The organism is Streptomyces sp. NPDC102360 (assembly GCF_044766085.1).
Classification (GTDB): Bacteria; Actinomycetota; Actinomycetes; order Streptomycetales; family Streptomycetaceae; genus Streptomyces.
In genome coordinates, this window is record NZ_JBIWLG010000003.1 from 168,018 (window position 1) to 225,688 (window position 57,671).

At 71.4% G+C, this 57,671-nt stretch carries 46 protein-coding genes (2 of these 46 cut by a window edge); 21 read left to right on the forward strand and 25 right to left on the reverse strand.

Annotated elements, in window-relative coordinates; translation table 11 throughout:
- Nucleotides 1–849, reverse strand: partial view of a sigma-70 family RNA polymerase sigma factor gene (locus ACIRHA_RS15040; protein WP_403844868.1) — the 5' portion only. Its footprint begins 84 nt before the window's first position; 849 of the gene's 933 nt are visible here — the first part of the coding sequence; it begins with the start codon at nt 847–849; its stop codon lies off the left edge, out of view.
- Between the two features lie 70 nt (nt 850–919).
- Between ACIRHA_RS15040 and ACIRHA_RS15045 the strand changes: the two genes are divergently transcribed.
- Complete coding sequence (locus tag ACIRHA_RS15045) at nt 920–1,387, forward strand: pyridoxamine 5'-phosphate oxidase family protein (protein WP_403844871.1); 468 nt, start codon at nt 920–922, stop codon at nt 1,385–1,387.
- A gap of 70 nt (nt 1,388–1,457) precedes the next feature.
- On the opposite strand, the gene ACIRHA_RS15050 is transcribed toward ACIRHA_RS15045, so the two are convergent.
- Entirely contained in the window at nt 1,458–3,089 is a 1,632-nt protein-coding gene (locus ACIRHA_RS15050; RefSeq protein WP_403844873.1) for an MDR family MFS transporter, read from the reverse strand.
- Nucleotides 3,090–3,258: 169 nt separating this feature from the next.
- Complete coding sequence (locus ACIRHA_RS15055; protein WP_403844875.1) at nt 3,259–3,897, reverse strand: TetR/AcrR family transcriptional regulator; 639 nt, start codon at nt 3,895–3,897, stop codon at nt 3,259–3,261.
- Nucleotides 3,898–4,068: 171 nt separating this feature from the next.
- Between ACIRHA_RS15055 and ACIRHA_RS15060 the strand changes: the two genes are divergently transcribed.
- Both ACIRHA_RS15060 and ACIRHA_RS15065 read left to right on the forward strand, forming a co-directional pair.
- Nucleotides 4,069–4,638 (forward strand): DUF4232 domain-containing protein, encoded by a 570-nt coding sequence (locus tag ACIRHA_RS15060; protein WP_403844878.1) that lies wholly within the window; start codon nt 4,069–4,071, stop codon nt 4,636–4,638.
- Between the two features lie 129 nt (nt 4,639–4,767).
- Nucleotides 4,768–4,989, forward strand: a complete 222-nt coding sequence (locus ACIRHA_RS15065) for a hypothetical protein (RefSeq protein ID WP_403844881.1) — start codon at nt 4,768–4,770, stop codon at nt 4,987–4,989.
- Nucleotides 4,990–4,999: 10 nt separating this feature from the next.
- Here ACIRHA_RS15065 and ACIRHA_RS15070 read toward each other — a convergent pair whose 3' ends face one another.
- Both ACIRHA_RS15070 and ACIRHA_RS15075 read right to left on the reverse strand, forming a co-directional pair.
- A complete protein-coding gene (locus tag ACIRHA_RS15070) occupies nt 5,000–5,263 on the reverse strand; it encodes a DUF5133 domain-containing protein (RefSeq protein WP_403844883.1) in 264 nt (87 codons plus the stop codon).
- Nucleotides 5,264–5,400: 137 nt separating this feature from the next.
- Nucleotides 5,401–6,129: a PP2C family protein-serine/threonine phosphatase gene (locus ACIRHA_RS15075; RefSeq protein WP_403844885.1), complete on the reverse strand. Its 729-nt coding sequence runs from the start codon at nt 6,127–6,129 to the stop codon at nt 5,401–5,403.
- A 285-nt stretch (nt 6,130–6,414) separates the two neighbouring features.
- On the opposite strand from ACIRHA_RS15075, the gene ACIRHA_RS15080 reads away from it, so the two are divergent.
- Complete coding sequence (locus ACIRHA_RS15080; RefSeq protein WP_403844888.1) at nt 6,415–8,766, forward strand: LuxR C-terminal-related transcriptional regulator; 2,352 nt, start codon at nt 6,415–6,417, stop codon at nt 8,764–8,766.
- Between the two features lie 77 nt (nt 8,767–8,843).
- Nucleotides 8,844–10,652, forward strand: coding sequence for a GAF domain-containing protein (locus ACIRHA_RS15085; RefSeq protein ID WP_403844890.1), 1,809 nt, complete (start codon nt 8,844–8,846; stop codon nt 10,650–10,652).
- A 29-nt stretch (nt 10,653–10,681) separates the two neighbouring features.
- Here the strand turns inward: ACIRHA_RS15085 and ACIRHA_RS15090 are convergent, their stop codons facing one another.
- The 3 genes from ACIRHA_RS15090 to ACIRHA_RS15100 form a co-directional block, all read right to left on the reverse strand.
- Nucleotides 10,682–11,392: a response regulator gene (locus tag ACIRHA_RS15090; RefSeq protein ID WP_403844893.1), complete on the reverse strand. Its 711-nt coding sequence runs from the start codon at nt 11,390–11,392 to the stop codon at nt 10,682–10,684.
- Nucleotides 11,393–11,520: 128 nt separating this feature from the next.
- Nucleotides 11,521–11,979 carry a Crp/Fnr family transcriptional regulator gene (locus ACIRHA_RS15095; RefSeq protein ID WP_403844895.1) on the reverse strand — a complete coding sequence of 153 codons (459 nt, stop codon included), beginning with the start codon at nt 11,977–11,979 and terminating at the stop codon, nt 11,521–11,523.
- Nucleotides 11,980–12,262: 283 nt separating this feature from the next.
- Nucleotides 12,263–12,850 (reverse strand): hypothetical protein, encoded by a 588-nt coding sequence (locus tag ACIRHA_RS15100; protein WP_403844898.1) that lies wholly within the window; start codon nt 12,848–12,850, stop codon nt 12,263–12,265.
- Between the two features lie 245 nt (nt 12,851–13,095).
- On the opposite strand from ACIRHA_RS15100, the gene ACIRHA_RS15105 reads away from it, so the two are divergent.
- From ACIRHA_RS15105 to ACIRHA_RS15135, 7 genes are all read left to right on the forward strand, one after another.
- On the forward strand, nt 13,096–13,953 hold the full coding sequence (locus ACIRHA_RS15105; protein ID WP_403844901.1) for a universal stress protein: 858 nt from the start codon (nt 13,096–13,098) through the stop codon (nt 13,951–13,953).
- Between the two features lie 75 nt (nt 13,954–14,028).
- Nucleotides 14,029–15,030, forward strand: a complete 1,002-nt coding sequence (locus ACIRHA_RS15110; RefSeq protein ID WP_403844903.1) for a LacI family DNA-binding transcriptional regulator — start codon at nt 14,029–14,031, stop codon at nt 15,028–15,030.
- Nucleotides 15,031–15,213: 183 nt separating this feature from the next.
- On the forward strand, nt 15,214–16,629 hold the full coding sequence (locus ACIRHA_RS15115) for an extracellular solute-binding protein (RefSeq protein WP_403844905.1): 1,416 nt from the start codon (nt 15,214–15,216) through the stop codon (nt 16,627–16,629).
- A gap of 59 nt (nt 16,630–16,688) precedes the next feature.
- Complete coding sequence (locus ACIRHA_RS15120; RefSeq protein ID WP_403844907.1) at nt 16,689–17,642, forward strand: carbohydrate ABC transporter permease; 954 nt, start codon at nt 16,689–16,691, stop codon at nt 17,640–17,642.
- 27 nt (nt 17,643–17,669) lie between these two features.
- Complete coding sequence (locus ACIRHA_RS15125; protein ID WP_403846465.1) at nt 17,670–18,545, forward strand: carbohydrate ABC transporter permease; 876 nt, start codon at nt 17,670–17,672, stop codon at nt 18,543–18,545.
- Between the two features lie 48 nt (nt 18,546–18,593).
- Complete coding sequence (locus ACIRHA_RS15130; protein WP_403844910.1) at nt 18,594–20,180, forward strand: glycoside hydrolase family 13 protein; 1,587 nt, start codon at nt 18,594–18,596, stop codon at nt 20,178–20,180.
- Nucleotides 20,181–20,422: 242 nt separating this feature from the next.
- Nucleotides 20,423–21,841 carry a PP2C family protein-serine/threonine phosphatase gene (locus ACIRHA_RS15135; protein WP_403844913.1) on the forward strand — a complete coding sequence of 473 codons (1,419 nt, stop codon included), beginning with the start codon at nt 20,423–20,425 and terminating at the stop codon, nt 21,839–21,841.
- A gap of 56 nt (nt 21,842–21,897) precedes the next feature.
- Here the strand turns inward: ACIRHA_RS15135 and ACIRHA_RS15140 are convergent, their stop codons facing one another.
- Nucleotides 21,898–23,397 (reverse strand): hypothetical protein, encoded by a 1,500-nt coding sequence (locus tag ACIRHA_RS15140; RefSeq protein ID WP_403844915.1) that lies wholly within the window; start codon nt 23,395–23,397, stop codon nt 21,898–21,900.
- A 234-nt stretch (nt 23,398–23,631) separates the two neighbouring features.
- Here ACIRHA_RS15140 and ACIRHA_RS15145 point away from each other — a divergent pair, with 234 nt between their 5' ends.
- Together ACIRHA_RS15145 and ACIRHA_RS15150 are read left to right on the forward strand one after the other, a co-directional pair.
- The gene (locus ACIRHA_RS15145; protein WP_403844917.1) at nt 23,632–24,786 is read left to right on the forward strand and encodes an aminoglycoside phosphotransferase family protein; all 1,155 of its coding nucleotides are present in this window, start codon (nt 23,632–23,634) and stop codon (nt 24,784–24,786) included.
- Nucleotides 24,787–25,047: 261 nt separating this feature from the next.
- The gene (locus ACIRHA_RS15150; protein WP_403846468.1) at nt 25,048–26,994 is read left to right on the forward strand and encodes an N-acetylmuramoyl-L-alanine amidase; all 1,947 of its coding nucleotides are present in this window, start codon (nt 25,048–25,050) and stop codon (nt 26,992–26,994) included.
- A 27-nt stretch (nt 26,995–27,021) separates the two neighbouring features.
- On the opposite strand, the gene ACIRHA_RS15155 is transcribed toward ACIRHA_RS15150, so the two are convergent.
- Together ACIRHA_RS15155 and ACIRHA_RS15160 are read right to left on the reverse strand one after the other, a co-directional pair.
- On the reverse strand, nt 27,022–27,519 hold the full coding sequence (locus tag ACIRHA_RS15155; RefSeq protein ID WP_403844920.1) for a hypothetical protein: 498 nt from the start codon (nt 27,517–27,519) through the stop codon (nt 27,022–27,024).
- 112 nt (nt 27,520–27,631) lie between these two features.
- Nucleotides 27,632–30,523, reverse strand: coding sequence for an ATP-binding protein (locus ACIRHA_RS15160; protein WP_403844923.1), 2,892 nt, complete (start codon nt 30,521–30,523; stop codon nt 27,632–27,634).
- Between the two features lie 141 nt (nt 30,524–30,664).
- Here ACIRHA_RS15160 and ACIRHA_RS15165 point away from each other — a divergent pair, with 141 nt between their 5' ends.
- A complete protein-coding gene (locus ACIRHA_RS15165) occupies nt 30,665–31,387 on the forward strand; it encodes a leucine-rich repeat domain-containing protein (RefSeq protein ID WP_403844926.1) in 723 nt (240 codons plus the stop codon).
- A gap of 21 nt (nt 31,388–31,408) precedes the next feature.
- On the opposite strand, the gene ACIRHA_RS15170 is transcribed toward ACIRHA_RS15165, so the two are convergent.
- From ACIRHA_RS15170 to ACIRHA_RS15195, 6 genes are all read right to left on the reverse strand, one after another.
- Entirely contained in the window at nt 31,409–32,317 is a 909-nt protein-coding gene (locus ACIRHA_RS15170) for a universal stress protein (RefSeq protein ID WP_403844928.1), read from the reverse strand.
- Between the two features lie 144 nt (nt 32,318–32,461).
- Nucleotides 32,462–32,704 (reverse strand): DUF397 domain-containing protein, encoded by a 243-nt coding sequence (locus ACIRHA_RS15175; protein WP_403844930.1) that lies wholly within the window; start codon nt 32,702–32,704, stop codon nt 32,462–32,464.
- Between the two features lie 95 nt (nt 32,705–32,799).
- Complete coding sequence (locus ACIRHA_RS15180) at nt 32,800–33,966, reverse strand: thiolase domain-containing protein (protein WP_403846470.1); 1,167 nt, start codon at nt 33,964–33,966, stop codon at nt 32,800–32,802.
- An 11-nt stretch (nt 33,967–33,977) separates the two neighbouring features.
- Entirely contained in the window at nt 33,978–35,036 is a 1,059-nt protein-coding gene (locus ACIRHA_RS15185; RefSeq protein WP_403844932.1) for a thiolase domain-containing protein, read from the reverse strand.
- Entirely contained in the window at nt 35,036–35,998 is a 963-nt protein-coding gene (locus ACIRHA_RS15190; protein ID WP_403844934.1) for a Zn-ribbon domain-containing OB-fold protein, read from the reverse strand. The genes ACIRHA_RS15185 and ACIRHA_RS15190 overlap by 1 nt, the downstream gene beginning before the upstream one ends.
- 52 nt (nt 35,999–36,050) lie before the next feature.
- A complete protein-coding gene (locus ACIRHA_RS15195) occupies nt 36,051–36,851 on the reverse strand; it encodes a crotonase/enoyl-CoA hydratase family protein (RefSeq protein WP_403844936.1) in 801 nt (266 codons plus the stop codon).
- A 180-nt stretch (nt 36,852–37,031) separates the two neighbouring features.
- Here ACIRHA_RS15195 and ACIRHA_RS15200 point away from each other — a divergent pair, with 180 nt between their 5' ends.
- Nucleotides 37,032–38,651, forward strand: a complete 1,620-nt coding sequence (locus ACIRHA_RS15200) for an acyl-CoA synthetase (protein ID WP_403844938.1) — start codon at nt 37,032–37,034, stop codon at nt 38,649–38,651.
- Between the two features lie 30 nt (nt 38,652–38,681).
- Here the strand turns inward: ACIRHA_RS15200 and ACIRHA_RS15205 are convergent, their stop codons facing one another.
- Entirely contained in the window at nt 38,682–39,071 is a 390-nt protein-coding gene (locus tag ACIRHA_RS15205) for a VOC family protein (protein ID WP_403844941.1), read from the reverse strand.
- An 84-nt stretch (nt 39,072–39,155) separates the two neighbouring features.
- On the opposite strand from ACIRHA_RS15205, the gene ACIRHA_RS15210 reads away from it, so the two are divergent.
- Both ACIRHA_RS15210 and paaK read left to right on the forward strand, forming a co-directional pair.
- Nucleotides 39,156–39,944 (forward strand): GNAT family N-acetyltransferase, encoded by a 789-nt coding sequence (locus tag ACIRHA_RS15210; protein ID WP_403844944.1) that lies wholly within the window; start codon nt 39,156–39,158, stop codon nt 39,942–39,944.
- Nucleotides 39,945–40,052: 108 nt separating this feature from the next.
- Nucleotides 40,053–41,354, forward strand: a complete 1,302-nt coding sequence (paaK, locus tag ACIRHA_RS15215) for a phenylacetate--CoA ligase PaaK (RefSeq protein WP_403844946.1) — start codon at nt 40,053–40,055, stop codon at nt 41,352–41,354.
- A gap of 20 nt (nt 41,355–41,374) precedes the next feature.
- On the opposite strand, the gene ACIRHA_RS15220 is transcribed toward paaK, so the two are convergent.
- Entirely contained in the window at nt 41,375–42,928 is a 1,554-nt protein-coding gene (locus tag ACIRHA_RS15220; protein WP_403844949.1) for an acyl-CoA synthetase, read from the reverse strand.
- Nucleotides 42,929–43,076: 148 nt separating this feature from the next.
- On the opposite strand from ACIRHA_RS15220, the gene ACIRHA_RS15225 reads away from it, so the two are divergent.
- A complete protein-coding gene (locus tag ACIRHA_RS15225; protein WP_403844951.1) occupies nt 43,077–45,488 on the forward strand; it encodes a penicillin acylase family protein in 2,412 nt (803 codons plus the stop codon).
- Between the two features lie 20 nt (nt 45,489–45,508).
- On the opposite strand, the gene ACIRHA_RS15230 is transcribed toward ACIRHA_RS15225, so the two are convergent.
- A complete protein-coding gene (locus tag ACIRHA_RS15230) occupies nt 45,509–47,059 on the reverse strand; it encodes an acyl-CoA synthetase (RefSeq protein WP_403844954.1) in 1,551 nt (516 codons plus the stop codon).
- 9 nt (nt 47,060–47,068) lie between these two features.
- The gene (locus ACIRHA_RS15235; protein WP_403844957.1) at nt 47,069–48,169 is read right to left on the reverse strand and encodes a nitronate monooxygenase; all 1,101 of its coding nucleotides are present in this window, start codon (nt 48,167–48,169) and stop codon (nt 47,069–47,071) included.
- A 169-nt stretch (nt 48,170–48,338) separates the two neighbouring features.
- On the opposite strand from ACIRHA_RS15235, the gene ACIRHA_RS15240 reads away from it, so the two are divergent.
- Nucleotides 48,339–50,144 carry a serine hydrolase gene (locus ACIRHA_RS15240; RefSeq protein ID WP_403844960.1) on the forward strand — a complete coding sequence of 602 codons (1,806 nt, stop codon included), beginning with the start codon at nt 48,339–48,341 and terminating at the stop codon, nt 50,142–50,144.
- Between the two features lie 51 nt (nt 50,145–50,195).
- Here ACIRHA_RS15240 and ACIRHA_RS15245 read toward each other — a convergent pair whose 3' ends face one another.
- The 4 genes from ACIRHA_RS15245 to ACIRHA_RS15260 all read right to left on the reverse strand — a co-directional run bounded on the left by ACIRHA_RS15245 (nt 50,196) and on the right by ACIRHA_RS15260 (nt 56,856).
- Nucleotides 50,196–51,755 carry a phytoene desaturase family protein gene (locus tag ACIRHA_RS15245; RefSeq protein ID WP_403844963.1) on the reverse strand — a complete coding sequence of 520 codons (1,560 nt, stop codon included), beginning with the start codon at nt 51,753–51,755 and terminating at the stop codon, nt 50,196–50,198.
- 51 nt (nt 51,756–51,806) lie between these two features.
- The gene (locus ACIRHA_RS15250) at nt 51,807–54,020 is read right to left on the reverse strand and encodes a tetratricopeptide repeat protein (RefSeq protein WP_403846472.1); all 2,214 of its coding nucleotides are present in this window, start codon (nt 54,018–54,020) and stop codon (nt 51,807–51,809) included.
- 116 nt (nt 54,021–54,136) lie between these two features.
- Nucleotides 54,137–55,018, reverse strand: coding sequence for an oxygenase MpaB family protein (locus ACIRHA_RS15255; protein ID WP_403844964.1), 882 nt, complete (start codon nt 55,016–55,018; stop codon nt 54,137–54,139).
- Nucleotides 55,019–55,095: 77 nt separating this feature from the next.
- Nucleotides 55,096–56,856, reverse strand: a complete 1,761-nt coding sequence (locus ACIRHA_RS15260) for an aminotransferase class I/II-fold pyridoxal phosphate-dependent enzyme (RefSeq protein ID WP_403844966.1) — start codon at nt 56,854–56,856, stop codon at nt 55,096–55,098.
- A gap of 179 nt (nt 56,857–57,035) precedes the next feature.
- On the opposite strand from ACIRHA_RS15260, the gene ACIRHA_RS15265 reads away from it, so the two are divergent.
- A protein-coding gene (locus ACIRHA_RS15265; protein ID WP_403844968.1) for an endonuclease/exonuclease/phosphatase family protein crosses the window boundary here: on the forward strand, nt 57,036–57,671 show its 5' portion. Its footprint extends 393 nt past the window's final position; 636 of the gene's 1,029 nt are visible here — the first part of the coding sequence; its start codon is at nt 57,036–57,038; its stop codon lies off the right edge, out of view.

The window sequence follows — 57,671 nt, forward strand, 5'->3', positions numbered from 1 at the left end:
CTTCTCGTCCGCGACGAGTTCGATGCCGGTGATGCGGGGCGGCTCCGCCGTGAGGTCGACCTCGACGGCGAAGGCCACCTTGAGGGTGCCCGCGTGCGACCACACGACGCCGGCCGTGCCGTCGAGCAGAGCGAGGCGGGCGGCCTTGGCGCGGCCCGCGTAGAGGGCGGCCACCGCACGCGCGCCGATCACCTCCGGCTCCGAGCCCATGGCGATGGCCGCGGCGTCCGAGCGGACCACGACCTCCGGGTCGAGCACGGTGAGCAGCGCCTCGAAGTCGCCGCCCTGCGTCGCGGCGAGGAAGGCCTCGACGACCTCGCGGCGCCGCTCGCGGTCCGCCGCCTCCGTGGCGCGCGGGCCGGCGCCCTGCACCCGGCGCCGCGCGCGGCTGGCGAGCTGGCGGGTGGCGGCGGGGGTGCGCTCGACGATGGGCGCGATCTCGTCGAACGGCACGGCGAACAGGTCGTGCAGCACGAAGGCCAGGCGCTCCGCCGGGGCGAGACGGTCGAGGACGACCATCAGCGCGAGGCCCACGGCGTCGGAGGTGACCGCCTCGTCCGCCGGGTCCACCGGGCCTTCGCCACCCTCGTGCTCCTGGACCTCCAGCGGGTCCTCGCGGCGGGTGGCACGGGCGCGCAGCGCGTTGAGGCAGATGCGGGAGACGACCGTGGTCAGCCATGCGGAGAGGTTCTCGATGGTGTCCGCCTCGTCCGTGCGGCTGAGCCGCAGCCACGCCTCCTGCACCACGTCGTCGGCCTCCGCGGACGAGCCGAGCATCCGGTGGGCGACGGCGCGCAGCCGCGGGCGGTGCTCCTCGAAGCGGGATGCCAGGACGGCGGTGTCGACCATCTGTCACATTCCTTCGTGATGTCGTGTCATGGCAGTGCGCCACCCCATAGTGACCGTAAAGGAGAACCGCATGTCGCAGGCCGCGCCCGCCCGTTCGGCGAAGCAGCGTAAGCAGGACACCCTCGACCGCCTGGAACGGGAGGTCGACGCGTGGGTCGCGACGGCCGGGCCCGAGGGCGGCGCGCCGTACATGATGCCGCTGTCGTTCCTGTGGTGGGACGAGTGCGTGTACGTGTCGACGCGGGCCACCAACCCGGTAGCGCGCAACCTCGTGGCGAGCGGGCAGGTGCACCTCGGCATCGGGCCGACGCGGGACGTGGTGCACATCGCCGGGCGATGCGAGGCGCTGTCCGCCGACGAGATCTCCGACGAGTTCGCGGACGCGTTCGCGGCGGGCGCCGGGTTCGATCCGCGTGCCGCCGACGGCCCGTACACGTACTTCCGTGTCCGGCCCGTACGCATCCAGGCCTGGCGCGAGGCGAACGAGCTCGTGGGCCGTGACCTGATGCGGGACGGGGTATGGCTGGACGCCGACTGACGCGACTGTGCCCCCGCCGCGCTGTGGAAGCGCGGCGGGGGCACAGGTCGTACGGGACGGGGGGCGGAGGTCAGCCGACCGGCTCCGGCTCCTTGTCCACCGTGGGACCCGTGTTCTCCGCGTGCCAGTCGGCGTTGTCGGCGAGCGGCTTCTCCTTCAGGACGAAGGCGAGGACCAGGCCGACCGCGAAGACGGGCAGCAGGTACAGGAAGATCGGAACGAGCGCTTCCTGGTAGGAGTTGACGACCGTGTCGCGCAGATCGGCCGGCAGGGCCCGGACCAGCGCCGGGGTCAGCGAGTCGCTGTCACCGACCTTCGCCGCGGCCTCCGCCGGAAGGTTCACGGCGAGCTGGTCGGTGAGGCGGCTGGCGAACACGGCGCCGACGACGGCCGTGCCGAGCGTCGCGCCGATCTCACGGAAGAAGTTGTTCGCGGAGGTGGCGGTGCCGACCTCGGCGGCCGGGAAGTCGTTCTGCACGGCCAGCACGAGGGTCTGCATCATCAGGCCGACGCCCGCGCCCGCCAGACCGACGTACACGCACACCAGCCAGACCGGGTCGGAGACGTCGAGGGTCGACATCAGGTACGCGGTGAGCATGATGATGGCGGTACCGGCGATCGGGTAGATCTTGTACTTGCCGGTCTTGGACATGATCGCGCCGGACGGCAGGGCGGTGCCCATGATGCCGACGACCATGGGGATGAGCAGCAGTCCGGACTCGGTGGCCGACTTGCCGTAGACCATCTGCAGGTAGGTGGGCATGTAGCCGACGATCGCGAACATACCGAGACCGATGACGATCATGCCGAGCAGCGTGGCGACGTTGAAGATCGGGCTGCGGAACAGGTGCAGGGGGATGACCGGCTCATCGGCGCGCTTCTCGGCGACGAAGAACAGCACCCAGGCGACGACCGCTCCGATGCCGAGGCCGATGACCAGCGGGTCGGACCACTCGTACTGCGTGCCGCCCCAGCTCGCGAAGAGCACGGTGCAGGTGACGGCCGCGGCCATCAGCGCGGTGCCGAGATAGTCGAGTGTGACCTTGACGGCCTTGCGCGGCAGCTTGATCGCGACGACGGCGACGAAGAACGCGAGGACACCGAGCGGCAGGTTGACCCAGAACGCCCAGCGCCAGGAGTGCTCGTCGGTGAACCAGCCGCCGAGCAGCGGTCCGACGACGGAGGAGAGACCGAACACGGCACCCATCGGGGCCATGTACTTGGCGCGCTCACGCGGCGGCACCAGGTCGGCGATGATCGCCTGCGAGGTGATCATGAGACCACCGCCGCCGAGGCCCTGGAGGGCGCGACCGGCGATCAACGTGCCCATGTTCTGGGCGAGTCCGCAGACCACCGAGCCCACCAGGAACAGGGCTATGCCCGCGAGAAAGATGTTCTTGCGGCCCATGAGGTCGCCGAGCTTGCCGTAGACCGGCATGCCGATGGTGGCGGCGAGGATGTACGCGGTGGTGATCCAGGCCATGTGCTCGATGCCGTTGAGCTCGCCGACGATGGTCGGCAGGGCGGTCGAGACGATGGTCTGGTCGAGCGCGCCGAGCAGCATGGTCAGCATCAGCGCGGCGAAGATCAGGCCGAAGTTGTGCGGCTTGGCGATGCCCTCTTCGATCTCGACGTTCCCTTCGATCCCCTTGGCCGGGTCGGGTCCGGAGTCGATGCCCTCGGAAGCGGGGGCGTGCGTCATTACGGTGTTCTCCGATGTGGTGTGCGGGTGGAGTGGTGCATGGCTGACCCTGCGGCGGGAGAGCGGCTGCCGCGCAGGCGGTACTTCGGTGTGCCGATCCGGGGAGGAGCGGGGAGAGGGGAGATCTGTGGGTGACCGCGAGGGGGAGGTGGTCACACGGGTGGCGCGCCTACTTCACGGCGGCCGGTCCCAGCAGCGTGCGCAGCGAATCGAAGGCTTCGCGTACGTGCTCGGCGGGTCCGTCGTGATGGTCGCTGGACTGCTGCCACCGCTTGATGCCGCTGCGTACGGTCGCCATGGCGACGCCCGCGAGCAGTTCAGCCTCCGCGCCGTCGGGCGGGGTGCCGGTGCGCCGGGCGATGAGTCCGGCGAGGTCCCGTTCGACCGCCTCGCACTGGGCGAGGAACGTGGCCAGGACCGAGGGCACGCCCTCCGCGATACGCAGCGAGTCCTCCAGCTCCTGCGGCTCGGGGGCCGCTTCCTGGAGGTGGTCGGCGAGAATGTCGCCGAGGTCACGCAGTACGGCGTCGGTCCCACTCCCCCGTCCCTCGGCGAACCGGTCCGCGAGAGCGGGCGGCACGGTGCCGGGCAGGGCGAAGAGGGCGGCTTCCTTGCTGGGGAAGTAGTTGAAGAAGGTCCGCGGTGACACGCCGACCTCCTTGCTGATCATCTCGACCGTGACCTGCGCGAAGCCGTGCTCGCGGGCCAGCCGGACGGTGGCCGCGTGCAGCTCGGTGCGCGTCTGGCGGCGCCTGCGCGCGCGCAACCCCTCGGCGGGGGCGGTCGGCTGCGGCTCTGAGACGGTCACGGGCGTGATTCTTGCACACTGTGCAAACCTTGCGCGCACTGCACCCGCCACCGGACGACGTGCCCCGGGTCACACATTCGCGTTAGGGTCGTATGCCTGCATTCACCGCATTTCATTCCTTTGGCGGAGGAAAAGGACCACGACGGACCCACCACGGACTGGGGAATTCCGATGCGCGCTCGTCACGTCACACGTCATGCCACGGCGGCCGTCGCAGCCGCCCTCACCCTGACGGCGCTCACCGTGCCCACCGCGGGAGCGGCCGGCTCCGCCGCGCCCGCCGCACTCGCGCGCTGCGGCGAGAACGATGTGACCGTGCGGGCCGAGCCCTCGGACGACAACGCCGACATCCTGAAGCTGAGCGTGCGCAACGACTCCTCGAAGGCCTGCCTCGTCGACCGCGTCCCGACGGTCACGTACGGGGAGCTGGACGGGGCGGCGCTGCCGCTGCCCACGGTGCCGCACGCCGGGCGCACGCTGGCCGCGCACGACACGGCGTACGCGGCGGTCCTGTCGGTCTCCGACGCGGAGGACGCCAAGGACGAGGCGCCGGCCGTCATGTACGTGACGGTCGCGGCGGTGCCGGATCAGCAGGGCCGCAGCTTCCAGGCGCTGACCCTCGGTTCGCCGACCGGAGTGCGGGTGTGGGAGCCGGTGACGACACTGTGGCAGCCGTCGGCTTCGCGGGCCCAGCAGGTACTGGAGGAACAGACCACGGGCCGCGGCACGCTCGCGGTCTGACGCCCGCCGGCTCCACCGGTCGGGACCATCGCCCCGGCATCCGGGACCTTGGCCCGCTCCGCGGTCCGGCACTCCGCGCCTAGCCTCGGGGTGACACCCGTACCTCCGTACCGAGACCGAGGCACGACCATGGCCCACCTCCCCTACCCGAGCGGCCCCCGCCCCGCGCGGCACAAGTCGCGCTCGACGCGTACCCGGCTCGCGCTCGACGGCAGTGTCGCCGCGACCGCGATCGCCCTTGGTGTGATCACGGCGTCCGGCGGCGTCGACAGCACGACCCAGCGGCACACGCCCCACGTCGACCGGAGCACGGTGGACGTGGGCGCCGTCGACCGGCCCGAGGCGCGCTGAGGCCCTTCACTCAACGCTGACGCCGCACCTGCGGCGCCCTGCGCCGCCGCCCGGAGAGCAAGGAGTCGTCGTGCACACGCGCCCCCGGCAGCCGGTGGCGGGCCGCGACGAGAACCGCGTCCACATCGCCCGTGCCGGTGGCCACACAGAGGCTGTACCCGATGTCGTCGAGCCGGCGCTGCGCGGCGGGTCCCCCGTCGTCGGCGTCGAGGGCGCTGAGCATCTCGTACTCGCGCATGAGATCGGTCAACAGGGCGGGATGGGCGAGAAGCACGACCACCACTCCCTTCCGTTGTCGTCCGCTGTCACAGGATCCGCTCTCTGACTCCCCTGCGACGGGAGACGAAAACACGCACCGGCGACGGGATTTCAGAACGCCGCCGTGCGGTGACCCGTGCGTCGAGCCGTGCGTCAGAGCGAGGCGGGCCGTGCGGGGCCCGACGGTTCCAGCGCCAGCAACGTGGCATCGTCCTGGAGGCGGCCGCCCGCGTGGTGCAAGAGGTCGGCCGAGAGGGCGGCGGTGAACGGGGCGAGCGGCACCGCACTCAGCTCCGTGGCGCGCTCCGCGAGGGGGTAGAACTCGCCCTCCGCGTCGCGGGCCTCGGTCGCGCCGTCGGTGTGCAGCAGCATGCGGTCCCAGGCGGCCGCGGATATCTGCTCGGCGCCGCACCAGCCGTGCGCGAGGTCGAGCAGACCGAGCGGCGGCGCCGGGGCGGGAACAGCGGCGGGGACCGCAGCCCCGTCACGGATCAGCAGGGGCGGCGGGTGTCCGCAGCAGACCACCTCGGCGGACCCGTCGGGGGCGACCGTCACCAGCGTGGCGGTGACGAACCGGTCGGGCTCCTCGGAGTGCGCGACCAGCGAATGCAGCCGCACCGCGAGCACCTCCAACGTCCGCTGCACGCGGGCGAGCCGGTGCCAGGTGCGCAGGACCGCGTCGGCGGTGCGGGACAGCTCGGGCCCCTTGCCCATCACGTCCCCGATGAGCAGCCGGGTCCCGTACGGGGTGTCCACGACGCCGTGCAGATCGCCGCCCGCGTCGCCGTCCGGCCCCGCGCCCGCCGCCAGCCGCCGGGCGCTGACGCCGAGCGTGCCGAACATCTCGGGCAGGGAGGTGGTCGACGACGGACGGGTGGTCATGAGGGCCTTTCGAGAGGGGGTCCGGACGTCTCGGTTCCGGTGGTGTCGACGGGGCGCGGCTCGATCGGCGCGACAGCCGTAGTGCTCCCGGAAGTGTAGTCAGCCGGGCGCGCCGTGTGACGGTTTCGCCGAAGTGCGTGCGGAAATCGCGGGACAGGAGCCAACTACCCATGTGGCCCTTCCCGTTCGGGTGGTCGTCCTGTGAAGGAGGTCCGTTCGCACCCGATTCGGCCTAGCCTGGCGACGGCCGTCGCCAGTATCCGCACCGCACGAGGTGAGCCCCGAATGAACCCGAGTCCCACCCGGCGCACGCCGGGAGACCTGCCCGCCGAGACCACCAGTTTCGTCGGGCGGCGGCGGGAGCTCGGCCAGGTGGCGGACGTGCTGACGCGGGCCAGGCTCGTCACGCTGACCGGGCCCGGCGGCGTCGGCAAGACCCGGACCGCGGTGCGCGCGGCACGCGAGTTGCGGGAGACGTATGCCGACGGGGTGCGGCTCGTGGAGCTCTCCGCGCTGCACGACCCGGCGCTGCTCGCGAACGCGGTCGCGGCGGCGCTCGACCTGCCGGAGCAAGCGGCGCGGCCCGCCATCGAGGTGATCGCCGACCATCTGGAGGGGCGCGAGCTGCTGTTGCTCCTCGACACCTGCGAGCACCTGGTCGACGCGTGCGCGGTGCTCTGCGACGAACTGCTGCGCTCCGCTCCCCGGTTGAGGATCGTCGCCACGAGCAGGCAGCCGCTCGACGTGCCCGGCGAGCACGTCCTGGCGATCGGCCCGCTGAGCATGCCGGAACCCGCGGACGGCGCCGAGCGGGAGTGCGACGCGCTGGCCCTGTTCGCGGACCGGGCGTCCGCGGCGGTGCCGGGCTTCGCGGTGACCGGGGACAACCGGGCGGACGTGCTGGCGCTGTGCCGCCGGCTCGACGGGATCCCGCTCGCCATCGAACTCGCGGTCTCCCGGCTGCGCGTGCTGTCGCTCGACGAGATGCTGGCCCGGCTCGACGACCGGTTCCGGCTGCTCACGGGAGGGCGCCGCACCTCGGTGCCGCGCCATCAGACGCTGCGTACGGCGATCGGCTGGAGCCACGACCTCTCGACCGCGGCGGAGCGGCTGCTGTGGGCCCGGCTGTCCGTGTTCGCGGGCGAGTTGAGCCTCCAGGCGGCCGAAGCGGTGTGTGCCGACGAGGAGATCCTGCCGGTCGAGGACGTGCTGACCTCGCTCATCGGCCTCGTCGAGAAGTCGGTCGTGGTGCGGGTCGAGACCCCCGAGGGCACCCGGTACCGCATGCTCGACACCATCCGCGAGTACGGCCTGGAACAACTCGCGGCGCTCGGCGGCGAGGAGCGGGCCCGGCGGCGCCACCTGGAGTACTTCCTCGACGCGGCGCGCGCCTTCGACCAGGAGTGGACGGGGGACGCGCAGATCCCCCTGCTGCGGGCGCTCGTACGGGACCAGGCGAATGTCCGGATCGCCCTGGAGCACTGCGTGGCCACGCCCCGGCTGCACTGCCACGGACTGGAGATGGCGACGGCGCTGTGGGGCTACTGGCACGCGACCGGGCTGCTCACCGAGGGCAGGTACTGGCTGCGCCGCACCCTGGACGGCTGCCGTGACGAGACGCCACATCGCGTCAAGGCACTGTGGCTGATCAGCTGGTACATGGACATCCAGGGGGAACGGGGCAAGAACGAGGCGCTGTTGAAGGAGGCCGAGCAGGTGGCCGAGCGGATCGGCGACCGGGTCGGCGCCACGTGGACGTTCTCGTTCCAGGCGCATCGCCGGTACTTCCTCGGTCAAATGAAGGGCTGCGCCGACGACTTCGACGAGGTCCGGGCCCGGATGACGGCGCTCGGCGACGACACCGGGCTGCTCATGCTGGGCTTCTACGCCGGGTTCATGCTGATCATCACCGGCGACCACGAGAAGGGCATCGCCTGGTGCGACGACTCGCTCGCGCGCGGTGCCGCGCATCCGGGTGAGCAGTGGGCGCGCAGTTGGGCCCTGTGGGTCAAGAGCGTGGGCCTGTGGCTGAAGGGCGATCACGAGGCGTCCGTCGAGTGCGCCCGTGAGGGCATCCGCAGCAAGGCTGCGCTGCACGACCTGATGGGGCTCGCCCACTTCATGGAGGGCCTGGGCTGGCACGCGGCGAAGCTGCGACGCTTCGAGCGGGTCGCCACGCTGCAGGGCGCGGCCGACGCACTGTGGCGCAGGGCCGCGAAGGAGGCCAGGTTCGGCCTCCCCGTACTGCACGAACTGCACACGCGGGCGGCGGACCTGGCCCGCGAGGTACTGGGCGCCGACGGCTACCACCACTCGTTCGAGGAGGGCGCGGCGCTGCCGCTCGACGCCGTGGTGGACCTGGCGCTCGACGACGAGTCGGCGCCGTCCCCCGACGTGCCACCGCAGCGCTCGGGCCCCACCGACGGGCTGACGCCGCGCGAGCGACAGGTGGCCGCGCTGGTCGGCGAGGGCCGCACCAACCGGGAGATCGCGGCGAAGCTCGTGGTGTCGAAGCGGACGATCGACTCCCATGTGGAACACATCCTCACCAAGCTCGGCTTCACCTCCCGTTCGCAGATCGCCGCCCTGCACGCCCCGTCATCGGCGGACTCCGCCGTTCCACCCTCCGAGGCGTGACGAAGCAGGCCTTAAGGGCGCGAACAGCCGCTACCGTGAGTACGAAAAGACACCTCACCGAGGCCCACGGAGGCCTGATGGCCGAGGACGGTGCACGGGGGCCGGGCCCACTCCCGAAGTTGCGGCTCGACGAACTGCTCGAAGAACTCCAGTTACGCATCGGCGCGGTCCGGCGTACCCGCGACCGCTTGCAGGGGCTGCTGGAGGCGGTCCTGTCCGTGGGGCAGGGGCTGGACATCTCCCAGGTGCTGCGGCGGATCGTGGAGGTGGCCGTGGTCCTGGTGGACGCCGAGTACGGGGCGCTCGGAGTGATCGGCGAGGACCGGCGCACGCTGTCGCAGTTCCTGCCGGTCGGGTTCAGCGAGGAGCTGCGCGCGGAGATCGGTGACCTGCCGTCGGGGAACGGCCTGCTGGGCGAGTTGATCCGGCATCCGGAGCCGCTGCTTCTGTCGGAGCTCGCCGAGCACCCCGCCTCCGCCGGCTTCCCGCCGCACCATCCGCCGATGCACACGTTCGTCGGTGTGCCGATCCGGGTCCGCGACGACGTGTTCGGGAATCTGTATCTGACGCAGAAGCGCGGCGGCGATTTCGACGACGAGGACGTGGCGGTGCTGCAGACACTCGGCGCCGCGGCGGGCGTGGCGATCGAGAACGCGCGTCTGTACGAAGAGGTCCGACTCCGCGAGCGCTGGCTGCAGTTGAGCGCCGACTTCACCGGGAGCCTGCTGTCGGGCTCCGACGAGACCGAGGTGCTGCGCCTGATGGTGGACCGCGCGCGGGAGATCACCGCGGCGGACCTCGGGGTGGTGGCACTCCTCGTCCCCGGCGACCAACTGCTGAACGAGACGCTGGCGCTCGGCGATCGCGCGGGCGCGCACAGCGATGTGACGCTGCCGCGCGAGGGCACCTTCGCCGGAACGGCGCTCGCCGCGGGCGGGCTGGTCACGTCGGACGACATCCGCAAGGACCCGCGGATCACCTACAAGCCGCACCGCTGGGACGGGCTCGGGCCCGCCGTGGCCGTGCCGATCGGCACGTCCGAAGGTGTGCGTGGGGTGCTGATGCTGGCCCGCAAGGCGGAGCATCCCCCGTTCTCCGCCGCGGAGTTGATACCGCTGAGCGGCTTCGCGGGACAGGCGGCCCTCGCCCTGGAACTCGCGGACCGGCGGCGGGACGCGGAGCAGATGAGCCTGCTCGAGGACCGCGACCGGATCGCCCGCGACCTCCACGACCTGGCGATCCAGCGGCTGTTCGCGACCGGTATGACGCTGCAGAGCGCGCAGCGGTTCGTGCAGCACCCGGAGGCCTCGGAGCGCCTGCTGCGGGCCGTGGACGATCTGGACACCACCATCAAGATCATCCGTTCGACGATCTTCGGCCTGCGCGAGCGCGGCGTCCCGCCGACCGGATCCGGGCTGCGGGTGCGGGTCGTACGGGCGGTGGAGGACGCGGCCCAGGTCCTGGGCTTCACCCCGTCGTTGCGCATGGAGGGTCTGATCGACGCGGATGTGCCGGGCCCCTGCGCCGACGACACGCTCGCGGTGCTGGGCGAGGCGCTCACGAACGTCGCCCGGCACGCGCGGGCGTCCTCGGTCGATGTCGCCCTCGTGGTGCGCGGCGGCGCGCTGACGCTGACCGTGGCGGACAACGGCGTGGGGATCACCACGGAGTCCGACGGCCATCGCAGCGGGCTCGCCAACCTGGCGGCCCGCGCGGGACGGCGCGACGGCGCTCTCACGGCCACGGCACGGGACAGCGGAGGGACCCTCCTGGAGTGGAGGGTCCCGCTCGACCCACCGCCGAGCGCCCCGCTCGACCCACCGCCGAGCGCCCCGCTCGACTCACCGCCAAGAGCCCCGCTCGACTCACCGCCAAAGGACACGTGAGCCGAGTCCTGTCAGGGTCGGCGCCCGTGTCACGGCCGGTTCCTGTCCTGTGGCAGCCTCGTCGCGATCACGGCGGCCTGGATCCTGCGCTCCACGCCCAACTTGGCGAGCAGCCGGGAGATGTTGTTCTTCACCGTCTTCTCCGACAGGAACAGCCGCCCCCCGATCTGCCGGTTGGTGAGCCCCTCCCCCACCAGCGCGAGGATGTCCCGCTCCCGATCGGTCAGCTCGACGCCCTCGGCCGCCGACGCTCCCGCGGCGCCCTGCGCGGCCGGCCCGCCCTGCTCCGGGCCGCGCAGGCTGCGCATCAGACGTGCCGTGGTCGCCGGGTCGAGCATGGACTCTCCCGCGGCGACGGTCCGCACGGCGGAGACCAGGTCGGAGCCCTTGATCTGCTTCAGTACGTAGCCGCCCGCGCCGGCCATGATGGCGTCGAGCAGCGCGTCGTCGTCGTCGAACGAGGTCAGCATCAGGCAGCTCACGTCCGGGATGAGCACCCGCAGTTCGCGGCAGATCGTGATGCCGTCGCCGTCCGGGAGCCGCACGTCCAGCACGGCCACGTCGGGACGGAGCGCCGGTCCGCGCGCGATCGCCTGCGCGGCGGTGGCGGCCTCGCCGACGACGCTCATGTCGGGTTCCGCACCGAGGAGGTCGCGCAGGCCGCGCCGCACCACTTCGTGGTCGTCGAGCAGCAGGATGCGAATGGGCCGGTCCGCTGAGAATGTACGTGGCTGTGGCATACGGCCCCCTCGGATGTGGTGTTGCCAGACGGGTGGGTGCGAACCCGTCTAGATCCTGAGGCCGGGCGGACTGATCCGCCAGGGCCGAACGGTACCGTCCGCACGGCCCTGGCGGCCCGTGGTCCCTGCTACGCGGCCCCCGAGCCGTAGGGAGCGTAGAGGTCGAGCAGCCGGGTGCGGGTGACGCTCAGCCGATGGGCGAGCACGCCGCCCACCCACTGGGCCACGAACGATCCGAGGCCGGGGTCGGAGGCACACAGGAGACGTACCGTGAAGGCGTCGAACTCGTGGGCCCTGACCCGGGTTTCGGCGCGTGCGCCGAGCTGCCACACGTACGGCGGGAACAGCCATGACCAGCCGATGAGTTCGCCGTGGCCGAGGTATTCGACCACGGGGGCGTGCCGGCCCGGCACCCGCATGTCGAGGGCGACGGTGCCGCTGCGCAGGAGCCAGAAGCGGTCGGCGCGGGAGCCCTCGTCGAAGAGCCGGGTGCCTTCCGGGAAGTTCACGTCGCGGGCGAAGCGCATCAGCCGGCCGCGGTACTCCTCAGGCAGGGTCTGACTCATCCGTGGTGCCGTGGTGGTCATGGTCGGCCTCCTTCGGTGGCTCGGGCGACGGCCGGGAGCGCTTCCCCGCGGGGGCGCCGTCGGGGCCCGGCTGTCGGCGGGACCGGGCTCCGGCGGCGTCATCGCGTCTTCCGGACGGCGTCCTTGCGATACCTCGACGATGCCGGGTCCGCGCCTGTCCGGGCAGGGGCCGAACGGCTCCGGCGCGGGGCCCTGTCGGCTCTGTCGGCGGGCCCTGTCGGGCCCCTGAGCAGGCGCTCCGCGTCGCTGTCGAACTCCCGTCCGACGCAGCAGCGGCCTGTACCTACGCGTGCCGCCGGCTCCACTCGGGACCCACCCTGCGCCAGTCGTACTCCCATGCCGCGAGCCTGCGGTGGTCGAGGACGCGTCGCAGGAGGAAACGGGCGAGGAGCGCGAGGGTCGCGGTGGTGAAGGCGACCAGGAACGCCGCGGTGAGCGCGCGGGCCCAGATGGCCTCCGAACCCCAGGGCTCGGTGGTGACCCGACCGCTGCGGTCGAGCCAGACAGTGGTGCGATCGCCCCGTTCGAGCCCGGCGGGGACGGGCGCCGTCGCCACGATGGTGCCCCGCCCGTCATCGGTCCAGCGGACCTTGACCGGATACGTGACCGAGTCCTGCACACCGCTCTGGGACGGCACGTAGTCCGGGGCGTCCTCGACCAGCTTGGCCCGCACCTGCTGCCGCTGCGCCACCTGTGCGCGGGCGTGCCCGGCGGCGTCGTCATGGGCCGCCCAGCCCGCCGCGGCACCCGCGGCGGGCGCCACCAAGAGGGCGAGCAGTCCGAGCAGCAGCGCAGCCCACCCCTCGACCGCGTCCGACCTGCGCCGCAGGGGGTTGCCCTTGGCTTGCCTGAACTTCTTGCAGGTCGTCATCGTCACCTCCCTGCCAGAGTAAAGCCACGTTCGCGCTCCCGGGCCGCCCGGCACAGGGGCCGAACGGCCCTTCGCCGAGGGCCGGTTCGCCTCTCCCTGTGCTGGTCGGACCGGTGAGAAGGTCGCGGACACCGGGGCCCGCAAGTACTCGATCCGTCAGTGCTCCACACGAGTGACCACCGCAAGGCGTGGAACCCGCACCGGAGGCACACCGTCCGCGTCACCGCCACGGAGAGGTTCCCGACATGACCAGTAGCCGCGTACTGAGCGTCGGGACCGACGCTTCACGCGAGAGCGTGCACGCCGCGGACTGGGCGGCCCGCGAGGCACTGCGCCGCCGCCTGCCGCTGCGGCTCGTACAGGCGGCGGGCACGGAGCGGCCGGCACCCCGGCTGCCGGACGTCGATCTGCCCGACCGCGGCGTCCTCGACGTGGTCGCGCTCCGGCTGTCGTACGCCCACCCCGCCCTCGAGATCATCGCCCGGCGCCGCGCCGCGCAGCCCGTGGCCGCTCTGCTGGAGGCGGCCGAGGAGTCGGAGAGCCTGGTGCTCGGCTCGCGCGGCTTCACCGGCTACTCCGGGTTCCTCGTCGGCTCGGTCGCCCTCGCGGTCACGGCGCGCGCGAGGAATCCGGTGGTCCTGGTGCGGGCGGGCGGGCTGCCGGAGGACGAGCGGGACGGGCCCGGCTTCCGGCCCGTGGTCGTGGGGCTCGACGTGACGTCGCCCGCCGACGAACTCCTCTCGTACGCCTTCGAGGCCGCGGCCCTGCGCGGCGCCCCGCTGCACGCGCTGCACGCCTGGACGCTGCCGCCGCTGCGCGGCAATCGGCCGGACGGGGCGCAGCCGGGCGACGCCGCTCGCCAGGAGGAGCGGCTGCGCGGGACCCTCGCGGAGGCGGTGCGGGCCTGGCACACGAAGTATCCGGAGGTGCGGGTCGAGGAGCGGCTCCTGTACGGGCAGCCGGGCCACCATCTCCTCAAGGCGGCCACGGGTGCGAGCCTCACGGTGGTCGGGCGTCGGACCGACGCCGCCCATCTGGGCTGCACCGCGCACTCGGTGGTGCACCATGTGACCAGCCCGGTCGCGATCGTTCCGCACAGCTGAGGCCGCGGATCCCGCAGGGCCGAATGTCTCCATCACGCAAACGGGGCGCAAGTTCTTGCGCTAATCTTGCGCTCCATGACGCGCAGACTTGCTCAGGTGGCGAAGAAGGTCGGGGTCAGCGAGGCCACGGTCAGCCGGGTGCTCAACAACAAGCCCGGGGTGTCGGAGGCGACGCGCCAGTCGGTGCTCACCGCGCTCGACGTCCTCGGCTACGAGCGGCCGACCCAGCTGCGCGGTGAACGGGCCCGCCTGGTCGGCCTGGTCCTGCCCGAGCTGCAGAACCCGATCTTCCCCGCGTTCGCGGAAGTGATCGGTGGCGCGCTCGCCCAGCAGGGCCTCACCCCGGTGCTGTGCACACAGACCAAGGGGGGCGTCTCGGAGGCCGACTACGTAGAGCTGCTGCTGCAACAGCAGGTCTCCGGTGTGGTGTTCGCGGGCGGCCTGTTCGCGCAGGGGGACGCCGAGCACGGCCACTACCAGCGGCTCGCGCAGCGCCAGGTGCCGGTGGTGCTCGTGAACGCCGCGATCGAGCGGCTCGGTTTCCCGTGTGTGGCGTGCGACGACGCGGTCGCCGTGGAGCAGGCGTGGCGGCACCTGTCCTCGCTCGGCCACGAGCGCATCGGCCTGGTGCTGGGCCCGGACGACCACATGCCTTCGCAGCGCAAACTCGCCGCCGCCCGCGCCGTGCAGGGAAAGCTCCCGGGCACGGCGGTCGAGCGGGCCATGTTCTCCCTGGAGGGCGGGCACGCGGCGGCGACCCGGCTCATCTCCCGCGGTATCACGGGCATCATCTGCGCCAGCGACCCCTTGGCGCTCGGCGCGGTACGGGCCGCCCGCCGCGCGGGGCTCTCCGTGCCGGGCGACGTCTCGGTGGTCGGCTACGACGACTCGGCGTTCATGAACTGCACCGAGCCGCCGCTGACCACGGTGCGCCAGCCGATCGAGGCGATGGGGCGGGCCGCGGTCGAGCTGCTCGTCGCGCAGATCCAGGGTGGCTCGGTGCCGCCCGGTGAGCTGCTGTTCGAGCCCGAGCTGGTGGTGCGGGGGTCGACGGCGCCGCCGACCCCGGCCGCGTAGAAACAACTCAACTCCCCCACGCCGCCGCCCTGTTCATATTTTGCGGAATACGCGCGACATCTTGCGCCCTACTGGTGGCGGTGCTTGAGTGTGGCTCGCCCCGGCACCCCGGTCTCGCCGACCGCGGTGCCGCGGGCCTCCACGTTCCTGCCTGCACAGGCTCAGGCCCGAAGGGGACCACCGATGAGTAGCATCTGGCCGCGCCCTGCCCTCCGTACGTCCGCCGCGGCGATCGCCACGGCCCTGGCCCTGGGCTCGCTCGCGGCCTGCGGCACCAGCAGCTCCGACGACGACGGCGGTGGGGCGGACGCCGGTTCGAAGGCCGACATCAGCGCCCCGCTCGACCCGAAGACCAAGGTCTCGCTGACCATCGACTGCATGCCGCCGAAGGCGAAGGCGGCCGAGCGGCGGCAGTGGATCGAGGACGTCAAGACGTTCAACGAGAAGTATCCGAACGTCACGATCAACGGGAAGTCGACCGCGGGGCAGTGCGAGGAGCCGGCCCGGTTCACCGCCGCGCTCAAGGCGAAGTCCCAACCGGACGTCTTCTACACGTACTTCACCGATCTTCAGCAGGTGCTCGACAACAACGGCGCCGAGGACATCACCCCGTACGTCACGAAGAAGACCGTCCCGGCGCTCGGCTCGATCGACCCCGGTGTGCTCGGCGCGCTGAAGAAGGACAACAAGCTCTACGGCCTGCCCACCAGCAACTACACGATGGGCCTGCTCGTCAACCGCAAGCTGTTCAAGCGGGCGGGCCTCGACCCGGACAAGCCGCCGACGACCTGGGCCGAGGTACGCACGGCCGCGAAGAAGATCGCCGGGCTCGGGAACGGCATCTCCGGGTACGGCGAGTACAGCGCCGAGAACACCGGCGGCTGGCACTTCACATCGACGATGTACGGGCTCGGCGGCGACGTCGTCTCCCCCGACGGCACGAAGGCCGCGTTCAACGACGCGACCGGCAAGCAGGTCGCGAAGCAGCTGCACGACATGCGCTGGAAGGACAACAGCATGGGCAGGACTCAGCTGTTGAAGTGGGGCGACCTTCAGAAGCAGATCGCGTCGGACAAGCTCGGCATGTTCCTCGCCGCGCCCGACGACGTGACGTACATGGTGCAGCAACTGGGCGCGGACTACGACAACTTCGGGATGGGGCCAATCCCCGGCGGCAAGGCCACGCTCTTCGGCGGCAACGACTACATGATCAAGAAGGGTTCCTCGCCTGACAAGATCAAGGCCGCGATCGCCTGGCTGAACCTCAAGACGCTGGCCCCCGGAAAGGGCCAGTTCGACTGGGCCAGGACCAAGGAGGACAAGCTCCCGGTCGGCCTGCCGCAGCCCAACTTCTTCACCGGCGCCGTGAAGGCGGACGACCTCCGGTCGCGGACGAGCAACGCCACCATGCCCGTACGCAACTTCGAGCCGTTCATGGCGAACCCGGTGCGCGGCAAGGCCGAGCCGCCGAAGGCGCAGGAGGTCTACAAGGTCCTCGACAACGTCATGTCGGGCGTCCTGACCAACAAGAACGCCGACGTCGACAAGCTCCTGTCCACCGCAGCGCAGCAGGTCAACCAGGTGCTGGCCAACCCGTAGGACGCCCACCGCACGCAGGACGTCCCACCGGTACCTGATCCTTGATCCGAGGAGTGACCATGTCGGCCCCGACGCTGCCCGCGAAGCCCCGGCAGTCCGCACCCCCCGCACGAAGGCACCAACTCACCCCACGCGACGGCTCGTTCGCACGCTCCGTGAAACGCAATCTGTCCGCCCACGGCTTCCTGATCGGCGCGGTGCTCTGCTTCTCCTTCTTCTCCTGGTATCCGATGGTCAGGGAGTTCCTGCTGGCCTTCCAGAAGACGAAGGACGGCCGCACCACCTGGGCCGGCTGGTCCAATCTCACGTACGTCCTCAACGACCCGGCCTTCTGGCAGGCCTGGCGCAACACCCTCCTGTTCACCGCCCTGGCCCTGATCCTGGGCTTCGCCGTCCCGTTCCTCGTGGCGGTCCTGCTCAATGAATTCCGGCACGGCCAGGGCTACTTGAGGATGCTGGTCTACCTCCCGGTGATGCTGCCGCCGGTCGCCTCCGTGCTCCTGTTCAAGTACTTCTACGACCCCGGATACGGCCTGTTCAACCGCATCCTCGGCGTCTTCGGAATACCGGAGCAGCAGTGGCTGCAGTCCACCGACACCGCGATGCTGTCCGTCGTCATCGCGGCGACGTGGATGAACATGGGCGGCGCGACGCTCATCTATCTGGCCTCGCTCCAGGGCATCCCCGGCGAGTTGTACGAGGCCGCGGAGCTGGACGGCGCGGGCCTGTGGCGCAAGATCTGGCACGTGACGATCCCGCAGACGCGGCTCATCCTCTCGCTGATGTTCCTGATGCAGATCATCGCGACGATGCAGGTCTTCACGGAGCCGTTCCTGCTGACGAACGGGGCCGGCCCCGAGGGCTCCACGACCACGGTCGTCTATCTGATCTACCAGTACGCCTTCAACTTCAACAACTACGGCGGCGCGGCGGCCCTGGGCCTCGTCCTGCTCGTCCTGCTCGCGGCGTTCTCCGCGGTGTACGTACGGCTGAGCCGCTCCCAGGACGACTGAGGAGACCCGCCCATGGCTACCGACACGATGCGCCCCCGCACTCTCATCTCCCCCGCCCAGCTCGGCCGGCGCCGCGGCAGGATCGCCTACTGGACGGTCTTCGGCGTCACCATGGCCCTGTTCACGCTGGTCTTCCTCGGCCCGCTGTACTGGATGGTGACCGGCGGCCTCAAGACCACGGCGGAGATCGTCCAGTCCCCGCCGACCCTGGTGCCCGACAGCGTGCACCCGAAGAACTACCAGTCCGCATGGCAGGTCATGGACCTCGCCAAACTCCTCTTCAACACGCTCTACTACGCGTTCGGCGCGCTCGCCTTCCAGCTCGTGCTCGACGTCGCCGCCGCCTACTCGCTCTCCAAGCTGCGCCCGCTGTTCGGCAACGTCATCCTCGGCATGATGCTCGCGACGCTGATGATCCCGGCGACCGTGCTCGTCGTCCCGCAGTATCTGACGGTTCTCGACGTGCCGATCTTCGAGCGGAATCTACTGAACAGCCCGTGGGCGATCTGGCTGCCGTCCGTCACGAACGCCTTCAGCATCTTCCTGCTCAAGCGGTTCTTCGACTCGATCCCGCGGGAGCTTCTCGACGCGGCGTCCATCGACGGCGCCTCGCCGCTGCGCACGCTGCGCTCGGTGGTGCTGCCGATCTCCCGGCCGATCCTCGGCGTCGTCTCCATCTTCGCGGTGGTCGGCGTGTGGAAGGACTTCCTGTGGCCGATGCTGACGCTGCCGGACCCGGCGAAGCAGACGCTGAACGTCGGCATCTACTCGCTGTCCAACGGCGTTCCGCAGAACCAGCTGATCGCCGCGCTCACCATCGCGTCCGTGCCGACGCTGATCCTCTTCCTGCTCTTCCAGCGGAACATCATGAGCGGCCTGACCGCCGGCGGCCTCAAGGGCTGACCCGCCCCGCTCCCGCTCACCCACACCTTTGCGCGAAAGGACCCCTTCGTGGTGGCCGACGACTGGTGGCGCAGTGCTGCCATTTACCAGGTGTACGTCCGCAGCTTCGCCGACGGCGACGGCGACGGCACCGGCGATCTCGCCGGCGTCCGGGCCCGCCTGCCGTATCTGGCCGGGCTCGGCGTGGACGCCATCTGGTTCACGCCCTGGTACCGCTCGCCGCTCGCGGACGGCGGCTACGACGTGGCGGACTACCGCGCGATCGATCCGGCGTTCGGCACCCTCGCCGAGGCCGAGAAGCTGATCGCGGAGGCGCGGGACCTCGGCATCCGCGCGATCGTTGACATCGTGCCGAACCATGTCTCCGACCAACACCCTTGGTTCCAGGCGGCGTTGGCGGCGGGCCCGGGCAGCCCGGAGCGCGAGCTGTTCCACTTCCAGCCGGGGCGCGGCACACACGGCGAGCTGCCTCCGAACAACTGGCCCTCCCAGTTCTCGGGCGCCACCTGGACCCGGGTGCCGGACGGCGAGTGGTACCTGCACCTGTTCACGCCGGAGCAGCCGGACCTCAACTGGGCGCACCCGGCGGTGCGCCAGGAGCACGAGGACGTGCTGCGGTTCTGGTTCGAGCGGGGCGCGGCCGGCATGCGCGTGGACTCCGCGGCGCTGCTCGCCAAGGACCCGGCGCTCGCCGACGCCGCCGGTGACGACGACACGAACGGCTACGTCGACCGCGACGAACTGCACGACGTCTACCGCTCCTGGCGCGCCGTCGCGAACGACTACGACGGGATCCTGATCGGCGAGCTGTGGGTCCCGGACCCCGAGCGCTTCGCCCGCTACCTGCGCCCCGACGAACTGCACACCGCCTTCAACTTCGACTTCCTCGCCCGCCCCTGGGACGCCGCCGAACTCCGCGCGTCCATCGACGCCACCCTCGCCTACCACGCCCCGGTGGGCGCGCCGGCGACATGGGTGCTGTGCAACCACGACGTGACCCGCACGGTCACCCGCTACGGCCGCGCCGACACCCGCTTCGACTTCGCGACCAAACGGTTCGGCACCCCCACCGACCTCGGGCTCGGCCTGCGCCGCGCCCGCGCGGCGGCACTCCTCTCGCTCGCCCTGCCCGGGTCCGTATACCTCTACCAGGGCGAGGAGTTGGGCCTGCCGGAGGTGGAGGTGGACCGCGCGCACATCCAGGACCCGATGCACGCCCGCTCGGCCGGCGTCGACCCCGGCCGCGACGGCTGCCGCGTGCCGCTGCCGTGGACCGCGCACGGATCGACGTACGGCTTCGGGGACTCGGCCGGGGCCTGGCTGCCGCAGCCGCCCGACTGGGGGACGTACGCCGCCGAACGCCAGCAGGACGACCCGCGCTCGATGCTCTCGCTGTACCGGAGCGCGCTGCGCATGCGGGCATGCCAACCGGGCTTTCGCGGCGACGAGTTGACCTGGCTGAGCGCACCCGAGGAGGTACTCGCGTTCACCCGCGGACACGACCTCGCCTGCTTCGTGAACCTCGGGACGGAGCCCGCCCGACTCCCGCCCCACCAAGAGGTGTTGCTGACCAGCGACCCCCTGGACGGCGACGGTCGGCTGCCGGGCGATACGGCGGCTTGGCTTCGTACGTAGGTTTCGCTACGCCGATCGGTGGGGCACGGATCACCGCACGTATGAACGCGACATACGCCTTCCCCGGCCATGCGTTCGAGCGGAGCGCACGAAGGAGCCCACCCTGAGGACAAGGGCATATGCCATAAGCACCACCGCATCGTGTATGGCCAAATCCCTTACGGGGCAACGCGGCCTGTGCCAGAGTCTTTAGCGGTCCTTCCGTCAGCCCTGGCCATCTGCGCCCGCATCGGAGTTTCCTCATGCCGCCCCATACGTTCGCGGACCGCCCCGCCGGCCAACCGCCGGAGCGTGGCGCCGTCGACGCACTGATTTCGCAGACGCGTCGCCTGCTCGGCGACGTCGACGCGGTGCGCCGCGAATCGGTGATGACGGACGAGGCAGACCCCGAGTCCCGCTGGCAGCGCGCGCTGTACGAACTGGCGGTGCACCAACTCAGCGACCTCGACCGACACTTGGCACAGCTGCGGGAGGGCCCCGCCCCACTGGCGGGCCTGCCGCCCCAGCGGGCCACCGCGACGCCGCCGCCCGGCTCCCTGCTGAGCCGGGTGGGCAGCGCCGAATGGAACCTGCTGACCGACGAGGCCACCTGGTCCGGCGAGCTGTACCAGATCCTCGGCAGGGACCCCGCCGCACCCGCGCTCACGCTCGACGAGCTGCCGGCCCTGGTGCACGCCGACGACCAGCCGAGGCTGACCGCGATGGTCACCGACTGCCTGATCGACGGCAAACCGATCGACGGGGAGTTCCGCGTCGTGCGCCCGGACGGATCCGTGCGCACGGTGCACATGATGGGCGAGCCCGTGCTCGACGCCGACGGCGCGACCGCCTCGATGTGGGCGGTCGTACGCGACGTCAGCGAACTGCGCCGGAGCCAGCGCGCGGTGAGCGAGACCCGTGACTCGCTCCAGCGCCAGCGGCACATCGCGCAGACCGAGCACCGGCTCGCGGTCGAGCTGCAGGAAGCCGTGCTACCGCCGTGGCGTGGCTCCCTGCGGCTCCCGCACAGCGTCCCCGGCGGCCTCGAGCTGGCCGCCCACTACTTCCCCTCCTCCGTCGGCAACCTCGTCGGCGGCGACTGGTACGACGCGCTCGAACTGCCGGGCGGCCGCACCCTGTTGACCGTCGGCGATCTCACGGGGCACGGCGTGGCCGTCACCTCCGGCATGGCGATGCTGCTCGGCGCGGTCCGCGGCATGGCGATGTGCGACACCCCGCCGGGCGAGCTGCTCGGCTCCCTCAACCACCTCCTCGACTCATCCGCGCAGCCCGCGCTCGGCAGCGCCCTGTGCTGCCGTTACGACCCCGCGGCCCGCACGCTGGCGTGGGCGCAGGCGGGACACCCCGCCCCGCTGCTGTTCCGCGACGGGACGGGGCGTGCGCTCACGCCACCCGATGGCGTCCTCCTCGGTGCCACGTCCGGCGCCGTCTACGGGCAGGCCGAAGAGCCGCTGCGCGCCGGAGACCTGCTGCTCCTGCACACGGACGGACTCGTGCCACGGCGTGGCTCGACCGCGTCCGCGGGTCGACTGCTCGCGCTTGCGGAGCCGCTGACCGCGGCCCGGGACGTGCAGGAGTGCGTGAGCGTGCTCCGGGAGGAGTTCGGTCGGGGCGAGCGTGAGGACGACGCCTGTGTTCTCGTCGCCAGGATCGGTTCCTGACGACCTGCGCGCTCTTCCGGCCGGTGTGTCTCCGGCTCATTCCGGGTGTCCGGTGATTACGCCTGCGCCCGCTTCCCCGAAGTCCTCGGCAGCGCCAGCTTGATCTCCTGACGCAGGTCGTCGATCTTCGGGTAGTCCGCATAGGTTCCGGTGAGCCGGTACATCTCGCGCAGCCTGTCCCAGGTGCGGTGCGAGGAGTTGGAGCCCATCGAGTTGAGCGCCAACCGCGCGTACCTGTCCGCCTGTTCGGGGTCGTCGGCGATGAAGCAGGCCGAGGCCATCGACAGGTGGTCGAAGATGTTCGAGCGGTCCCGGCCTCCCCCACGCAGCGCCAGGGCCTCGTGGGCATGCTGCTGCGCGATGACGGCGGCGGACGGATCGTGCTCGGCGAGGGTGCGGTAGGCCAGGGCCTGCATACCGTGCAGATCCGCCTCGTCGAACATCTGCATCCAACTCGGCGGCGGCACATCGCCCTTGTCGGAGACGAAGAGCTCCTCCGCCTGACCGAGCGTGCGGCGCATCGCCTGCCCCTTGCCCATGGACGCCTGTGCCCAGGCCTCGATGGTGTAGAGCATCGCCTTCGTACGCGGCAACACCTGGTCACCGGAGCCGGACTTGGCGAGCTTCATCAGGTCGAGCGCCTCGCCGGGCGCCCCGAGATGGATCTTCTGGCGGGCGGCCCGCGACAGGGCCTCGCCGGCCCGCGGCCGGTCCCCGCCCTCCCGCGCGGCGTGCGCGGCGATGACGAAGTACTTCTGCGCCGTGGGTTCCAGGCCGACATCGTGGGACATCCAGCCCGCGAGGACGGCGAGATTGGCGGCGACGCCCCACAGGCGCCGCTGCAGATGGTCGGGGTGGCGGTAGGAGAGCATTCCGCCGACTTCGTTGAGCTGGCCCACGACCGCCTTGCGCTGCAACCCGCCGCCGCGGGAGGCATCCCAGGCCCGGAACACCTCGACCGAGCGCTCCAGTTCCTCGATCTCCTGGGACCCGATGGGGGCCGCCTCGTAGCGGTCGAACCCGGCCGCGTCGGCGGCCGCCGGGTTGGACAGGGGATCGTTGATCCTGGGTGCGTCGGCCGCGAGAGCCGGGTCGGTGTGCAGCCAGTCGTGCATGGCACTGCTGAGTGCGGAGCCTGCGGCGAGCGCGGCACCCGCGCCCACCAAGCCGCGTCGGTTGAGCATGAGGTCCATTCCCGTGAATTCGGTGAGGACCGCCGCTGTCCGCTCGGGCGCCCACGGCACGCCATCGGGGCCTCGTTCCTCCAGGCCGCCGCTCTGCCGCTTCCCTACGCGCCCGTGTCGGACGAGACCGAGGTCCTCGATGGTCACGACACGGCCGAGTCGCTCGGTGAACAGCGCCGCCATCACCCTGGGCACCGGATCGCGCGGGATCTCTCCCATGTCGATCCACCGCCGCACCCGCGAGGTGTCGGTCGCCAGCTGCGCGTGGCCCATGGCCGCGGCCTGCCGGTTGACCAGTCTCGCGAGTTCGCCCTTGGACCAGCCGGCGAGGCCGAACAGGTCGTTCAGGCGGGTGTTGGGTTGTCCGTTCACGTAAGCCCCCAGGTTCTCGGCTGAAATTGACAGTAGCCCTCTGTCAGTTGCAGGGCGACTATTCGCCAGGGTTCGCCAGGGTGCGCCAGCTGTTGTGCTCTTGGGCGCCTGGTGTCAGGTAGGAGTGCGCCACCCCGACCCGGTCACAGCAGGGCATTCCCCAGGGTGTACCGAACCGGCCGGGCCGGGACGGCGCAGGCAACTCACTGGCACACGAAGGGATCTGTTTCGCCCATGTACGCAGCATCGTCCTCCGTGTCCGCCCCGCCCCGGCCGCTGCGCCCCGCCCGTCCGGCGGCCGGCGGAAGCGGCCCGTACCTCGACCCCGCGCGGCCCGCGGCTCCGACGCTGAACGGCATCGCCCGGCCGCGTCGCGCCCCGGGGCTCGGCACGCAACCGCTCAGCGGGAGACTCGACTTGTCCGGCCCCCAGGGCGCCCAACTGCGCACGGCGATCGCGTCGGTGCACCGGATCTGCCCGGAGTTCCATCCGGTGCAGGTGCTGCGCCGTTCCCCGCGCTCCGTGCTCCTCGTCGGCACGACAGGGCGCAGCACCGCCGTCGCGAAGTGTTTACTGGACCACGCCCCCGCATACACGGCGCGGATCCGGCACGAGATAGCCGCATACCGCTCGTTCGTCCGACACCGGCCCCCGGTGCGGGTGCCCCGGCTCATCGCCGCGGACCCCGACAACGGCACGCTGGTGATCGAGCGGATGCCCGGCCGGGTGGCGGCCCTGCAGCGCCACCCGGTCGAGGCTCCGCCGCGGGCGGACGTGCGCGCCGCACTCGGTGCGATCTGCCGGCTCAACCAGTGGCGGCCGCCGGCGGGCACCTTCGACGCGCCACTGGACTACGCGGCGCGGATCAACCGCTTCCATGACCTGGGCCTGCTCACCGACCGGGACATGGGCGACCTGCAGAAGCTGCTGCACGGGATCGCGCACACCGCCGGCCGCGGCGGTATGGGCCAGTTCTGCCACGGCGACGCCCTGTTGTCGAACGTGCTGCTGGCTCCCACCGGTCCGGTGCTCGTGGACTGGGAGCACGCGGGCTGGTACCTGCCGGGTTACGACCTGGCGACGCTCTGGTCCGTGCTCGGCGACGCCCCGGTGGCGCGGCGTCAGATCAGTCAGCTCGCGCAGTCCGGCGGGCCCGCGTCGCGCGACGCGTTCCTGGTCAACCTGATGCTCGTACTGACACGGGAGATCCGTACGTACGAGACGGCCGTGCAGCGTTCCCTGCACGAACAGACCCCGGCGGCACCGTCGGTACAGGCCCATCCCGGTGCTGCGCCGTCCGGTGAGGAGCAGCGGCTGTTGCTGCGCCGCCTGCACGACGACTGCAATATGGCCCGCAAGGCGGTGCGAGCGGCAGTCGGCACTCGCTGACGGGGACGACGATCCGCGGGGCGCCCGGCAGAATCAGGGCGCACCGCGGATCTTCGTATGTCCGGCCCGATGGGCGGCCGATGGGCACGGGCCGGAAATCCGGGGGAAACTCCGCTGGGCACCGCATGATTGACGGATCGTCGGCGGGCCGGTAGCACTGAGCCATCATCGGCCCGCAGGCACCGTGCAGCATCCCGAACCCGGCGTTCCCAGGAGGCACCGTTGTCCCGATACTTCACCGAAAGACGTTCCCGTGCGGGTGTGCGGGTGGCGGGTGGCACCCTCGGTGTGGCGGCGCTGTTGTTGCCGCTGCTCGGTGCGGCCCCGCCCGGTGCCTCGGCCGAGGCGCCTTCGGGCCGGTTGCAAGGCGCGTTCGCTTCGGCGGCGGCCGAGTACCAGGTGCCGCAGAGCGTGCTCCTCGGTGTGTCGTATCTGCAGTCGCGGTGGGACACGCACGGCGGGGCGCCGAGCGTCACCGGTGGCTACGGCCCCATGCACCTGACGGACGCGCGCGCCGCGCTGGCGAACGTGGCGCGGCACAGCGAGGCGGAGGGCGACGCCCGCGGCGACGACTCGCGGGCTCCGCTCAAGGCTTCCGAGGCCGTGCCGACGAACACCCAACTCCCCGCGCGCCTACGGACGTTGCCGCGCGCCGCGGAACTCACCGGCCTGTCGGCGGAGCGGCTGCGCGGCGACCCGGCGGCGAATGTGCGGGGCGGCGCCGCCCTTCTCGCGGCCGCGCAGAAGAAGCTCGGCAAGCCGCTCAGTGACCGGCCCGCCGACTGGTACGCGGCGGTCGCGAAGTTCTCCGGCGCGGACGACGCCGCGACGGCGGGCACGTACGCGAACGATGTGTTCGCGGTGATCCGCGACGGAGAGCGCCGCACCACGGACGCCGGCCAGCAGGTCACCCTCCGCGCCCGTCCCGACGCCGAACCGCAGGCCGCGCAGATCGAGAGGATGGGCCTGCGCAAGGCGGACGCGGGCGGGACCGAGTGCCCGAAGACGGTGTCGTGCGAGTGGATCCCGGCGCCGTACGAGGAGTTCAAGGACGAGAACGGCAACGACGACTACGGCAATCACGATCTCGCCGACCGTCCGAAGGACCAGAGCATCGACTACATCGTCATCCATGACACGGAGTCGACGTGGGAGCAGACGCTCAAGCTGGTCCAGGACAAGACGTATCTGGCGTGGCACTACTCACTCCGCTCGACGGACGGCCACATCGTGCAGTCCATCAAGAACAAGGACGTCGGCTGGCACGCGGGCAACTGGTACGTCAACGCGAAGTCGATCGGTCTGGAGCACGAGGGTTTCCTCGCGCAGCCGGACTCCTGGTACACGGAGGAGATGTACCGGTCCTCCTCGCGCCTGGTGAAGTACCTGTCGAAGAAGTACGGCATCCCGCTGGACCGGCAGCACATCCTGGGTCATGACACGGTGCCGGGCCCGACGACGTCCACCATCAAGTCGATGCACACGGACCCGGGCCCGTACTGGGACTGGTCACACTACTTCGCGCTGATGGGCAAGCCGTTCCACCAGACGGCCGGGCCGAACGGCGGCCTCGTGACCGTCGCCCCCGAATTCGACGAGAACCAGCCGAAGTTCACCGGCTGCGAGAAGGCGGGGGCGGCCTGCGCGCCGCACGGTTCGAGCGCGGTACGGCTCTACTCGAAGCCCAGCGAGGACGCTCCGCTGATCAAGGACATCGGGCTGCGGCCCAATGGTGATCCCTCGACGATCGACGTCAACGACATGGCGTCGCGGGTTTCGGCGGGCCAGCAGTACGCGGTCGCGGGCCGCGAGGGTGACTGGACGGCCATCTGGTACCTGGGCCAGAAGGCCTGGTTCAAGAACCCGTCCGAGCAGCCGACCGCCGTACCGGCCAAGGGACTTGTGGTCACTCCGAAGCCGGGCGCGAGCGAGGTCCCGGTGTACGGGCGGGCCTACCCGGAGAAGGAGGCCTACCCGGCGGGCATGACGCCGCAGGCGATCTCCCCGCTGCCGTACAAGCTCCTGTCCGGCCAGCGCTATGCGACGGGCGGGACGACCAGGGGTGAGTACTTCTACTCCCCCACGTTCGACACGTCGACGCACAAGGTGGTCAAGGGCAAGGACGTGTACTACGAGATCCAGTTCGGACACCGCGTCGCGTGGGTACGGGCGGCGGATGTGCAGGTGCTGCCCTCGACGGTGTCGTAACGCCCGACGCGTGCTGTGCCGCGCTGCTCAGCCCTGCTGGAACAGCTCCGCCGGCAGCGGCTTGAGCAGCGCGTACAGGTCGTCCGTGATCGGGCGGTCCCAGGACGCGATGGTCACCAGCACGTTGTCACTGCGGTCGAACTGGACGCAGGAGATCCGCGTCTCGGAGAGCTTCAGGCGGCGCACCACGAGGAGGTTGTCGCCCTGCATCACCGGGACGTCCTCCACGTCGGTGACGGTGACTTCCTCGTCGTTCTCGAGCGCCACGAGGAGCTGGGCGACCTCGAAGGGGATCTCGCCGTCGCCGACCTCGCGGGCCGGGGAGCCCTCGGGCAGATTGCCGATGACCATCGCGGGGCCGCGCCCGCCGAAAAGGTCGTAGCGCAGGAACACGCCCTGGCACGTTCCGTCGGGGGCGGGCAGCAGACCGGCGCCCAGGTTGCCCGGCCAGTCGCCCGGATCCATGGCCAGGACGTCGAAGTCGGGACCCGCGGGGGTCGCAGCGCGGCGGCGGAGGAAGGACATGCGCCAATAGTACGTCGCGCGCGGCGTCATCCTGCGTCGGGGTTTACGCAGCTGTGGGCAGGCGTCCCGCATGGCGGGACGGGTGGGCACAGCCCCCCGATGCGGCCAAAGGTCACGGTGGCGTGGTGCCCAATGCCGCGGCGATCCCCGCCGGATTCGTGCCCAGTTTGCGGTACGCCGCGGAGAGCAACCGCACCGTGGTCGGCTCGTCCAGATGAAGCGCCGCGGCGATCTCCGACGGGCACAAGCCGCGCGCAGCGCCCCGTGCCGCCGCCCACTCTCGCCCGGTGAGCGTGTCCGTGACCGCGCCGTGCAGGGGGCGCGGCCGCAGTCCCGCCGCAGCCAGCTCGTCGCGGGCGTGCTGTGCCAGGCCGTCGGCGCCACAGCCGATTGCCGCGTCGAGCCCCCGGTAGAGGTGGTCGGCCGCCTCCTTGGACCGGCCCTTGCGGCGCAGCTCCGCGCCGAGGGCGACGAGCGAGCAGGCCAGCTCATAGCCCGCGGGTGAGCGCTCGAGGTGGGCGACGGACTCCTCCAGGAGCTTGGCGCGCTCGGCACCGGAGGAGACCTCGGCCACGGTGCGCAGCGCCTGGCCCACGGCGGACGGCGCCGCGTAGTGTCGGGCCCGCTCGACGGCGTCCTCGGCGAGGGCCCGGGCCCGCTCGGGCGCGGCGGAGGCCTCGGCGCGGGCGAGGTGCAGCTGCCAGGGGCACCACGCGGGGTTGCGCATGCCACGCGGGTCGAGGCGGCGGCCGGCGGCGGCGAGCTCCTCGGCGGCGTCCTCGGGGCGGCCGAGCGCGAGGAGGAGTTCCCCGTACACAGTCTGTGCGTCGGGGAAGACGACGGCGGCGGGGAACGGCGGGCCGAAGGCGTGCTCCTCCGCCACCTCCTTGGCCTCGGGGACCCGGCCGCGGGCGAGCAGGACCTCGACGAGGGTGCCGACGGCGTACCAGTGGGCGGGCGTGCCGGGTCCTACGCGCCGGGCGAGGCGCAGGCCCGCGCGCACGAAGTCCTCGGCTTCGGCGAGCCGCCCGCGCCGGTAGCGGACGTAGCCGAGGAGTGTGTAGGCGAACGAGAGATGGGCGCCGCGCCAGCCGGCGTGTTCGAAGTCGGCGATGCCCTCGACGAAGAGTTCCTCGGTGCGGCCCGGCCGGTCGGCGTAGAGGAAGGCCATGGCGACGAGGACGGGGACCTCGAAGCCGCGGTCCTCGTCGGCGGCCCAGCTCAGGCCGCCGGCCAGGGCGCGCTCGGCGTGCTGGATCACCGTGTCGGCGGGCTCGCCGCGCAGGGTGGCGTCCCAGGTGCGCAGGCCGATGAGGTAGCGCTCGGTGAGATCGCGGCCGGTGAGCCGGTCGGCGAGTTTGGCGAGGCGCCGGGAGCGGGCCGGTGAGTCGGGTTCGTCGGCGCGGAAGGCGTCCCACATGAACTGTTCGGCCTGCATGCGCAGGCGTACGCGCGGGTCGTCGGTGACGCGGATCTCGCGGGCGAGGATCTCGGAGGCCTCGACCAGCCGGTCGCTGTGGGCGAGGACTTGGGAGAGCCGGTAGACGATGCCGTGGCGCAGCGCCGGGTCGGTGATGGGTTCTTCGAGGGCGGCGCGCAGGTGGTTGACGGTGGTGGCGGGCTCGGTCAGCAGGGAGGCGCTGCCGAGTTCGTAGAGGACGGCGGCGCGCTCGTCGAAGGCCGGGGGCTCGCGCAGGGCGCGGGCGAGGTAGCGGCGGGCCGCGTCGGGGGCGCCGGCGCGGATGGTCTCGGCCGCGGCGGCGCGCAGCTGGCGCACGACCCATGGGTCGCCTTCGGGGTGGGTCTCCAGGAGATGCCGGGCGGCGGCGCAGGGGCCGAGTCCCGCGTCGAGGACGGTCCAGGCGGCCTGCCCGTGCAGGGCGACGCGGACACCGCCGGGGATGGCGCGGTAGACGGCGGTGGCGATGAGCGGGTGGACGAATTCCAGGGAGTCCACGCCTTTGAGTACGCGGGCGGTGCGCAGCCGGTCGGTGGCGTCCGCCGCCTCTTCGGGCCCCAACCCGGCGACGTTCGCGGCCAGTTCGGGCGCGAACTCGGTGCCGAGCACGGCGCAGGCCCAGGCGAAGCGGACGGTGGAGGTGCCGAGGCGTTCGATGCGGGCGACGAGTCCGCTGCCCTTGGCCGCGGCCGCGAGGTCGCGCAGCAGGTGGGCGCCGGTCTCGGTGGGGACGAGGCCGCGGTCGCGCACCTTCGCGGTCAGCTCGACCGCCTCGAAGGGGTTGCCCGCGGTGACGGCCCAGCATTCACGGCAGAAGGCGTCGTCGGCGTGGCCGCCGAGGGATTCGCGGACGAGTCCCGCGATGGCGGTGGCGCTGAGCGGTTCGAGTCCGAGGGCGCGCCGGCCCGAGCGGCCCGGAAGGCCGCGCAGGGCCTCGGCGTGGTCCGGAAGCTCTTCCGGGCGGTAGGCGACGACGAGCAGGAGCGGCAGTTCCTCGGCGCGCGGGGCGAACGCGGCGAGCCAGCTCAGGGACTCCGGGTCGGCCCAGTGGGCGTCGTCGAGGACGAGGACCATGGGTGCCTGCTGCACGGCGAGGTGGGTGAGCACCCAGTCGAGGCCGTCGCGCAGGCCCTGCGGGTCGGGCGGCGCGCCTTCGGTGGGGGCGCACAGGCCGAGGGCGGGGCCCACGATCGCGTACCAACTGCCCAGCGTGGTGCGGAGATCGGCGGCGGAGGCGGCCGCGAGGCGTGGCTGGAGGAGCTGGCGCGCGACGTGGAAGGCGACGCCCTGCTCCTGGTCGCCGCCGCGCGCGTACAGGACGGTGCAGCCCTTGGCGGCGGCCCTGCGGCACACTTCCGCGAGGAGGGAGGTCTTGCCGAGCCCGGCGGTCGCGGCGACGGCGAGCAGCGCGCCGTGCGGCCGCTCCGGGGGTTCTCCGCCGTCCCGCGGGATCCCGGCCAGCTCGTTCAACACCACGTCCACGACGGCGAGTTCGTCGTCCCGCTCGAACAGCTTCCGGCTGCCCCGGCCATCGCTCCGCACCATGGCGCACCCCCATCCGCGGCACGGTCGCGCACCACGGTTTCCAGGCACCTCAGCGTACGCCGGGGCGCCCCCGCCGGAGCGTGATGCGGCATTCTCGGTACGAAAACCAGTACCGACGCCGTGCCGATAAGGTACGCGTCCATGACAGTGACGGTGCTCGACTACTGGCGGGGCGATCTGGACACCGTTCCCGATGAGGTGTGGCGCCATCCCGAGCTGCAGGTGCTCCTGCTCGCCGACAATCGGCTCGCACACCTTTCCGCACGCATCGGCACGCTGGCGCGCCTGCACACCCTGGACCTCGGGCACAACCGGCTCACCTCGGTCCCGGCGGAGCTCGGCGGCCTCACCGGCCTGAGCCGTTTTCTGTATCTGCACGACAATCGGCTCACCGCGCTGCCGGAGTCGCTCGGCGCACTCGGCCGGCTCGCGTATCTGAATGTCGGCGAGAACCGGCTGACGGCGCTGCACTCCACGCTCGGCGTGATGACCGGCCTCGTGGAGCTGCGCGCTCAGCACAACCGGCTCGACGCACTGCCGGACGGCATCGGCGGACTCACCGCGCTCCGGGAGCTGTGGCTGCGGGGCAACCGGCTCTCCGCGCTTCCCGCGTCCGTAGCCGATCTGGCGGAGCTGCGGGAGGTGGAGCTGCGGGACAACGCGTTCGCCGCCGTGCCCGAGGCGCTGCGCGGTCTGCCCCGCCTGCGCCGGCTCGACCTGCGCGCCAATCGGCTGCGCGAGGTGCCGGGGTGGGTCGCGGAACTGCCCGGCCTGGAGAAGCTCGACCTGCGCTGGAACGACGTGTCCCTCGCGCCCGGCCTGCTCGACGAGCTGACCGGGCGGGGCTGTGTCGTGCTGCGCTGAGCGCGACGCGCCGGGTAAGGGTCAGTCGTCCTCGGGCGGGACCACCGCTACAGGGCCTGCCGCGTGCAGCAGGGCCGCGTGTGTGACCGAGCCGAGCATCGGGGCGGGGCGGGTGAGGCGGCGGCGGTGGCGGCCGACCACGACCAGTTCCGCGTCGCGCGAGTTCTCGACGAGATGGCCCGCCGCGTCCCCCGGCAACACCAAAACCTCAACCTCGACTTTAGGGTGAGAGTCCCGTAGTTCCGCGAGAGTCTCATCGGCCACTCGAAGCGTGTCGCGCTCGGTCGCCTCCTGGTCGACGGCCGTAGGCGTGAAGTCCCCGTACGCCGTCCAGGCCAGGACCGGCCACGGATACGCGACGACGACCTGCAGCCGGGCGCCCGCACGGGCCGCGTGCTCGAACGCGAAGGACAGCGTCGCGGGGTCCGGCGCGTCCGCCTTGAGCCCGACCACGACGCGCGGCCCCTGCGCCACCACCGCGTCTCCGTGCACCTCGCGCCCCGGTCGCGGCACCACGACGACCGGGCAGGCCGCGTCGCGGGCCACCGACACACTGTTCGAGCCGAGTACAAGACCCGCGAAGCCGCCGCGCCCACGCGAGCCGACGACGAGGAGCTGGGCCTCGGTGCTCATCCCGGACAGCACCACGGCCGGCAGACCGATCCGGCTGATGAACTCGAGCGGCGGCAGCCCCTCGCGCCCCTCCAGGTGCTTGCGCAGCTCCGAGAGCACGGTGTCGTTCTCGGGCTCCTCGTCGAAGTCCGCCACGAGTACCTCGGCCTGGAGGAACGGCGCGTACTGCTGTACATGTACGACGCGCAGCTCGGCGCCCCGTCGGACCGCCTCGGCGAGCGCCCATTCCAGAGCGCGGAGACTGTCGTCGGAGCCGTCCACCGCGGCGAGGACGGGCAGGTTGTGCGGGCTTGGCATGATCTCTTCGCCTCCGACACCGGGCGCGTCGCCGCGCCCTCATTGACCGGCTGTTCCTGTGGCCAGGCTCGCAAATGCCAGGGCCACAGGACAGGGCCGTTGGTCCCGTGTCGGAACCGCGTCGGTGAAGAGCCGCGAAAGCGGCTACGTGAGGTCGAACTCGCCCTCTCGGGCACCGCTCATGAACGCCCCCCACTCGGCCGGCGTGAAGATCAGGGACGGGCTCTCTGGGTGTCCGCCGTTGCGCATCGCGATGAAGCCTTCGACGAAGGCGATCTGGACATCGCCCTGCCCCCCGCTGCTGGACCGCCAGTCCGCTTTGCTGAGGTCCAGGTCCGGCTTCTGCCACCCCATGAGCGGGTGCTGGTCGATGGTGCTCTCGGCCACGTCCGTGCTCCTCCCGGTTCGTCGTCCGTGCGCCAGCCTAGCGATCGGTCCGTGCCGCGCACAGGCCGCGGAGGGCGGTGTTGGTCAACGCGCGTTCATCCGGTGGGGGGTTCGGAGCCGACGAGCCACATGGAGAAGAACTGCGAGCCGCCTCCGTAGGCGTGCCCGAGGACCTTCCGCGCGCCGTCGACCTGGTGTTCCCCGGCCTGCCCGCGCACCTGGAGCGCCGCTTCGGCGAAGCGGATCATCCCGGAGGCGCCGATTGGGTTGGTGGACAGGACGCCGCCCGACATGTTGACGGGGAGGTCCCCGTCGAGCTCCGTGACGCCCGATTCGGTGAGTTTCCAGCCCTCACCCTCGTCCGCGAATCCGAGGTTCTCCAGCCACATCGGCTCGTACCAGGAGAACGGCACGTACATCTCGACGGCGTCGATCTCGCGGCGCGGGTCGGCGATGCCGGCCTGCCGGTACACGTCGGCGGCGCAGTCCTTGCCGGCCTGCGGGGAGACGAAGTCCTTGCCCGCGAAGAGGGTCGGCTCGCTGCGCATGGCGCCGCCGTGCATCCAGGCGGGCGGCTTCGGCGAGCGCGCCGCCCCCGCACGGTCGGTGAGGATCATGGCGCAGGCGCCGTCGGACGAGGGGCAGGTCTCGGAGTAGCGGATGGGGTCCCAGAGCATGGGTGCCGCCTGGACCTTCTCCAGGGTGATGTCGTGCTCGTGCAGGTGCGCGTACGGGTTCTTCAGCGCGTTGCGGCGGTCCTTGTAGGCAACGACCGAGCCCACGGTGTCGGGGGCGCCGGTGCGGCGCATGTACGCGCGCACGTGCGGTGCGAAGAAGCCGCCGGCGCCCGCGAGCAGCGGCTGCTGGAACGGGATGGGCAGCGAGAGCCCCCACATCGCGTTGGATTCCGACTGCTTTTCGAAGGCGAGGGTGAGGACGGTGCCGTGGACGCGGCCGGCGATGAGGTTGGAGGCGACGAGGGCCGTGGAGCCGCCCACCGATCCCGCCGTGTGCACGCGCAGCATCGGTTTGCCGACGGCGCCGAGCGCGTCGGCGAGGTACAGCTCCGGCATCATGACGCCCTCGAAGAAGTCGGGCGCCTTGCCGATGACGACGGCATCGATGTCGGCCCAGGTCAACTCGGCGTCTTTCAGGGCCCGTTGCGCGGCTTCGCGGACGAGTCCCGCGATCGACACGTCCCGGCGGGCGGCGACGTGCTTGGTCTGCCCGATCCCGACGACGGCCACCGGTTCTTTGGACACGGCCTTGCTCATCACTGGTCCTCCCCTTCGAGTACGGCGACCAGGTTCTGCTGGAGGCAGGGCCCGGAGGTGGCGTGGGCGAGGGCGCGCCGGGAGCTCCCGCCGTGGATGCGGGCGGCGGCCTCGCCGATGCGGATGAGCCCGGCGGCCATCACGGGGTTGGCGGCGAGCGCGCCGCCGGAGGGGTTCACGTCGACGTCGTCACCGAGGCTCAGGGCGCGGCGCAGGACGACCTCCTGCGAGGTGAACGGGGCGTGCAACTCGGCGGTGTCCACGGGCCGTTCGAAGGCCCCGGCGTTCTCGGCGGCGAGCCGCGTGGAGGGCGAGTCGGTGAGGTCGCGCACCCCGAGGCTGTGGGCCTCGATGCGGTGGTCGATGCCGCGGATCCAGGCGGGCCGCTCGCACAGTTCCCTCGCGCGGTCGCCCGCGGCGAGGATCACGGCGGCGGCGCCGTCGCCGATCGGCGGGCAGTCCCCGGTCCGCAGCGGATTTACGACGTAATCGCCGTGCGGCACGCTGCCCCGCAGCTGGGCGTGCGGATTTCCCGTGGCGGACTCGCGGCTGCGGGCGGCGACACCGGCGAGCGCGGGCTCGTCGGTGTGTCCCCCGTCGATCAGCGCCTGCGCCTGGAGGGCGGCGAGCGCGACGGAGTCGGGCCACAGCGGGGCGACGTAGTACGGGTCGAGCTGACGCGTCAGGACGTCTCGTACGGATCCCGGTGAGGACTTTCCGTAGGAGTAGACGAGCGCGGTGTCGGCCTCGCCGGTCAGCAGCTTGGTCCACGCCTCGTACAGGGCCCACGCGCCGTCCATCTCGACGTGCGACTCGGAGATCGGCGGCCAGGCACCGACGCCGTCGAGCGCCATGGTGAACGAGAAGGCGCGCCCGGCGAGGTAGTCGCTCGATCCCGAGCAGGTGAACCCGATGTCACTGGTCTTCAGCCCGGTGCTCTTGAGGACCTGGTGCAGGACGGGCATCAGCATCTCGACTTCCGACTGTTCGTCGGAGGTACGTGTGTGGTCGGTCTGCCCGAAGGCGACGACGGCGATGTCCCGGATCGGCGGCCGCATCAGATCATCTCCTTGTACGTCTCGTAATCGGCGTCGGGTTCACCGGTGGGCCGATAGTGGTCCGGGTAGCGCCCGCCCTCCGTCCACACGGGTTCGACGCGCAGCCCCATCCGCACCTGGTCGTACGGGATGCCCCCGATGCGGCCGTGCAGGGCGAGGTCGGCGCCGTCGAGGGCGATGTGGGCGTAGACGTACGGGACTTCGATGTCGAGGTTCTTCGCCTTGATGTTGACGATGCAGTACGTGGTGACGGTGCCGCCGGGCCCGACCTCGACCTGGTCCGTGGTGGCGACGCCGCAGGTCGGGCAGGCGCCGCGGGGCGGGATGTAGACCTTGTGGCAGGAGGGGCAGCGTTCGCCGACGGTGCGGTTGTCGGCGAGGGCGTTGATGTAGCGGGTCTGGGCGCCGCCGGGGCTGTAGGTGTAGTCGAGGCGGGCGGGGGCGACGATGCCGGTGACGGCGTCCTCGAACTCGCCACTGTGCGGCACTAGTTGGGAGGGCGCGTCCTCGCCCTCGTACGGTTCGAGGCACGCGATGTCCGTGATGGCGCCCTCGCGTTCCTCGGCCCAGCGGACGCGGACGCGCATGCCGGAGTGCACGGCGTCGGGGCCCGGGGCGTCGAGGGCGTGCAGCAGGGCGGTGTCGGCGCCGTCCAGCTTGACGAGGACCCAGGCGAAGGGGGTGTCGAGGGGCTGGCCGCGCCGCGGTTCCGGGTTCCAGGCCCAGGTGGTGACGGTTCCGGTGGCGCCGACCTCGACGAGATCGAGGATCTCTTCGGCAGTCACGGGGTCGTATTCGACGGGCGGCACCATGACCCTCCCGTCGCCGGTCCGCACGCCGAGGACGGTGCGGTCGCGCAGACCGCTGAGGAAGGCGGACTGGACGGGGCCGAGGGAGCGGGTGAACGGGAACTCCACGACCAACGGCGCGCGCAGCACCTCTGGTTGGGCGGTGGATGTCATGAGGCCTCCTTGACGTATGGGCGTACGGGACGGAACGGCACGACTGCGGGCCTCACTCGCGCCGGAATTCGGCGGGCCGCTTCTCCGCGAACGCGCGGGCGCCTTCCTTCGCGTCGGCGGTGTCGAAGATGGGCCAGCCGCGCTTCAACTCCGAGGCGAGACCGTCCGTTTCGGTCATCTCGGCGGTCTCGTAGACGGATGCCTTGACCGCCTCGACGGCCAACGGGCCGCACGCGTTGATCTGTTCGGCGATCTCCAGGGCCGCATCGAGCGCCGTGCCGTCGGGGACCACGCGTCCGACGAGCCCGATCGCCGCGGCCTCCGGGGCCGGGTAGGGCCGTCCGGTCAGCAGCATCTCCAGGGCGTGGGTACGGGGAACCTGGCGCGGCAGCCGGACCGTCGAGCCGCCGATGGGGAACAGGCCGCGCTTGACCTCGAAGAGCCCGAACGTCGCCGACTCCCCCGCGACCCGGATGTCGGTGCCCTGAAGGATCTCGGTGCCACCCGCGACACAGTGTCCCTCGACCGCCGCGATGACGGGTTTGCGCGGCCGGTGGTGGCGGAGCATCGCCTTCCAGTGCAGATCGGGATCGGCCTTGAGGCGGTCCCGGTAGTGCTCGCCCTCCATCCCCTTGCCCGCGAGGGCCTTGAGGTCCATGCCGGCGCAGAATGCTCCGCCCGCCCCTGTGAGCACGATGGAACGGATCGAGTCGTCCGCATCGGCCTCGAGCCACCCGTCGTAGAGGCCGACGAGCATCGGCAGGGACAGTGCGTTCTTGGCCTCGGGCCTGTTGAGCGTGAGTACGAGCGTGGCGCCCTCGCGCCGGACGTCGAGATGTTCGGTCCCACCCATGAGGGGTCCTCCAGTCAGCCGCAGCCTCGGACCTGGAACAGGTTGCAGTAGCTCACGTGCCAGTTCAAGAGTTTTCTGACACTCAGTCAGATTTCTTGTGCGGAGCCCCTTCCCCCTTACTCCCTGTTCTGTTCTGATGACGGGCCAAGAGGAGATGTGCCCTGGATCAGGAGGAGCGCGGTGGAGTACAACCTTGCCGACCTGTTCGAGTCGGTCGTCGACGTGGTCCCTGACCGCGAGGCGCTCGTCTACGTGGATCATCCCGGTACGGGCGCGGAGCGCCGGCTCACGTACGCCCAGCTGGACGCGGCGGCCAACCGGGTCGCACACCACCTGATCGCGGCCGGGATACGTCCCGGCGAGCACCTGGGCCTGCACCTCTACAACGGCATCGAGTACCTGCAGACGGCGCTCGGCTGCCTCAAGGCGCGGGTCGTCCCGGTGAACGTGAACTATCGCTACGTGGAAGAGGAGTTGGTCTACCTCTACCAGGACGCGGACCTCGCGGCCCTCGTCTTCGACACTGAGTTCACGCCGCGCGTCGCGGCGGCGCTGCCGCGCACGGAGAAGCTGCGCCATCTGGTGCGGGTGGGTGCCCCCGAGGCGGACGCGCCCCCGCTGAAGGCGGTGGACTTCGAGGAGGCGACCGCGCAGTCCTCGCCCGAGCGGGGCTTCGCGCCGCGCTCCCCCGACGACCAGTTCATCATCTACACCGGTGGCACGACAGGGATGCCCAAGGGTGTGATGTGGCGTCAGGAGGACCTGTTCTTCGCCGGGTTGGGTGGTGGCGCTCCCACGGGCGAGCCGGTGTCACGGCCCGAGGAGCTGGCCGAGCGGGTGGCGGCGGGCGGTGACGGCATCACGTTCTTCCCCACTCCCCCGCTGATGCACGGCACATCGACGCTCACGGCGTTCATCGGCTTCAACTTCGGCCAGCGCGTGGTCATCCACCGCAAGTTCTCCCCGGAGGAGGTGCTGCGCACCATCGAGAAGGAGAAGGTGACGAGCATGTCCCTGGTGGGCGACGCGATGCTGCGCCCGCTCATCGACGCGCTGCGGGGGCCGATGAAGGGCACGGACTGCTCGTCGATGTTCAGCGTCTCATCCTCGGGCGCGATCATGTCGGACACGGTGCGCGCGCAGTTCCAGGAGCTGGTGCCGAACACCATGCTGCTCAACAACTTCGGCTCGTCCGAGTCCGGCTTCAACGGTACGGCGACGGCCGGCTCGGGCGCGGGCTCCGGCTTCCACGTCCAGGTCAACTCCCGTACACAGGTGGTGGACCCGGCGACGTACGAGCCGGTCGCGGTCGGCGAGGTGGGCCGGATCGCGCAGCGTGGGCACGTCCCGCTCGGCTACTACAACGACCCCGCGAAGACCGCCGAGACGTTCTTCCAGAAGGGCGACGAGCGCTGGGTGCTGCTCGGCGACATGGCGACGGTCGACGCGGACGGGATCGTCACGGTCCTCGGGCGCGGCTCGCAGTGCATCAACACGGGTGGCGAGAAGGTGTATCCGGAGGAGGTCGAGCAGGCACTCAAGTCCCACCCGGACATCTACGACGCACTGGTGGCCGGCGTGCCGGACGAGAAGTGGGGCAACCATGTGGCGGCGGTCGTCCAACTCATGGAGGGCGCGGGCGGCTTGAGCCTGGACACGGTCCAGACGCACTGTCGGAGCCACCTCGCCGGCTACAAGATCCCCCGACAGTTGGTGGTGACGGACAGCATCCAGCGCTCGCCGAGCGGCAAGGCGGACTACCGGTGGGCGCGGCAGGTGGCCGCGGAGGGGAACGCGTAGTCCGCCCTCCGCAGGTGTTCACCCGGCTGGTCAGTCGACGCAGAACTCGTTGCCCTCGATGTCCTGGAGCGTGATGCACGACTCGTTCTCGTCGTCGGCGCGCTGCGTCAGCACATGCGTCGCGCCGAGCTTCATCAGGCGGTCCGCCTCGGCCTGGAGAACGGCGAACCGCTCGTCGCCCACCAGGCCCGTCCCGACGCGGACGTCGATGTGCACCCGGTTCTTGACGACCTTGCCCTCGGGGACACGCTGGAAGTACAGGCGCGGGCCCTCGCCGGTCGGGTCGCTCGCGGCGGACCACGACTCGTCGTCCGCGGCGCCGTCCGGGATGACGTAGCCGAGCACCTCGCACCAGAAGCGGGCGACGCGTACCGGCTGGGCGCAGTCGAAGGTGATCTGCATCTTCTTGATCGTGGTCACCGGCGCACCATAGCAAGGGTGTTCTGCTGTCCGGAGGGATTTTTTCGGTTGCCGGGCCTGCGCCCCGGTGTTGAAGTGACGCGCATGGATCAAGCGGCGGTACGGCACCTGTTCGACCAGCAGATGCGGCGCGAGGCGCAGCCCGACGAGCCCGGGGCGCGAGTGGAGCGGGTCGGCGACGTGGTGCGCCACGTCGGCCCGGCGGCGGGCTGGAACGGGGTGCTGTGGTCGGGGCTCGACGAGGGGAGCGCCGACGCGGCGATCGCCGAGCAGGTCCGCTTCTTCGGCGGACTGGGCCGGGGCTTCGAGTGGAAGACGTACGCGCACGACGGCCCCGCCGACCTCGCCGCCCGGCTGGGAGCCGCCGGATTCGTACCGGAGGAGCCGGAGGCGCTGCTCGTCGCGGAGACGGCCGCGCTTCCCCTCGACGCCACGCCGCCCGAAGGGATCCGGCTGCTCCCGGTCACCGATGAGGCTCAGGTCGAGCTGGTGGAGCGGGTGCACGAGCGGGCCTTCGAGTCCGGTCGCTCGGTCATCGGCCACCAGCTCCGGGCCCAGCTGGCCCAGGACCCGGCCACCGTGCCCGCGGTCGTGGCGCTGCACGGCGACGAGCCCGTCAGCGCCGCCCGCATGGAGCTGCATCCGGGGACGGCGTTCGCGAGCCTGTGGGGCGGCGGCACGGGCCCCGAGTGGCGGGGCCGCGGGATCTACCGCTCGCTCGTCGCGTTCCGCGTCCGCATCGCCGCCGAGCGCGGATTCTCGTACGTCCAGGTGGACGCGTCTCCGTACAGCCGGCCGATCCTGGAACGCCTGGGGTTCGTGGCGCTCGGGACCACCACGCCGTACGTCTGGGAACCCCCGGTCACCCGCTGACAGCGGAACCGGCGCGTCGTATGTCTTGACGAGTGCGGTCACTCCTTGAATTACTGATCGACAGCAGGGCAACCGAATGATCGGTCGGGAGTTTCGGGAGTGCGTGCGATGGCGTCGATGGCGACGGACTGGCGGGACGAGGGCGAGCGGCTCGGCGCGGACGAGTTGGGCGCGTTGCAGCTGGAGCGGCTGCGCGGGACGCTGAGCCGGGTGTACGAGCGGGTGCCGTTCTACCGCGAGGCGTTCGACAAGGCGGGCGTGCGGCCCGAGGACTGCCGCACATTGGCCGACCTGGGGCGCTTCCCGTTCACGACCAAGGCGGACCTGCGGGACAACTATCCCTTCGGGATGTTCGCCGTGGACCAGTCCGAGGTGCGGCGGCTGCACGCGTCGAGCGGCACGACGGGGCTGCCCACGGTCGTCGGGTACACCGAGGCCGACCTGTCGATGTGGTCGGACATGGTGGCGCGGGCGATCCGCGCGGCGGGCGGCAGGCCGGGGCACAAGGTCCATGTGGCGTACGGATACGGCCTGTTCACCGGCGGGCTCGGGGCGCACTACGGGGCGGAGCGGCTCGGGTGCACGGTGATTCCGGCGTCCGGTGGCATGACCTCACGGCAGGTGCGGCTGATCCTGGACCTGAAGCCCGAGATCATCATGGTGACGCCCTCGTACATGCTCACGCTCCTCGACGAGTTCGAGCGTCAGGGCGTCGATGCGCGAACCAGCTCCCTGAAGGTCGGCATCTTCGGCGCGGAGCCGTGGACCGAGGAGATGCGGCGCGAGATCGAGGAGCGGGCCGGGATCGACGCGGTCGACATCTACGGCCTGTCGGAGGTGATGGGGCCCGGCGTGGCCCAGGAGTGCGTCGAGACCAAGGACGGGCTGCACATCTGGGAGGACCAGTTCTATCCGGAGATCGTCGACCCGCTCACGGGTGAGGTGCTGCCGGAGGGGGAGCACGGCGAACTGGTCTTCACCTCGCTGACCAAGCAGGCGATGCCCGTGATCCGGTACCGGACGCGGGACCTGACGCGCCTCCTTCCGGGGACGGCGCGGCCGACGTTCCGGCGCATGGAGAAGATCACCGGGCGCAGCGACGACATGGTGATCCTGCGGGGCGTGAACCTGTTCCCGACGCAGGTCGAGGAGATCGTGCTGCGCACGCCCGGCGTCGCCCCGCACTTCCAGCTCCGCCTCACCCGCGAGGGCCGCATGGACGCGCTCACCGTGCGCGCCGAGGCCAGGCCCGACGCGACACCTCAGGAGCGGGAGGCGGCGGCGCGCGCCATCGCGGCCGGGATGAAGGACGGGGTGGGGGTGACGGTGGCCGTGGAGATCGTCGATCCGGAGACGCTGGAGCGGTCGGTGGGAAAGATCAGGCGGATCGTGGACGAGCGGAAGCGCTGACCCCGTGCGGCGCGTGGGGGCTACTGGGCGAACCGGTCCCGCAGCTCCCGCTTGAGGATCTTGCCGGAGGCGTTGCGCGGCAGCTCGTCCACGAAGACGATCCTCTTGGGCGCCTTGAAGTGGGCGAGTTGCTCGCGCGCGTGGGCGATGAGGTCCTCCTCGGTGACGTCCGCGTCGCCGCGCACCACGACCGCCGTGATCGCCTCGATCCAGCGCTCGTCGGGCAGCCCGACGACGGCGGTCTCGGCGACGGCCGGGTGGGTGTAGAGGGCGTCCTCGACCTGGCGTGAGGCGACCAGCACACCACCGGAGTTGATGACGTCCTTCACACGGTCGACGACGGTGAAGTAGCCCTCGCCGTCGCGCACCGCGAGGTCGCCGGACCTGAACCAGCCGTCCCGGAAGGCCTGTTCGGTCTCCTCCGGCTTGTCCCAGTAGCCGTCGCACAGCTGCGGGGAACGGTAGACGACCTCGCCGGGGGTGCCGTCGGGCACGTCCTTGCCCTCGTCGTCGACGACCTTCGCCTCGACGAACAGCACGGGCCGCCCGCAGGAGTCCATCCGCCCCTCGTGCTCGTCGGGCCCGAGTACGGTGGCGAGCGGCCCGATCTCGCTCTGCCCGAAGCAGTTGTAGAAGGCGAGTCCCGGCAGCCGCTCGCGCAGCCGCTCAAGGACCGGGACCGGCATGATCGAGGCCCCGTAGTACGCCTTGCGCAGCCCGCTCAGGTCGCGGGCGGCGAACTCGGGGTGCTGGGAGAGCCCGATCCACACCGTCGGCGGCGCGAACAGGCTGTCCGCCTCCCCCGCCTCCACGAGGTCGAAGACCGGCCCGGCCGCCGGCGCGTCGAGGATCGTATTGGTCGCGCCCACCGCCAGGTACGGCAGCAGGAACACATGCATCTGCGCCGAGTGGTACAGCGGCAGCGCGTGCACCGGCCGGTCCGTCTCCTTGAGGTCGAGCGCGTGGATGGCGCTCACGTACTCGTGGACGAGCGCGCGGTGCGTCATCCGGGCGCCCTTGGGGAGTGCGGTGGTGCCCGACGTGTAGAGCAGTTGCGCCAGGTCGTCGGCGCCCGGCGAGTCCCCGTCGTACGGCGCGCACCCCACGATCCGCGTCAGCAGCGTGTCGTCCGCGTCGCGCAGCGGCAGCACCGGTACGTCGCCCGGGAGCCGGTCCGCGATGCCGGGATCGGCGAGGACGAGCGAGGCACCGGACTGGCGCACGATGTACGCGAGGTCGTCGCCGGTCAGATTCTGGTTGACGGGGACGTGCACGAGCCCCGCGCGGGCGCAGGCCAGAAACCCGATCAGGTACGCGTCCGAGTTGTGCCCGTAGGCACCGACCCGGTCACCGGGCGCGAGCCCCTCGGCGCGCAGCACCCCGGCCGCGCGGGACACGGCGTCGTCCAGCTCCTCGTACGTCCATGAGCGCGACCCGTAGCGCAGGGCGACGCGCGACGGAGTCCGGCGCGCGCTGCGGCGCAGCACTCCGTCGACGGTGCTGCTTGCGGCCTCGGAATGGGGCCTCCCCTGCTCGAGCGGAGCCGAGAGCTTGGGGAAAGGTGACCTCGTCATGGCGTGATCCTGTGCGGTGTCGGGCGCCGGGTCAAGGCATGGGTGCGACGGGTGGACGCATGCCTCTCGGCACCGGACATACCCGTTGGTACGCTCAGCGGCCTCAGGCCGCTCAACCACCTCTGCTCACACCGCAGTTGGGAGAACGATGCGCACACGTCCGGGACACAGACGGCTCGCGGCCCTCGGGGTCGCCCTGTTGACCGCACTCAGCGGCACCGCCTCGGTGTCGTCCGCCGCGGCCGACCGTGACACACACCCGCACGGCGGTGGCCTGTCCGCCACCATCCGCTACACCGAGTACGGAATCCCGCACATCGAGGCCAGGGACTACGCGAACCTCGGTTTCGGCACGGGGTGGGCGCAGGCCGCCGACCAGGTGTGCACGCTCGCCGACGGGTTCGTGACCGTGCGCGGAGAGCGTTCGCGGACGTTCGGTCCCGACGCGGCGCCGGACGGCTCCCTGTCGTCGGCGACCAAGAATCTCTCGAGTGACCTGTACTTCAAGGGTGTGCGCGAGGCACGCACCGTGGAGAAGCTGCTCGGCGTCCCCGCGCCCGCGGGGCCGAGCCGCGACGTCAAGGACTCGATGCGCGGCTGGGCCGCCGGGTACAACGCGTGGCTGAAGCAGAACCGGGTCACCGACCCGGCGTGCAAGGGCGCGGACTGGGTGAAGCCGGTGACGACGCTCGACGTGGCGGCACGCGGCTTCGCCATCTCGGTGCTCGGCGGGCAGGGCCGCGGCATCGACGGCATCACGGCCGCTCAGCCGCCGACCGCAGACACACCCCTGACAGAACCAAAGAAATCCGATGTGGCCCACGCCGCCCGCGAGTTGTTCTCCCAGGACGACTCCGACATGGGCTCCAACGCGGTGGCGTTCAGCGGCGCGACGACTGCGAACAAACGGGGCCTGCTGCTCGGCAACCCGCACTACCCCTGGCAGGGCGGGCGCCGCTTCTGGCAGTCGCAGCAGACGATTCCCGGTGAACTGAACGTCATGGGCGGCTCCTTGCTCGGCACCACCGGCATCTCCATCGGCCACAACGCGCACATCGCGTGGAGCCATACCGTCGCGACGGGCGTCACACTCAACCTTCACCAGCTCACCCTCGACCCGTCCGACCCGACGACGTACGTGGTCGACGGCAAGAAGGAGAGGATGACGAAGCGGTCCGTGACCGTGCCCGTGAAGGGCGGCGACGACGTGACCCGCACCCAGTGGTGGACGCGCTACGGCCCGGTCGTCACGAACCTGGGCGCCCAGCTTCCGCTCCCGTGGACGGCCACGACGGCGTACGCCCTCAACGATCCGAACGCGGTCAACCTGCGGGCCTCGGACACCGCCCTCGGCTTCAGCAAGGCCCGCTCCACGGACGACATCCTCGCGTCGCTGCGCCGCTCCCAGGGCCTGCCGTGGGTGAACACGATCGCCGCGGACTCCTCGGGCCACTCGCTGTTCACGCAGTCGCAGGTGCTGCCGCGGATCACCGACGAACTGGCGGCGCGCTGTTCGACGCCGCTCGGCAAGGCGACGTATCCGGCCTCGGGTGTCGCGATCCTCGACGGTTCGAAGGGTGACTGCGCGCTCGGGAAGGACAAGGACGCGGTGCAGGCGGGCGTCTTCGGTCCGTCGAAGATGCCGGTGCTCAAGGACGCCCCCTATGCGGAGAACTCCAATGACAGTTCCTGGCTCGCCAACGCGGACCATCCCCTCACCGGCTACGAGCGAGTCTTCGGGAACGTCGGCACGCAGCGCTCGATGCGGACGCGCGGCGCCGTCGAGGACGTCGCGGGGATGGCCCACAAGGGCGGCCTCACGGTCGCGGATCTGCAGCGGCAGCAGTTCGCCGACCGCGTGCCCGCCGGTGATCTAGCGGCGGCCGACACCGCGAAGGCGTGTGCCGCACTGCCGGGCGGCTCGGCAACGGGCAGCGATGGCAAGCCGGTTGACGTCTCGCGGGCCTGCTCCGTGATCGGCGCGTGGGACCGCACCATGAACACCGACAGCCGGGGCGCGCTGCTCTTCGACCGGTTCTGGCGGAAACTGCTGGTGGCAGTGCCCGCGGCACAGCTGTGGAAGGTGCCGTTCTCCGCAGCGGATCCGGTGCGTACGCCGAACACGCTGAACACCTCGGCGCCCGGATTCGCGACGGCGCTCGCCGACACCGTGGCCGAACTGAAGGCCGCGAACATCCCCTTGGACGCGAAGCTCGGCGACCACCAGTTCGTGACGCGCGGCGGCGACCGCATCCCGGTGCACGGCGGCACGGAATCGCTCGGCGTGTGGAACAAGGCCGAGGCGGTCTGGAATGCCGCGGGCGGCGGCTACACCGACGTCACGACCGGTTCGAGCTACATCCAGGCGGTCGGCTGGGACGGCGGCCGCTGCCCGGTGGCCCGCACCCTCCTCACGTACTCCCAGTCCTCGAACCCCAACTCGCCGCACTACAGCGACCAGACCCACCTCTTCACGAAGAAGAAGTGGGTCAAGGAACGCTTCTGCGAGAAGGACATCCTGAAGTCGCCCGCGCTGAAGGTGGTGCGGGTGCGCGGCTGACCGTGCGCGCCCGGGTGGTGTCAGACCACCCGGGTCCGCCCCTCCCAGTACGGGTCGCGCAGGCGGCGCTTGTAGAGCTTGCCGTTGGGATCGCGGGGCATCGTCTCGATGAAGTCGACGCTCTTGGGCCGCTTGTAGCCCGCGAGTTGGGTCTCGCAGTGCGCGAGGATCTCGGCAGCGAGCGCGCCGTCCGCCTCGCGCCCCTCGGCGACCTCGACGACCGCCTTGACCTCCTCACCCCAGTCGTCGTGCGGGATGCCGAACGCGGCGGCGTCGGCGACAGCGGGGTGCGTGAGGAGGGCGGACTCGATCTCGGCGGGGTAGATGTTGACACCACCCGAGATGATCATGTCGATCTTGCGGTCGCGCAGGAAGAGATACCCGTCCTCGTCGAGCACACCGAGGTCGCCGACGGTGAAGAAGTCGCCGATGCGGTTCTTCTTCGTCTTGCCCTCGTCCTTGTGGTACGAGAATCCGCCGGTCTTCATCTTCATGTACACGGTGCCGAGTTCACCGGCGGGCAGCAGCTTGCCGTCGTCGTCGTAGACCGCCAACTCGCTGATGGGCCAGGCCTTTCCGACCGTTCCCGGCTTCTTCAGCCAGTCCTCGGCCGTGGCGAACGCGCCGCCTCCCTCACTGGCCGCGTAGTACTCCTCGACGCACGTCCCCCACCAGTCGATCATGGCGCGCTTGACGTGGTCCGGGCACGGCGCGGCGCCGTGGATCGCGTGCCGCATGGACGTGACGTCGTAGCGGTCCTTGACGTCCTGCGGGAGCGCGAGCAAGCGGTGGAACTGGGTCGGCACCATGTGCGTGTGCGTGCACTTGTGGGTGTCGATGAGGCGGAGCATCTCCTCAGGTGTCCACTTGTCCATCAGGACGACCGGGTGTCCGATGTTCAGGGCGGCTCCGGCGAACTGGAGGACCGCCGTGTGGTACAGCGGGGAGCACACCAGCGCCACGTTGTCGTCGAACGGCTTGATGCCGAAGATGCCGAGGAAGCCGCCGAGGTACGCCTCCTCGGGGAGCTTGCCCTGAAGCGGCCGGCGGATGCCGCGCGGGCGGCCCGTCGTACCGGACGTGTAGTTCATGACCCAGCCGAGGGTCCGCTCCGAGGGCGCCGACTCGCTCTGCCCTTCGAGGAGTTGGGCATACGGGCGGAAACTCGCGATGTCCCCGACCGCGTACCGGTGGCTGTCGGGCAGGCCCGCCTCGTCGGCCGCGGACCTCGCCGCGTCGGCGAACCGCTCGTGCGCGATCAGCACCTTGGCGCCGGAGTCGGAGACGATCCAGGCGATCTCCGGACCCACGAGGTGGTGGTTGACCGGCACGAGGTAGAAGCCGGCCTGCGAGGCCGCGAGGTAGGCGGTGAAGAACTCGACGCTGTTGGGAAGCACGACGGCGAAGGCGTCGCCCTGCCGCAGTCCGGCCGCGCGCAGGCCGTGGACCATCTTGTTGGCTGCGGCGTGCAGGCGTCCAGCCGTCCACGGTTCGCCGTCCGGGGCGGTCAGGACCGTGCGGTCCGGATCAGCGGCGGCCTGTGCCCAAAAACCGTTGGGGGGTGTGCTCATGCTGGTCACTCACCGTCCTGCAATCTTGTTGATGCGGTCGATCGCCTTCTCGAAGCCGCGCGTCAGGTCGTCGAAGACCGCCTGGACGCTGCGCTCCTCGTTCATCCGCCCCACGATCTGCCCCACGGGCGTGCCGAGCAGCGGCTCCACCTCGTACTTCTGGATCCGGGACACGGCCTCGGCGACGAGCAGGCCCTGCAGGGGCATCGGCAGGGTGCCGGGGCCCGCCGGGTCGTCCCACGCGTCCGTCCACTCGGTGCGCAGCTGGCGCGCGGGCTTCCCGGTCAGCGCGCGTGAGCGCACCGTGTCGCCGGAGCCCGCGGCGAGCAGTTTGCGGGTGACGGCGGGCGAGTGCATGTCGGCCTCCGTCGTCGTCAGCCACACGGAGCCCAGCCACACTCCCTGCGCGCCGAGCGCGAGCGCGGCCGCGACCTGCTGGCCGCTGCCGATGCCGCCCGCGGCCAGGACCGGCAGCGGGTCGACGGCCTCCACGGCCTCCGGGGTGAGCACCATGGAGGCGATATCGCCGGTGTGGCCGCCGGCCTCATAGCCCTGCGCGACGACGACGTCGATGCCCGCGTCCGCGTGCTTGCGGGCGTGCTTGGCGCTGCCCGCGAGGGCGGCCACGAGGATGTCGTGCTCGTGGGCGCGCGCGATGACATCGGCGGGCGGCGATCCGAGCGCGTTGGCGAGGAGTTTGATCGGGTAGTCGAAGGCGACGTCGAGTTGGCTACGGGCGACCTGCTCCATCCAGCCGGTGATGCGCCAGCCGGACGCCTCGCCCTCGGCGAGTTCCGGGACGCCGTACTTGGCGAGGGTCTCCTGGACGAACGTCCGGTGTTCCGGCGGGATCATCGCCTCGATGTCGGCCTCAGTGACGCCTTCGACCTTCTTGGCGGGCATGACGACGTCGAGGCCGTAGGGCCGGCCGTCCACATGTCCGTCCAGCCAGTCGAGGTCGCGTTTGAGTTCGTCGGGTGCCGTGTAGCGGACCGCACCGAGCACGCCGAAGCCTCCGGCCCTGCTGATGGCGGCGGCCACCGCAGGAAACGGCGTGAAGCCGAAGACGGCGTGCTCGATCCCCAGTTTCTTGCTCAGCTCCGTCTGCATGCGCGCAGGATGCCGCAGCGCGGCGGACGACGGAAGAGGTTTTCTGATGCGGCGTCAGATTCTTCACCGGCCGGTCATGCCGCACGGGTGTTGACACGAGGCAGCGCTGACAGCGAAGTTTCATCCGACTCGGTAGATCCCGAAAGTATTTTTCAGAAAGGCCTCGTCCATGAGCGGAGCACCCGAAGCAGCGGACAGACCATACGGCGGCGCCTCGGGCCCCGGCCTGACCAGGCGACAGTTCGGCGCGGCAGGCCTCGCGCTGGGCGGCGCCCTGGCCCTCACCCCGTTCCCCGCGGGCCCCGCCGCGGCCGCCACCGAGGCCGCGACGACCCGGCCGACCCTGCGACGCGGCTCCCCCGAGCGCGCCGGTCTCCTCGCGGGCCATCTGCGCCAACTCGTCGCGGACGCCGAGAAGTTCCTCGGCCCCTCCCCCAAACACCCCTGGTACGCGGGCGCGGTGCTGCTCGCGGGCCGCGGCGGCACGGTCGCGCTGCACCAGCCGATCGGCAAGGCGGTGCGCTACTCCCACTACGACGACAAGACGGACACGGGGATCGAGTTCCCCGCCGACCAGCAGATCGACATGGCCGACGACACCGTCTTCGACCTCGCCTCGATCTCCAAGCTGTTCACGTCCATCCTGGCCGTGCAGGAGTTGGAGCGCGGCGCGCTGGAACTCGAGGCGAAGGTCGTCACGTACCTGCCCGAGTTCACCGGCGGCGGCAAACAGGACGTCACGGTCCGCCAACTCCTCACCCATACCTCCGGGTTCCGGCCCGACATCGCCTTCTACAAGGAGTCCGAGCGCGAAGCGCAGCTCGCCCTCCTGTGGAAGGAGGCGCTGATCAACCCGGCGGGCAGCACATACCTGTACTCGGACCTCAACCTCATCACGCTCCAGCTCGTCGTCGAGAAGCTCACCGGCAAGCGCCTGGACGTGCTACTGCCCGAGCGGATCACGGGGCCGCTCGGCATGACCCGCACCCGCTACAACCCGCCCGCCTCCTGGAAGCCCAAGGTGGCGGCGACCGAGGACGCCCGCGCGCCGTGGTCTGGCCTGGACCGGGGCCTGGTGTGGGGCGAGGTGCACGACGAGAACGCGTACGCTTTCGGCGGTGTGGCGGGTCACGCGGGCGTCTTCTCCTGCGCCTGGGACATGGCGGTGCTCGGCCGGGCGCTGCTCAACGGCGGGGTCTACGGCAAGGCCAGGATCCTGTCCCAGAAGTCCGTGGACCTGATGTTCACCAACTTCAACACGGACTTCCCGGGCGACGAGCACGGCCTCGCCTTCGAGCTCTACCAGCACTGGTACATGGGCGCGATGGCGACGCCGCACACGGCGGGCCACACCGGGTTCACGGGCACCTCGCTCGTGCTCGACCCGACGACCGACTCGTTCCTCATCGTGCTGGGCAACTCCGTGCACCCCGTGCGCAGTTGGCGATCCGGTTCCGCTCCCCGGGTCGCCGCGGGCAACAACATGGCGCGCGCGGTCGCGGTGCACCCCAAGCACGGCCGAACCGCCTGGTTCTCCGGCATGGCGAGCGCCACGTCGGCGACGCTGACGCTGCCCGATCTGCGTCTCTCCTCGGACAAGGCGCGCCTCGCCTGCGAGTTGTGGTGGGACACGGAGCCGCACTCCGACTTCCTGTTCCTGGAGACGTCGACGGACGGCGGCAGTACCTGGAAGCCGCTGCCGTTCACCACGGACCGCTCCGACGCGCACCCGTCCGGTGCGGTCGACGGCTACGCCGACCGCACCTGGCACCGCCTCACCGCCGACCTCGGCCCCTTCGCCACGGCGTCGCTCCGCCTGCGCTGGCGCTACGCGACGGACCAGCTGTACGTCGGCCGGGGCGCGTACGTCGACGGCATCCGCGTTCTCGACGGGGACGAGGTGGCGTTCGACGAGGCGCGCCCGGCGGACGCGTCCCGCATCGAGGCGAATGGGTGGACGGCCTCACGGGACTGAGGTCTACGCGCGTGCGGGTGGGGTCAGTTGTCTACGCGCACGCGCCTGCGGTCAGCGGCCGAGCACCGCCATCGCGGCGTTGTGCCCCGGAATCCCGCTGACCCCGCCGCCGCGCACGGCGCCCGCGCCGCACAGCAGCACATTGGCGTGCGCCGTCTCCACGCCCCACCGTCCGGTGGTACCGGAGGCGTACGGGAACGAGAGCTCCCGGTGGAAGATGTTGCCGCCGGGAAGCCGCAGGTCCCGCTCCAGGTCGAGCGGGGTCTTCGCCTCGATGCAGGGGCGGCCCTCGCCGTCGAGCGCGAGACAGTCCTCGATCGGTTCGTCGAGGTGGGCGTCGAGCTGGGCGAGCGTGGCCTTCAGGAGGTCCGCGCGGGCCGTGTCGTTGTCGGCGGCGAAGAGCCGGGCCGGGGTGTGCAGTCCGAACAGGGTGAGCGTCTGGTAGCCGCGTGCGACCAGGTCCGGGGCGAGGATCGTCGGGTCGGTCAGCGAGTGGCAGTAGATCTCGGAGGGCGGCGCGCTCGGCAGGGCGCCGGCGGCGGCCTCGGCGTGCGCGGTCGCCAACTGCCGGTACCCCTCCGCGACATGGAAGGTTCCGGCGAACGCCTCGCGCGGGTCGACGGAGGTGTCCTTCAGCCGCGGCAGCCGCTTCAGCAGCATGTTGACCTTGAGCTGGGCGCCCTCCGCCGGAGCGGGTGGGGCGTCGCCGATGAGCCGGGCGAGGTCCTGCGGTGAGGCGTTGACGAGGACGTGGCGGGCGGCGACGGTGCCCTCGGATTCAGCTGTCCTGTACGTGACCTCGGCCTCGGTGCCGTCCGTCTCGATCCGGGTCACCTCGTGCCCGGTGACCAGGTCGGCGCCGGCCGAGCGGGCCGCCGCTGCGAGCGCGTCCGTGAGGGCGCCCATGCCGCCGACGGGGACGTTCCAGTCGCCCGTGCCGTTGCCGATCACGTGGTACAGGAAGCAGCGGTTCTGGGCGAGGGACGCGTCGTGGGCGTCGGCGAAGGTGCCGATCAGGGCGTCGGTGAGGACGACGCCGCGCACCAGGTCGTCGGTGAAGTACTCCTCGATGCCGACGCCGATGGGATCCTCGAACAGCAGCCGCCAGGCCTGCTCGTCACCGACCCGCTCGCGCAGCGCGTCCCGTGAAGGGAGGGGCTCGGTGAGCGTCGGGAAGACTCGTTCCGCGATGCGCCCGGTCGTCTCGTAGAAGCGGGCCCACGCCTCGTACTCCCGCTCACCGCCGGTGAGTTCGCGGAACGCGGCACGCGTGCGCTCCTCCCCGCCGCCGACGAGCAGTCCCGTCGGCCGGCCGCCGCGGACGGTCGGGGTGTACGAGGAGACGTCGCGGTTCGCCGTCGCGAAGCGCAGTCCCAGGTCCGCCACGATCTTCTCGGGCAGCAGGCTGACGAGGTACGAGTAGCGCGAGAGGCGGGCGTCGACGCCGGGGAACGGGCGGGTGGAGACCGCCGCCCCGCCGGTGTTGCCGAGGCGTTCGACGACGGCGACGGACTGTCCTGTGCGGGCCAGGTAGGCGGCGGCCACCAGGCCGTTGTGGCCGCCACCGACGATGACCGTGTCGTAGCGTTCGCGGAGATCATGTGCGGGCATGGCCCTTGGTAACACGCGCCGCGCGCGATGGACCAGAGGTCGGGACCGTGGTCACGCTCCGGGCGCGCCCTGTTGGCGCAGCGCCGCCACCCTGCGGTACAGGGCGACCGCGTCCGCCGTGCGGCCGAGCTGCTCCAGGCAGTGGGCCTCGTCGTTGCGGCTGGCGAGGGTGCTCGGGTGGGCCTCGCCGAGGACGCGCTCGCGGGCGGTGGAGACGGCGCGGTACTCGCCGAGGGCGTCCCGCCAGCGGCCGAGCCAGCCGAGGCCGACGGCCACCTCGCGGCGGCTGACGAGCGTGTCCGGATGGTCGGCGCCGAGCACGCGCCCGCGGATCGCGCACACGTCGCGGGCCTCCGCGAGGGCCTCCTCCCAGCGGGCCAGCCGCCCGAGGTTCACGCCGAGCCCGTGCCGGGCGCGCAGCGTCTCGGGGTGGTCGGGACCGCTGACCCGCGTACGGTCGTCGATCAGGTCGCGGTAGAGGGTGAGGGCCTCGGCGCTGCGGCCGAGCCGGCCGAGGCTGATACCCACTTCGTAGCGCGCGGCGAGGGTGTCGGGGTGGTCGTTGCCGAGGGCGCGCGCCCTGACCCGAGCGACGTCCTGATACGTCCGCAGGGCCTCGCTCCACCGGCCCAACTGCCCCAGCGCGTAGCCGGCCTCGCAACGCGTGACGAGCGTGTCGGGATGGTCGGCGCCGAGCACGCGGGCGCGGGCGTCGGCGACCTCTTCCGCCATCCGGTACGAGTCCTCAAGGCGTCCGAGCCTGCTGAGGTTGAAGGCGAGGTTGTGGCGGCAGCGCAGGGTGTCCGGGTGCTCGGGCCCCATGGCCCGCTCGCGGGCGGCGAGTACGGCGCTGTACACCTGGTGCGCCTCGAAGTGCCGCCCCAGCTTCCCCAGTACGTACGCGACTTCCTGGCGCGCCCCGAGCGTGTCGGGGTGCTCGGGGCCGAGGATCCGCTCGCGCCCCTCGACGACGCCGCGGTACTCGCGCAGCGCGTCGGCTGCCCGCCCGGTGCGGCTGAGGGTGAAGGCGACCTCGTAGCGGCTGGCGAGGGTGTCGGGGTGGTCGGGGCCGAGGGCGTGCTCCCGCTCGGCCGCGACGGAGCGGTGCACCTCGCCCGCCTCGGTCCAGCGTTCGAGTCGGCCGAGGCTGAGCCCCGCGTTGTGCCGGGAGGCGAGGGTGGCGAGTAGCTCCGGGGCGGGGGTGGGGCGCCTGGCCACTACCGGAGCGGCCGGTGTGCGGTCGGTGTCGCGCGGGACCCACTCACCGGAGAGGCCTGCCGCGGTGTCCGGGGGTGTGACGCGCGGGCCGGGGCCGCCGGTGGCCTTGTGGCCTGTGGTCATGCCGCGGGTCCAGGAGGGCAGCCGGGGTTCGCGGGGCGCGGGTTGCCGCGGGACTTCCGGTTGTTCGCGCACAGGCGTGTGCGTACCCGGCTCGATCCGTGTCGCGCGCACCGTCGGCACGTACGTCCCGGGTCCGGGCCGTGCGCCTTCCGTGATCCGCCGCGCGAGCTCCCGCGCGTCGCGCGGCCGTTCCTCGGGGGTCTTGGCGAGCAGGTCCAGGATGATCCGGTCGAGATAGCCGGGCAGTTCGGGCCGGCGCCCGCGCGGCGCCTCGGGCTCGGTGTCGCGGTGTCCGACGAGCACGGACCACGCGTCTTCCAGGTCGAACGGCGGGGCGCCCGTGGCGACTTCGTAGAGCACACACCCCAGCGAGTACAGATCGCTCCGCTCGTCGACCGGGTCGCCGCCGATCTGCTCGGGCGACATGTAGTGCGGGGTGCCCATGGCGATGCCGGTGCCGGTGAGGCGTGCGGTGAACCCGATGTCGTGGCCGAGGCGGGCGATGCCGAAATCGCAGATCTTGGCGGTGCCGTCGCCGAGCCGCATGATGTTCGCGGGCTTCAGGTCCCGGTGCACGACGCCCTGTTCATGTGTGTAGGCGAGCGCGGAGGCCACCTGTTCGGCCATGTCGACGATGTCGTCCACGGGCAGCGGGTGGTGCCGGTTGGCGTCGAGGAGCTGGCTGAGGTTCTTCCCGTCGAGCAGCTCCATGACGAGATAGAGGATGCCCTCGTACTCGCCGAAGTCGTGCACGACCGTGATGCCCCGGTGCTGGAGCGCGGCGGCGACCCGCGCCTCCCTGCGGAAGCGCTCCCGCAGGATGCGGGTGAAGGACTGGTCGCGCTCGGGCCCGAGCGGCTTGAGGCACTTCACGGCGACATGCCGGCCGAGTGACTCGTCGCGCGCCCGCCAGACCTCGCCCATGCCGCCGCGGCCGATCAGGTCGAGCAGCTGATACCGCCCGTGGATCAGCCTGCCGCCCCGCGTCTCCCCCGTCTCCCCCACCCCTGGCATCTCCCGCCGTCGCCCCCGTCGCGTCGCTACGCCCTCCCCGGCCCGTCCAGTATGGCTTCCCCTCTGTCGACTTTGTACGGGGCGGGGCGGGCGTCGGCACCAAGTCTCCCCATGGCCCGCAGGATGTGCTTGGGCGGAAGTTGCCAGCGCACACGGGCGGGAATCAGGCGCAGCGCGGTGCCCGTGGCGCGCAGCCGGCGCGTGACGGCGACCGGTTCGGGGGCCCGTCTGCCGTACAGCTCATGGGCGTACGGCGGCAGTGCGGCGTACGCAAGGTTGGCCACGCGCCGCCAGAGGGCTTCGCGCGCGGGAACCAGCAACAGGTGGGTGGGGGGCCGCTGCAGAAAGTCGTCGACGTCTCGCGCCTCGGGCCCGGCGGCCAGCTGCGACCGTACGGACTCGAAGTACGCGGCCAACTCCGCCTGGCTTCCCGGCACCTTCTCCGGGTCGAGGCCGACGAGCCGGGCGCTGGTGCGGTGCTCGGCGACGTACCGGTCGGCCTGCGCCCCGGTGAGCCGGAACCCGGAGCGGCGCGCAACGTGCAGATAGGAGTCGATCTCGGCGCAGTGCACCCACAGCAGCAACTCCGGTTCGTCGACGCCGTACCGCTCCCCCGTGTCCGGGTCGGTCGCCCCCAGGTGGCTGTGGATCCGCCGCACACGCGCGCCCGCCTCCTCGGCGGCCTCGCTCGTCCCGTACGTCGTGGTGCCGACGAAGCCCGCGGTCCGCATCAACCGGCCCCACGCGTCGCGCTGGAAGTCCGAGTTCTGCATGACGCCGCGCACGGCGCGCGGGTGCAGCGCCTGGAAGTACAGGGCGCGTACGCCCGCGATCCACATCATGGGGTCGGCGTGCATCTGCCAGGTCACCGAGTCGGGGCCGAAGAGCCCGGGGTCCTTGTCGCGCATACAGCACCTCCTGCCCGCAGGCTACGCACAGCCCGGCGGCCGTGGGTTCGTGGACCGGGAACCCACACCAGTGCCCGTCAGGTTCCGGTGGCGTACGCGGCGGCGGGGGCCTGTACGAGAGGGAGGAGCACGTCCAGTGCGGCCTGGCAGGCGGCCACGATGCGGGCGTTCTCGTCGGTGTCGCGTACCGCGATGCGTACCGTGCGGCCTTCGTACGCCGACGACAGCGGTGACAGGTCGCGGAGGTACACGTCGTGGCGGCGGCATTCGGCGACGAGGCGCGCGGCGCTCGGGCCGCCGTGCGGCAGCGTCAGGTTGAGGAAGTTGGCCACGCCTTCCTCGACGGTCACCCCCTCCCCCAGTTCGGCGAGTTCGGTGGCGAGGCGGGAGCGCAGGGCGTGGGTGCGCAGCCAGTGGTCGGTGTAGTACGCGGGTTCGCGCAGGGCGGCGACGGCGGCCAGCTGGCCCGGGAGGCCGATCGCCCAGGGCGGGGTCCAGCGGCGCAGCTGTGCCGCGGTGTCCGGGGTGGCGACGAGGTGGGCGGCGCGGGCCCCGGAGAGCGCGTACAGCTTGGACAGGGAGCCGCAGACGACGACGCGGGGGTCCGTCGCGGCGAGCGGGGCGAGGGATTCGCCGGGGTCCACGTATCCGATGTAGGCCTCGTCGATCCACCAGCGGGTGCGGTGGGGTGTGGCGTCGATGGCCCGGCGCAGGTCGGCGGCCGGGAGGTGGGCGCCGGTCGGGTTGTTCGGGTTGACCACGACCACGAGGTCGTGGCGCCCGGAGCGGACGGTCTCGGCGAGCCGGTCGGTGTCGATGCGCCAGCCGTCCTCGCGGCGCAGCCGGAACCGGTCCGCGCGGCAGCCGATGACCTCTTCGACGACGTGGGCGTACTCGCCGTAGCCGGGGTCCATGAGCAGCACGCGGCTGCGCGGGGTCAGCCACTGGCCGAACGCCCGGAAGATCAGGTCGGAGGAGCCCGCGCCGACGGCGAGTGTCTCAAGGGGCAGGCCTCTGGATTCGGCGAGCTGGGCGAGGAGCCCTTCGGCTGCTGCCGGTGGTGAGGTCCGGCTCAGCCAGCCCGGGTCCTCGGTGAGCGCCGCGCGCACGCCGGGGGCGGGCGGGAACCAGGCGTCCAACACGTCGGCGGGCACGATGTGTTGGCGCCGGTGCAGGGTGCGGAAGTCGGTGCCGATGGCGGTGAAGGAGTCGCCGCCGTGCTCACAGCCCTCGGCTCGCGGCGCGAACGGCACGTCGAGGTGCCAGTCCACGGTGGCCCGCAGGCGGTCGAGCAGCCGGTGGTGCCGGGTGGCGGCCGCGCGGACCAGCTCGCGCACCTCACCGCTCAGCACCTCGAAGGCGACGGCTCCGCTGTGGACGGTGCGGCCGGCGGGGCGCAGCCCCGCGGCGCGGTACATGTCCAGCAGATCGCTGCGGCCCATGGCCACGATCCGGCGTCCGCCGCGCTCGGTGATCCAGCGCAGCGCCGCGTACATCAGCAGGAGTGCGGCCGCGGTGGACCTCCAGCGCGGTTCGACGGTGAGGATACGGACCTCGAACGCGTCGGGGTCGTCGAGCAGCGGCAATTCGGCGCGCGTGAGGTACTTGTCGAGGCCGAAGCGTCCTGCCCACGGCGGGGTGAGGCTGACGAAGCCGATGCGGTCGTCACCGCACGCGGCGACGAGGTACACGTTGTCGCCGTCGAGCCCGTCGCGCAGCCGTCCCTCCGTGTTGGGCGCGTGCTGGCCCAACTCCTGTGCGTACACCCGGTGTCGGAGCTCGTGGATCCACTCCAGGTCCTCGGGCGTGGCGGTACGCAGTTGCAGGTGACGGCTCATGGCTCCCTCGTTCCGCGGGCCGTGGGGGGCGGGTCCCATCCTGGGCGGACGCGGCACGGCGGCGGCAGGGCTGCCGTACGCAGGGTGCCTGAGTACGGATACTCAGGCGGCAGGGAACCCGATCACCGGGTGGCTCGTCCTGATCGGCAAGGGGTCGACGGGCGAGCGGGCAGGGCGGGATGAGCGAGCGGACGGACCGGACCGATCGGCCGGGGGCGGCGACGAAACCGGCCCCCGGTGAGACCTGGCGGCGCGGCCGGGTCCTCGCGACGCTCGCCGTCCTGACCGCGCTCGTTCTCGTCTTCCACCGGCAGGTCCCGAACACGCCGGGGCGCCTGGGGAGCCTGGTGGAGTCGTTCCTGCCGTGGTTCGGGGTGCCCCTGGTCGTCCTCATCGGCCTGGGGCTGCTGCGCCGAGCACCGCTCGCGCTGCTGGTTCTGCTGCTGCCGACAGCCATCTGGGCCCATCAGTGCGGTGTGCTGCTGCCCGACCCCTCGCCGGGCGAGCACGACCTCGTCGTGGTGCAGCACAACGTCAGTGACGAGAACACCGACCCGCGGGGCACGGCGCGCGATCTGTCCGGGCAGGACCCTGACCTCATCGCCCTGGAGGAGCTGCTGCCGAAGGCACGCGCGGTGTACGAGCGAGGGCTGGCCGCGAGCCACCCCCACCACGCGGTGATCGGCACGGTCGGGCTCTGGTCGAAGCACCCGCTCACCGACGTGCGGGCGGCGGACATCAAGCCCGCCGGGATCACCGAGCCGTGGAACCGCGGTCTGCGCGCGGTCGTTCACGCCCCGCAACGCGACATCGCC

Coding starts and splice junctions, on each gene's coding strand:
- ACIRHA_RS15045 (WP_403844871.1), top strand. CDS start 920: ATGTCGCAGGCCGCGCCCGCCCGTTCGGCGAAGCAGCGTAAGCAGGAC.
- ACIRHA_RS15050 (WP_403844873.1), bottom strand. CDS start 3,089: ATGACGCACGCCCCCGCTTCCGAGGGCATCGACTCCGGACCCGACCCG.
- ACIRHA_RS15060 (WP_403844878.1), top strand. CDS start 4,069: ATGCGCGCTCGTCACGTCACACGTCATGCCACGGCGGCCGTCGCAGCC.
- ACIRHA_RS15065 (WP_403844881.1), top strand. CDS start 4,768: ATGGCCCACCTCCCCTACCCGAGCGGCCCCCGCCCCGCGCGGCACAAG.
- ACIRHA_RS15075 (WP_403844885.1), bottom strand. CDS start 6,129: ATGACCACCCGTCCGTCGTCGACCACCTCCCTGCCCGAGATGTTCGGC.
- ACIRHA_RS15080 (WP_403844888.1), top strand. CDS start 6,415: ATGAACCCGAGTCCCACCCGGCGCACGCCGGGAGACCTGCCCGCCGAG.
- ACIRHA_RS15085 (WP_403844890.1), top strand. CDS start 8,844: ATGGCCGAGGACGGTGCACGGGGGCCGGGCCCACTCCCGAAGTTGCGG.
- ACIRHA_RS15090 (WP_403844893.1), bottom strand. CDS start 11,392: ATGCCACAGCCACGTACATTCTCAGCGGACCGGCCCATTCGCATCCTG.
- ACIRHA_RS15095 (WP_403844895.1), bottom strand. CDS start 11,979: ATGACCACCACGGCACCACGGATGAGTCAGACCCTGCCTGAGGAGTAC.
- ACIRHA_RS15100 (WP_403844898.1), bottom strand. CDS start 12,850: ATGACGACCTGCAAGAAGTTCAGGCAAGCCAAGGGCAACCCCCTGCGG.
- ACIRHA_RS15105 (WP_403844901.1), top strand. CDS start 13,096: ATGACCAGTAGCCGCGTACTGAGCGTCGGGACCGACGCTTCACGCGAG.
- ACIRHA_RS15110 (WP_403844903.1), top strand. CDS start 14,029: ATGACGCGCAGACTTGCTCAGGTGGCGAAGAAGGTCGGGGTCAGCGAG.
- ACIRHA_RS15115 (WP_403844905.1), top strand. CDS start 15,214: ATGAGTAGCATCTGGCCGCGCCCTGCCCTCCGTACGTCCGCCGCGGCG.
- ACIRHA_RS15120 (WP_403844907.1), top strand. CDS start 16,689: ATGTCGGCCCCGACGCTGCCCGCGAAGCCCCGGCAGTCCGCACCCCCC.
- ACIRHA_RS15125 (WP_403846465.1), top strand. CDS start 17,670: ATGCGCCCCCGCACTCTCATCTCCCCCGCCCAGCTCGGCCGGCGCCGC.
- ACIRHA_RS15135 (WP_403844913.1), top strand. CDS start 20,423: ATGCCGCCCCATACGTTCGCGGACCGCCCCGCCGGCCAACCGCCGGAG.
- ACIRHA_RS15145 (WP_403844917.1), top strand. CDS start 23,632: ATGTACGCAGCATCGTCCTCCGTGTCCGCCCCGCCCCGGCCGCTGCGC.
- ACIRHA_RS15155 (WP_403844920.1), bottom strand. CDS start 27,519: ATGTCCTTCCTCCGCCGCCGCGCTGCGACCCCCGCGGGTCCCGACTTC.
- ACIRHA_RS15160 (WP_403844923.1), bottom strand. CDS start 30,523: ATGGTGCGGAGCGATGGCCGGGGCAGCCGGAAGCTGTTCGAGCGGGAC.
- ACIRHA_RS15165 (WP_403844926.1), top strand. CDS start 30,665: ATGACAGTGACGGTGCTCGACTACTGGCGGGGCGATCTGGACACCGTT.
- ACIRHA_RS15170 (WP_403844928.1), bottom strand. CDS start 32,317: ATGCCAAGCCCGCACAACCTGCCCGTCCTCGCCGCGGTGGACGGCTCC.
- ACIRHA_RS15185 (WP_403844932.1), bottom strand. CDS start 35,036: ATGCGGCCGCCGATCCGGGACATCGCCGTCGTCGCCTTCGGGCAGACC.
- ACIRHA_RS15190 (WP_403844934.1), bottom strand. CDS start 35,998: ATGACATCCACCGCCCAACCAGAGGTGCTGCGCGCGCCGTTGGTCGTG.
- ACIRHA_RS15195 (WP_403844936.1), bottom strand. CDS start 36,851: ATGGGTGGGACCGAACATCTCGACGTCCGGCGCGAGGGCGCCACGCTC.
- ACIRHA_RS15210 (WP_403844944.1), top strand. CDS start 39,156: ATGGATCAAGCGGCGGTACGGCACCTGTTCGACCAGCAGATGCGGCGC.
- paaK (WP_403844946.1), top strand. CDS start 40,053: ATGGCGTCGATGGCGACGGACTGGCGGGACGAGGGCGAGCGGCTCGGC.
- ACIRHA_RS15220 (WP_403844949.1), bottom strand. CDS start 42,928: ATGACGAGGTCACCTTTCCCCAAGCTCTCGGCTCCGCTCGAGCAGGGG.
- ACIRHA_RS15225 (WP_403844951.1), top strand. CDS start 43,077: ATGCGCACACGTCCGGGACACAGACGGCTCGCGGCCCTCGGGGTCGCC.
- ACIRHA_RS15230 (WP_403844954.1), bottom strand. CDS start 47,059: ATGAGCACACCCCCCAACGGTTTTTGGGCACAGGCCGCCGCTGATCCG.
- ACIRHA_RS15235 (WP_403844957.1), bottom strand. CDS start 48,169: ATGCAGACGGAGCTGAGCAAGAAACTGGGGATCGAGCACGCCGTCTTC.
- ACIRHA_RS15240 (WP_403844960.1), top strand. CDS start 48,339: ATGAGCGGAGCACCCGAAGCAGCGGACAGACCATACGGCGGCGCCTCG.
- ACIRHA_RS15245 (WP_403844963.1), bottom strand. CDS start 51,755: ATGCCCGCACATGATCTCCGCGAACGCTACGACACGGTCATCGTCGGT.
- ACIRHA_RS15250 (WP_403846472.1), bottom strand. CDS start 54,020: ATGGGCGAGGTCTGGCGGGCGCGCGACGAGTCACTCGGCCGGCATGTC.
- ACIRHA_RS15255 (WP_403844964.1), bottom strand. CDS start 55,018: ATGCGCGACAAGGACCCCGGGCTCTTCGGCCCCGACTCGGTGACCTGG.
- ACIRHA_RS15260 (WP_403844966.1), bottom strand. CDS start 56,856: ATGAGCCGTCACCTGCAACTGCGTACCGCCACGCCCGAGGACCTGGAG.